At 63.1% G+C, this 53,887-nt stretch carries 44 protein-coding genes, 4 tRNA genes and 3 pseudogenes; 33 read left to right on the forward strand and 18 right to left on the reverse strand.

The features are described from left to right. Window positions 1–316 precede the first annotated feature (316 nt). Window positions 317–2,125 carry an ABC transporter ATP-binding protein/permease gene (locus MJ643_RS22290; RefSeq protein WP_013971851.1) on the forward strand — a complete coding sequence of 603 codons (1,809 nt, stop codon included), beginning with the start codon at window positions 317–319 and terminating at the stop codon, window positions 2,123–2,125. On the opposite strand, the gene MJ643_RS22295 is transcribed toward MJ643_RS22290, so the two are convergent. Continuing rightward, complete coding sequence (locus MJ643_RS22295) at window positions 2,122–3,351, reverse strand: MFS transporter (protein WP_024086611.1); 1,230 nt, start codon at window positions 3,349–3,351, stop codon at window positions 2,122–2,124. The two genes, MJ643_RS22290 and MJ643_RS22295, sit on opposite strands and share 4 nt — an antisense overlap. 301 nt (window positions 3,352–3,652) lie before the next feature. Here MJ643_RS22295 and MJ643_RS22300 point away from each other — a divergent pair, with 301 nt between their 5' ends. Next, window positions 3,653–5,887, forward strand: coding sequence for a TonB-dependent siderophore receptor (locus tag MJ643_RS22300; RefSeq protein ID WP_024086612.1), 2,235 nt, complete (start codon window positions 3,653–3,655; stop codon window positions 5,885–5,887). Between the two features lie 131 nt (window positions 5,888–6,018). Continuing rightward, window positions 6,019–6,558 carry a histidine phosphatase family protein gene (locus MJ643_RS22305; RefSeq protein ID WP_013971854.1) on the forward strand — a complete coding sequence of 180 codons (540 nt, stop codon included), beginning with the start codon at window positions 6,019–6,021 and terminating at the stop codon, window positions 6,556–6,558. 3 nt (window positions 6,559–6,561) lie between these two features. Here the strand turns inward: MJ643_RS22305 and MJ643_RS22310 are convergent, their stop codons facing one another. Beyond that, entirely contained in the window at window positions 6,562–7,347 is a 786-nt protein-coding gene (locus tag MJ643_RS22310) for a sulfite exporter TauE/SafE family protein (RefSeq protein ID WP_013971855.1), read from the reverse strand. Between the two features lie 217 nt (window positions 7,348–7,564). Next, entirely contained in the window at window positions 7,565–8,158 is a 594-nt protein-coding gene (locus tag MJ643_RS22315; RefSeq protein ID WP_015269673.1) for an XRE family transcriptional regulator, read from the reverse strand. A 114-nt stretch (window positions 8,159–8,272) separates the two neighbouring features. Between MJ643_RS22315 and MJ643_RS22320 the strand changes: the two are divergent. The 3 genes and pseudogenes from MJ643_RS22320 to MJ643_RS22330 all read left to right on the forward strand — a co-directional run bounded on the left by MJ643_RS22320 (window position 8,273) and on the right by MJ643_RS22330 (window position 11,107). After that, window positions 8,273–9,409: pseudogene (locus MJ643_RS22320) on the forward strand (FAD-dependent oxidoreductase). 12 nt (window positions 9,410–9,421) lie between these two features. After that, complete coding sequence (locus tag MJ643_RS22325) at window positions 9,422–9,799, forward strand: RidA family protein (RefSeq protein WP_013971857.1); 378 nt, start codon at window positions 9,422–9,424, stop codon at window positions 9,797–9,799. A gap of 243 nt (window positions 9,800–10,042) precedes the next feature. Continuing rightward, the gene (locus MJ643_RS22330) at window positions 10,043–11,107 is read left to right on the forward strand and encodes a membrane protein (RefSeq protein ID WP_013971859.1); all 1,065 of its coding nucleotides are present in this window, start codon (window positions 10,043–10,045) and stop codon (window positions 11,105–11,107) included. A gap of 112 nt (window positions 11,108–11,219) precedes the next feature. Here MJ643_RS22330 and mcpA read toward each other — a convergent pair whose 3' ends face one another. Continuing rightward, a complete protein-coding gene (mcpA, locus tag MJ643_RS22335; protein ID WP_013971860.1) occupies window positions 11,220–13,106 on the reverse strand; it encodes a methyl-accepting chemotaxis protein McpA in 1,887 nt (628 codons plus the stop codon). 142 nt (window positions 13,107–13,248) lie between these two features. After that, on the reverse strand, window positions 13,249–14,127 hold the full coding sequence (locus MJ643_RS22340; protein WP_013971861.1) for a LysR family transcriptional regulator: 879 nt from the start codon (window positions 14,125–14,127) through the stop codon (window positions 13,249–13,251). 101 nt (window positions 14,128–14,228) lie between these two features. Between MJ643_RS22340 and MJ643_RS22345 the strand changes: the two genes are divergently transcribed. Then, window positions 14,229–14,657 carry a PACE efflux transporter gene (locus tag MJ643_RS22345; protein WP_013971862.1) on the forward strand — a complete coding sequence of 143 codons (429 nt, stop codon included), beginning with the start codon at window positions 14,229–14,231 and terminating at the stop codon, window positions 14,655–14,657. 122 nt (window positions 14,658–14,779) lie between these two features. Here the strand turns inward: MJ643_RS22345 and MJ643_RS22350 are convergent, their stop codons facing one another. The 5 genes from MJ643_RS22350 to MJ643_RS22370 all read right to left on the reverse strand — a co-directional run bounded on the left by MJ643_RS22350 (window position 14,780) and on the right by MJ643_RS22370 (window position 19,225). Then, the gene (locus tag MJ643_RS22350) at window positions 14,780–15,841 is read right to left on the reverse strand and encodes a hypothetical protein (RefSeq protein ID WP_013971863.1); all 1,062 of its coding nucleotides are present in this window, start codon (window positions 15,839–15,841) and stop codon (window positions 14,780–14,782) included. Between the two features lie 190 nt (window positions 15,842–16,031). Continuing rightward, the gene (locus MJ643_RS22355; RefSeq protein WP_013971864.1) at window positions 16,032–16,700 is read right to left on the reverse strand and encodes a GntR family transcriptional regulator; all 669 of its coding nucleotides are present in this window, start codon (window positions 16,698–16,700) and stop codon (window positions 16,032–16,034) included. A gap of 16 nt (window positions 16,701–16,716) precedes the next feature. Then, window positions 16,717–17,421 (reverse strand): FCD domain-containing protein, encoded by a 705-nt coding sequence (locus MJ643_RS22360; protein WP_015269682.1) that lies wholly within the window; start codon window positions 17,419–17,421, stop codon window positions 16,717–16,719. Window positions 17,422–17,465: 44 nt separating this feature from the next. Further along, on the reverse strand, window positions 17,466–18,776 hold the full coding sequence (locus MJ643_RS22365; RefSeq protein ID WP_013971866.1) for a C4-dicarboxylate transporter DctA: 1,311 nt from the start codon (window positions 18,774–18,776) through the stop codon (window positions 17,466–17,468). Between the two features lie 275 nt (window positions 18,777–19,051). Then, window positions 19,052–19,225 (reverse strand): hypothetical protein, encoded by a 174-nt coding sequence (locus MJ643_RS22370; RefSeq protein ID WP_155252246.1) that lies wholly within the window; start codon window positions 19,223–19,225, stop codon window positions 19,052–19,054. Window positions 19,226–19,280: 55 nt separating this feature from the next. Between MJ643_RS22370 and MJ643_RS22375 the strand changes: the two genes are divergently transcribed. Both MJ643_RS22375 and MJ643_RS22380 read left to right on the forward strand, forming a co-directional pair. Further along, on the forward strand, window positions 19,281–20,846 hold the full coding sequence (locus tag MJ643_RS22375; protein WP_013971867.1) for a PAS domain-containing methyl-accepting chemotaxis protein: 1,566 nt from the start codon (window positions 19,281–19,283) through the stop codon (window positions 20,844–20,846). A 13-nt stretch (window positions 20,847–20,859) separates the two neighbouring features. Further along, window positions 20,860–22,545 (forward strand): GGDEF and EAL domain-containing protein, encoded by a 1,686-nt coding sequence (locus MJ643_RS22380; protein WP_013971868.1) that lies wholly within the window; start codon window positions 20,860–20,862, stop codon window positions 22,543–22,545. A 7-nt stretch (window positions 22,546–22,552) separates the two neighbouring features. Here the strand turns inward: MJ643_RS22380 and MJ643_RS22385 are convergent, their stop codons facing one another. The 3 genes and pseudogenes from MJ643_RS22385 to MJ643_RS22395 form a co-directional block, all read right to left on the reverse strand. Beyond that, window positions 22,553–23,032, reverse strand: a complete 480-nt coding sequence (locus MJ643_RS22385; RefSeq protein ID WP_013971869.1) for an Lrp/AsnC family transcriptional regulator — start codon at window positions 23,030–23,032, stop codon at window positions 22,553–22,555. Between the two features lie 77 nt (window positions 23,033–23,109). Then, window positions 23,110–24,173 (reverse strand): annotated as a pseudogene (locus MJ643_RS22390) (ornithine cyclodeaminase). Between the two features lie 448 nt (window positions 24,174–24,621). Next, window positions 24,622–26,382 (reverse strand): sigma-54-dependent Fis family transcriptional regulator, encoded by a 1,761-nt coding sequence (locus MJ643_RS22395; protein ID WP_013971872.1) that lies wholly within the window; start codon window positions 26,380–26,382, stop codon window positions 24,622–24,624. Between the two features lie 224 nt (window positions 26,383–26,606). Between MJ643_RS22395 and MJ643_RS22400 the strand changes: the two genes are divergently transcribed. Genes MJ643_RS22400 through MJ643_RS22425 form a run of 6 tightly spaced genes read left to right on the forward strand, consistent with a single transcriptional unit; the run spans window position 26,607 to window position 32,538 of the window. Then, window positions 26,607–27,701 (forward strand): ABC transporter ATP-binding protein, encoded by a 1,095-nt coding sequence (locus MJ643_RS22400; RefSeq protein WP_024086619.1) that lies wholly within the window; start codon window positions 26,607–26,609, stop codon window positions 27,699–27,701. After that, entirely contained in the window at window positions 27,701–28,810 is a 1,110-nt protein-coding gene (locus MJ643_RS22405; protein WP_013971874.1) for an ABC transporter ATP-binding protein, read from the forward strand. The genes MJ643_RS22400 and MJ643_RS22405 overlap by 1 nt, the downstream gene beginning before the upstream one ends. Next, window positions 28,807–29,670, forward strand: a complete 864-nt coding sequence (locus MJ643_RS22410) for a sugar ABC transporter permease (RefSeq protein WP_013971875.1) — start codon at window positions 28,807–28,809, stop codon at window positions 29,668–29,670. The genes MJ643_RS22405 and MJ643_RS22410 overlap by 4 nt, the downstream gene beginning before the upstream one ends. Window positions 29,671–29,673: 3 nt before the next feature. Beyond that, window positions 29,674–30,474, forward strand: coding sequence for a carbohydrate ABC transporter permease (locus tag MJ643_RS22415; RefSeq protein WP_013971876.1), 801 nt, complete (start codon window positions 29,674–29,676; stop codon window positions 30,472–30,474). A gap of 12 nt (window positions 30,475–30,486) precedes the next feature. After that, a complete protein-coding gene (locus MJ643_RS22420) occupies window positions 30,487–30,759 on the forward strand; it encodes a DUF2160 domain-containing protein (RefSeq protein WP_013971877.1) in 273 nt (90 codons plus the stop codon). Between the two features lie 39 nt (window positions 30,760–30,798). After that, the gene (locus MJ643_RS22425) at window positions 30,799–32,538 is read left to right on the forward strand and encodes an ABC transporter substrate-binding protein (protein ID WP_013971878.1); all 1,740 of its coding nucleotides are present in this window, start codon (window positions 30,799–30,801) and stop codon (window positions 32,536–32,538) included. Between the two features lie 186 nt (window positions 32,539–32,724). Here MJ643_RS22425 and folD read toward each other — a convergent pair whose 3' ends face one another. Further along, the gene (gene folD / locus MJ643_RS22430) at window positions 32,725–33,579 is read right to left on the reverse strand and encodes a bifunctional methylenetetrahydrofolate dehydrogenase/methenyltetrahydrofolate cyclohydrolase FolD (protein WP_013971879.1); all 855 of its coding nucleotides are present in this window, start codon (window positions 33,577–33,579) and stop codon (window positions 32,725–32,727) included. A gap of 272 nt (window positions 33,580–33,851) precedes the next feature. Here folD and MJ643_RS22435 point away from each other — a divergent pair. From MJ643_RS22435 to MJ643_RS22485, 11 genes are all read left to right on the forward strand, one after another. Further along, a tRNA-Arg gene (locus MJ643_RS22435) sits at window positions 33,852–33,928 on the forward strand. A gap of 42 nt (window positions 33,929–33,970) precedes the next feature. Then, window positions 33,971–34,046, forward strand: a tRNA-His gene (locus tag MJ643_RS22440). Between the two features lie 52 nt (window positions 34,047–34,098). After that, window positions 34,099–34,183, forward strand: a tRNA-Leu gene (locus MJ643_RS22445). Window positions 34,184–34,227: 44 nt separating this feature from the next. Next, a tRNA-His gene (locus MJ643_RS22450) sits at window positions 34,228–34,303 on the forward strand. Between the two features lie 238 nt (window positions 34,304–34,541). Then, on the forward strand, window positions 34,542–34,841 hold the full coding sequence (locus tag MJ643_RS22455; protein ID WP_038409210.1) for a DUF6388 family protein: 300 nt from the start codon (window positions 34,542–34,544) through the stop codon (window positions 34,839–34,841). Window positions 34,842–35,088: 247 nt separating this feature from the next. Further along, entirely contained in the window at window positions 35,089–36,402 is a 1,314-nt protein-coding gene (gene tig, locus MJ643_RS22460) for a trigger factor (RefSeq protein ID WP_024086620.1), read from the forward strand. Between the two features lie 91 nt (window positions 36,403–36,493). After that, window positions 36,494–37,135: an ATP-dependent Clp endopeptidase proteolytic subunit ClpP gene (clpP, locus tag MJ643_RS22465; RefSeq protein WP_003259400.1), complete on the forward strand. Its 642-nt coding sequence runs from the start codon at window positions 36,494–36,496 to the stop codon at window positions 37,133–37,135. Window positions 37,136–37,243: 108 nt separating this feature from the next. Further along, entirely contained in the window at window positions 37,244–38,527 is a 1,284-nt protein-coding gene (clpX, locus tag MJ643_RS22470; RefSeq protein WP_013971882.1) for an ATP-dependent Clp protease ATP-binding subunit ClpX, read from the forward strand. Between the two features lie 163 nt (window positions 38,528–38,690). Continuing rightward, window positions 38,691–41,087, forward strand: a complete 2,397-nt coding sequence (gene lon, locus MJ643_RS22475) for an endopeptidase La (protein ID WP_013971883.1) — start codon at window positions 38,691–38,693, stop codon at window positions 41,085–41,087. 152 nt (window positions 41,088–41,239) lie between these two features. Beyond that, window positions 41,240–41,512 carry an HU family DNA-binding protein gene (locus tag MJ643_RS22480; RefSeq protein WP_003259401.1) on the forward strand — a complete coding sequence of 91 codons (273 nt, stop codon included), beginning with the start codon at window positions 41,240–41,242 and terminating at the stop codon, window positions 41,510–41,512. Between the two features lie 183 nt (window positions 41,513–41,695). Beyond that, window positions 41,696–43,567 carry a SurA N-terminal domain-containing protein gene (locus MJ643_RS22485; protein ID WP_013971884.1) on the forward strand — a complete coding sequence of 624 codons (1,872 nt, stop codon included), beginning with the start codon at window positions 41,696–41,698 and terminating at the stop codon, window positions 43,565–43,567. A 177-nt stretch (window positions 43,568–43,744) separates the two neighbouring features. Here MJ643_RS22485 and MJ643_RS22490 read toward each other — a convergent pair whose 3' ends face one another. Then, entirely contained in the window at window positions 43,745–44,785 is a 1,041-nt protein-coding gene (locus MJ643_RS22490) for a patatin-like phospholipase family protein (RefSeq protein ID WP_024086621.1), read from the reverse strand. Between the two features lie 178 nt (window positions 44,786–44,963). Between MJ643_RS22490 and MJ643_RS22495 the strand changes: the two genes are divergently transcribed. The 3 genes from MJ643_RS22495 (at window position 44,964) to MJ643_RS22505 (ending at window position 46,914) form a co-directional block, all read left to right on the forward strand. Next, window positions 44,964–45,242 (forward strand): hypothetical protein, encoded by a 279-nt coding sequence (locus MJ643_RS22495; RefSeq protein ID WP_003259403.1) that lies wholly within the window; start codon window positions 44,964–44,966, stop codon window positions 45,240–45,242. Window positions 45,243–45,259: 17 nt separating this feature from the next. Continuing rightward, the gene (locus MJ643_RS22500; protein ID WP_023661056.1) at window positions 45,260–46,039 is read left to right on the forward strand and encodes a CHAD domain-containing protein; all 780 of its coding nucleotides are present in this window, start codon (window positions 45,260–45,262) and stop codon (window positions 46,037–46,039) included. 77 nt (window positions 46,040–46,116) lie between these two features. Further along, window positions 46,117–46,914 carry a thioesterase family protein gene (locus tag MJ643_RS22505; protein ID WP_038409212.1) on the forward strand — a complete coding sequence of 266 codons (798 nt, stop codon included), beginning with the start codon at window positions 46,117–46,119 and terminating at the stop codon, window positions 46,912–46,914. Between the two features lie 136 nt (window positions 46,915–47,050). Here MJ643_RS22505 and MJ643_RS22510 read toward each other — a convergent pair whose 3' ends face one another. The 3 genes from MJ643_RS22510 to MJ643_RS22520 form a co-directional block, all read right to left on the reverse strand. Further along, window positions 47,051–47,419: an Mpo1-like protein gene (locus tag MJ643_RS22510; protein WP_038409214.1), complete on the reverse strand. Its 369-nt coding sequence runs from the start codon at window positions 47,417–47,419 to the stop codon at window positions 47,051–47,053. Window positions 47,420–47,494: 75 nt separating this feature from the next. Beyond that, a complete protein-coding gene (locus MJ643_RS22515) occupies window positions 47,495–48,973 on the reverse strand; it encodes a methyl-accepting chemotaxis protein (RefSeq protein ID WP_038409216.1) in 1,479 nt (492 codons plus the stop codon). Between the two features lie 256 nt (window positions 48,974–49,229). Further along, the gene (locus MJ643_RS22520) at window positions 49,230–50,027 is read right to left on the reverse strand and encodes a TatD family hydrolase (RefSeq protein ID WP_038409218.1); all 798 of its coding nucleotides are present in this window, start codon (window positions 50,025–50,027) and stop codon (window positions 49,230–49,232) included. Window positions 50,028–50,182: 155 nt separating this feature from the next. On the opposite strand from MJ643_RS22520, the gene MJ643_RS22525 reads away from it, so the two are divergent. From MJ643_RS22525 to greB, 4 genes and pseudogenes are all read left to right on the forward strand, one after another. Continuing rightward, the gene (locus tag MJ643_RS22525; RefSeq protein ID WP_038409219.1) at window positions 50,183–51,589 is read left to right on the forward strand and encodes a transglycosylase SLT domain-containing protein; all 1,407 of its coding nucleotides are present in this window, start codon (window positions 50,183–50,185) and stop codon (window positions 51,587–51,589) included. 137 nt (window positions 51,590–51,726) lie between these two features. Then, a complete protein-coding gene (locus tag MJ643_RS22530) occupies window positions 51,727–52,140 on the forward strand; it encodes a DoxX family protein (RefSeq protein WP_031324761.1) in 414 nt (137 codons plus the stop codon). A gap of 223 nt (window positions 52,141–52,363) precedes the next feature. Next, window positions 52,364–52,672 (forward strand): hypothetical protein, encoded by a 309-nt coding sequence (locus MJ643_RS22535; protein ID WP_023661930.1) that lies wholly within the window; start codon window positions 52,364–52,366, stop codon window positions 52,670–52,672. An 11-nt stretch (window positions 52,673–52,683) separates the two neighbouring features. Beyond that, window positions 52,684–52,824: pseudogene (gene greB / locus MJ643_RS22540) on the forward strand (transcription elongation factor GreB); the annotation flags it as partial. Window positions 52,825–53,887 lie beyond the last annotated feature (1,063 nt).

Below are 53,887 nucleotides of genomic sequence, written 5' to 3' on the forward strand. Positions count from 1 at the left end.
CCCATGTGAGAGTAGGTCATCGTCAAGATTCATTTCGCAAAACCCCTATCTGCACATGCAGGTAGGGGTTTTGTCTTTGTGGCGAAAAAATTCCCGGGCATACGCAGTCCCTGTGGGAGCGGGTTCACCCGCGAACACCGGCATAGCCGGTGCCATCCACCACGTCGCCCGCTTCGCGGCGGTTCGACACCTCGACTCGCCCGCCCCACAGGGGCCCGCGTAGCTCCGAAGGCAATCATGAAATGTGCGTCATTTATGCCTGACGAATCACAGGTCAATGCTACGCTCGCGGAAATACTCAGCACGGATACCCATCATGGAAATGAACTGGCACCAGGCCCTGCAAGAGAGCCTGAGCTGGCTGGCAATCGCTTCGTTCATCACCCTTGTCTGCTTCACAGCAGCCGCCACACTGGCCGTACGTTGTACGCGCTGGGGTAGCCAGTTCTGGCAGCTTGCCGGGCCTTATTTCAGTTTCAGGCGCAGTTGGCGGCCGTTACTGGTGTTCGCCCTGCTGCTGGTTCTGACGCTATTCTCGGTGCGTCTGAACGTGCTGTTCTCATTCTGGTACAACGGCTTCTACAGCGCCTTGCAGGGCCTTGACCAAGCGGCCTTCTGGTACCTGCTCGGTGTCTTTGCAGTATTGGCCACCATCCATGTACTGCGTTCGCTGTTCACCTTCTATGTAAGCCAGGCGTTCAGCATCCAATGGCGAGTCTGGCTGACCGAGCGCCTGACCCACGACTGGATGCACGGCGATGCCTACTACCGTGGCCAGTTCCTCGCCGAGCCCGTGGACAACCCTGACCAACGTATCGAACTGGACGTCAACGCCTTTGTCAGCAACTCGGTGACCCTCGCCCTGGGCGCAGTCAGTGCGCTGGTTTCGCTGGTGGCGTTCACCGGCATCCTCTGGGGGCTGTCGGCGCCGCTGGCCGTTGCCGGTGTGGAGATTCCCCGGGCTATGGTGTTTGCCGTGTACCTTTACGTCATCGTCGCCACCTGGATCGCCTTCCGCCTCGGGCGACCGCTGATCCGCCTGAACTTCCTCAACGAAAAGCTCACCGCCAACTTCCGTTACGCGCTGATGCGTCTGCGCGAAAATGCCGAGAACATCGCTTTCTACCAGGGCGCGCAGGTCGAGCGGGGCACGTTGCTGGGTCGCTTTGGTGCCTTGATCGTGAATGCCTGGGCGCTGGTGTTCCGGAACCTGAAATTCAGCGGTTTCAACCTGGGCGTGAGCCAGGTCGCAGTGGTGTTCCCCTTCATTCTGCAGGCACCGCGCTTCTTCAGCGGGGCGATCAAGCTGGGCGACGTCATGCAGACCTCCCAGGCCTTTGGCCAGGTGCAGGATTCGTTGTCGTTCTTCCGCGAGTCGTATGATGCGTTTGCCCAGTACCGGGCCACCCTCGACCGTCTGACCGGTTTCCTCGATGCCAACGAGCAGGCGAGCGCTTTGCCACGCGTCATCACCGAGGACCAGGAGCATGCCTTGGCGATCAGCCGCCTGCAGGTGCTGCGCCCGGACGGGCATGCCCTTATCACCGACCTGGACCTTGATCTGCATGCCGGCCAGGCGCTGTTGATCAAGGGGCCGTCGGGCAGCGGTAAAACCACGCTGCTGCGTGCGCTGGCGGGACTCTGGCCGTACGCCGAGGGTGAGGTCAGGCGCCCGCTGGGCCACCAGGCTCTGTTCCTGTCGCAGCGGCCGTACCTGCCGCTGGGCGATCTGCGCACGGTCATCGCCTACCCGGTGGCCAGCAGACCTGAGGATGAAACGCGGATGCAGCAGGCCTTGCGCCAGGTCAACTTGGCCCACTTGGCCGAGCGACTGGAAGTCAGCTGTGACTGGTCACACATTCTCTCGGTTGGTGAGCAGCAGCGCCTCGCATTTGCCCGGGTGCTGTTCAACCGGCCGCAGGTGGTGTTCCTTGACGAGTCCACTTCGGCCATGGACGAAGGGCTCGAGCATGCCCTGTATTCTCTGCTGCGTACGGAAATGCCGGGGGCATTGCTGGTCAGTGTCGGGCACCGCAGTACACTGGCAGGTTTCCATACCCACCGGCTGGAGGTGGATGGACATGGCGGCTGGTCGCTACTGGAGCAGCAGCCAGCGCTGGCCTAGTTCGGATTGCCGGTGATCGGGGCCGGCCTGAGCAATACGACCCCGATCAAGGTGCCGCCGGCACATGCTGCGCCAAGCAGGAATGTCGCCTTGAAGCCGACCCCGTCCCACAGCAGCCCGGCCACCACGCTCGCCACCAGCAGCGCCATGCCGGTCAGCAGGTTGAACAGGCCGAAGGCTGTACCGCGCAGCTCCGCGGGGGCGCTGTCGGCGATCATGGCGGCAAAGATGCCTTGGCTGAAGCCCAGGTGCAGGCCCCAGGCAGCCACCCCCATGGCCAGCCCGGTCCAGCCCGGCAGCAGGGCCAGCAGCAGGTCGGCGACGACCAGCAGCCCCAGCCCGGTCATCAGCACGCCGCGGCGGCCTACGCGGTCCGACAGCACCCCCGCGGGGTAGGCCGACAGCGAGTAGGCCAGGGCCATGAGCACCAGCACTGCCGGCGCCCACAGCGGCGCCAGGCCCATGTCCTGGGCGCGCAGCAGCAGAAACGCCTCGCTGAAGCGGGCGAGGGTGAACAGCGTGGCCAGGCCGATTAGCCGCCAGTAGGACGGGCCCAGGCGTGCCAATTCGTGCAGGGCCAGCGGTGAGCGCACCGGCCGGGTGGTGGCCGGCGTTTCAGGTTCGCGCACGAAGGCGATGAGGATGTACACCGCCACGAACGCCGGAAGCACCGCCACCCAGAACACCGTCTGGAAATGGCTCGCGGTCAGCCACATCAGCACGATCGCCAGCAACGGCCCAAGGAAGGCGCCCACGGTATCCAGCGCCTGGCGCAGGCCGAAGGCTGCACCACGTAGTTCGGCGGGCGTGACATCGGCCACCAGTGCATCGCGCGGCGCCCCACGAATGCCTTTGCCGACCCGGTCGACGAAGCGTGCTGCGGTCAACCACCCCAGCCCGGAGGCCATGGGGAACACCGGCTTGGTCAACGCACCCAGGCCATAGCCCAGCACCGTAAGCAGCTTGCGCTTGCCCAGCCGGTCGCTGAGGGCGCCGGAAAACACCTTGGTGATCGAAGCGGTCGCTTCGGCAACACCTTCGATAAAGCCCACCGCCACTACCGAGGTGCCAAGCACGGTGACCATGTACAGCGGCAGCAGGGCGTGAATCATTTCCGAGGAAATGTCCATGAACATCGATACGAAGCCCAACGCCCAGACGCTGCGAGGGATCTTCGACAGGGACCTGGTGGCGTTCATGGCGTGGCTTTCTTCGTGGCTGCGCATCAAGAGGCTCGGCAGAGGGTGCTACGTTCGAAACTGTAGGAGCCGTCACGCAGGATGCAAATCGGACAGGTGTATGCAAGCATCAGCGCGAATAGCCGGGCTGCGCCGGCAACGCTGTCGTGTCAGCAAAGTTCCGTTACAAACATGTAAACTTCGTAAATAAGATTTAAACTCATTTGCGAATCTATATATTTACCATCCCTGTTGGCCACCAAACTGTGTTTGCGAGGCCGGTGGGCGAGGGCTCCCGGTCTCCGCCAGGGATGTGCCGTTTCGCTCATGAATCGCAGGAGATGTACCCATGCAGTGCAAGACTTCACCCAACAGCCTGGCCCTGGCGTTTGTCGCGCTGGCGTCACCGGCCATGGTGGCCACCGTGGCCCAGGCCGAAGAACAGCGTACGGGTGAGGTGCTGGAGATGCCGGTCGCCGACAACGCGCTGGTGATCCAGGACACCCTGGTCACCGCCGAGCGCGAGGCACGCCAGGCCTTGGGTACGTCGATCATCACCGCCGAAGACATCAAGCGCCACCCGCCGGCCAATGACCTGTCCGAAATCATCCGCCGCGAGCCCGGGGTCAACCTGACCGGCAACAGCGCCAGCGGCGCGCGTGGCAACAACCGGCAGATCGACCTGCGCGGCATGGGCCCGGAAAACACCCTGATCCTCATAGACGGCAAGCCATCCAGCGCACGCAATGCCGTGCGCTATGGCTGGAACGGCGACCGCGATACCCGCGGTGAAACCAACTGGGTACCGGCAGAAGCGGTCGAGCGCATCGAGATCCTGCGTGGGCCGGCGGCCGCACGTTACGGCTCCGGCGCCATGGGCGGGGTGGTCAATATCATCACCAAACGGCCCACCGATGAGCTCAAGGGCAGCGTCAGCCTGTACACCCAGCTGCCGGAAGACAGCGCCGAGGGCGCCAGCCGCCGGGCCAACTTCAACCTGGGCGGCGGCCTGACCGACAACCTCGGCTTCCGCCTGTACGGCGGCCTGGCCAAGACCGATGCCGACGACCTGGACATCAATGCCGGGCATGCCACCAGTGCGCTGGTGGCGGGCCGCGAAGGCGTACGCAACAAGGACATCAATGGCCTGCTGAGCTGGAAGCTGAACGACGAGCACCGCTTCGAGGCCAGTGCCGGCTACAGCCGCCAGGGCAATATCTTTGCCGGCGACACCATGAACAGCAACGGCGGTGGTGACGTCGAGTTCGTGTCCAGCTTGTACGGCCACGAAACCAATGTGATGCAGCGCAGTACCTACGACCTGACCCACCTGGGCGATTTCACCTGGGGTACCAGCAAGACCGTGCTGGCCTACGAGTACGTGCGCAACTGGCGTCTGAACGAGGGCCTGGCAGGCCGTACCGAAGGTGCTCCCAATGCTGAAGGCGCCGCCATGTCGCGCCTGCGCAACACGCGCCTGAGCAGCGAAGTGAACCTGCCATTCGCCATGGGCAGCACCGAGCATGTGCTGACCCTGGGCGGCGAGTACCTGTACGAAACGCTCAATGATCAGGGCTCGCTGCGCCCACAAAGCTCGGACCCCACGGGTAATGACGGGCTCGTCGGTTTCGACCGCAGCAGCTCGAAGACGACCGCCCGCAGCTATGCGCTGTTCGTCGAGGACAACATCATTGTCGGCGACACCACCATTACCCCGGGCCTGCGTTTCGACCACCACGAAACCTTCGGCGACAACTTCAGCCCCAGCCTGAACCTGTCGCACAAGCTGACCGAAGCACTGTCGGTCAAAGGCGGTATCGCGCGCGCCTACAAGACCCCGAACCTGTACCAGTCCAACCCCAACTACTTGTTGTACAGCCGCGGCAATGGTTGCAGCGTGCAGCAGACCAACAACGGTGGCTGTTACCTGCAGGGCAACGCCGACCTCAAGCCCGAGATCAGCGTCAACAAGGAAATCGGCCTGATGTACGACCGGGGTACCTGGCGCACCAGTGCCACGTACTTTCGCAACGACTACAAGAACAAGATCGTCGGTGATACCGATGTGTTGTACACCATCGGCACCGGCAGCCGCGTGACCCAGTGGGACAACGCTGGCAAGGCGCGGGTGGAGGGTATCGAAGGCAACCTGTTCATCGAGTTGACCCCGGCCCTGGACTGGAACACCAACCTGACCTGGATGCTCGACAACGACAACCGCGAGACCGGCGAGCCACTGTCGGTGATCCCGGAATACACCGTCAACACCACCCTCGACTGGCGCGCCACCGAGAAGCTGTCGTTCCAGGTGGCGGGTACCTACTTCGGCAAGCAGAAGTCGCCGACCTTCAACGACCGCACCCAGCAAAGCTACGACAAGGCCGCGCAACAGGATGTGGAAGCCTACGGCCTGGTGGACGTGAGCGCCGGGTACAAGTTCAACGCCAACTACGACGTGCGGGTGGGGGTGAACAACGTGTTCGACAAGCAGATCCTGCGTGGTGGCAACGCCAGTACTTCGGGCGCCAATACCTATAACCAGCCAGGCAGGGCGGTGTTCGCTGCGCTGAATATCACCTTCTGACATCGGGGTGCTGTATGGCCCATTCACCGATAAACCGGGGAACACTGGCGCAGGCGGTGCCATATTTGTTGCGGCAAAAAGTGCCGCAGCATGCTAAACCTTGCGCCTCAACCCGCCATGAGAAGAAACCGGTGAAAGCCGTCCGCCTGACGCTGATCTGCCATGCCCTGACCCAAGCCCAGAAGTCCGGGCGACTGCACCATGCCGAAGACGGCATTCTTCCACTGGGACAACAGCCTTTCGCCGACCTATCCGGTGTGCCGGTGCTGACTGCACCAGAGCGGCGAGCCTGCGAGACAGCGGCGTGGTTTTCTGGGCCGGTGCAGGTCGAGCCGGCATTGGCCGATTGCGACCTGGGGCGTTGGCAAGGGCTGACACTGAAGCAACTGCAGGCCGAGCAATCGCAGGCGTTGACCGAATGGCTTCAGGACCCGGCCAGTGATGTTCACGGCGGCGAGTCGTTCGCCGTGCTTTGCCAGCGCATCGCCGCCTGGCTGGCGGCCTTCGACAGGCCTGGTGAATGGCTGGCAGTTACCCACCCGATGGTGATGCGCGCCGTGCTTGTACAAGTACTTTGCTGCCCGATGAGCGCCAGCCAGCGAGTCGACGTGTTGCCCCTGTCGCGCCTGGAGCTGAGCTTTACCGGGCAATGGCGTCTGCGCCTGGGCTGAAGGTCAGAACGCCAGCTTGTAGCCAATCAGCAACAGCATCGCCGCCAGGCACGGGCGCAGCACGCGGTCGGAAATCCGCCCGGTGAGGTGGCTGCCCAGGTAGATGCCTGGCAGCGAGCCCAGCAGCAGGTAACCCAGCAGCGACCAGTCCATGTTGCCCATCCCCGCATGGCCCAGCCCTGCCACCAGGGTCAGCGGCACGGCGTGGGCGATTTCGGTACCGACCAGGCGGCGGGTGACCAGGAACGGGTACAGCAGGAACAGCGCCACGGTACCCAGTGCGCCAGCGCCGATGGAAGTAAGGGTGACCATCACCCCCAGCACCACGCCGGTAAGCACGGTAAGGGTATTCAGGCTGCGGTCGCTGAGGTGATAGTGGTCACCGGCATGGCGGCTGGCGAAGGCCTGCAGACGCGATTTGAACAGGATGGCCAGCGCGGTCAGGATCAGGACCACCGCCAGGCCTTGCTTGATGACGGCGTTGAGCGCCGATGTGTCGGTGTGCAGGGTGCTGAGGAACCACAGGGTCAGTGCCGCGGCGGGCACGCTACCCAGGCTGAGCAGGCCGGTGATCTTCCAGTCGACGTTCTTGTTGCGCGCATGCACCCAGACGCCACTGGCCTTGGTGATGGCGGCATAGAGCAGGTCGGTACCGACGGCCGTTGCCGGGCTGATGCCGAACCACAACAGGATCGGGGTCATCAGCGAGCCGCCACCGACGCCGGTCATGCCGACGATGAAACCCACGACCAGGCCTGCAATGGTGAAACCGAAAGAACCTACATCCATACGCTACTCGACCGCCCAACTTTGCCCGTTATCGGATGCAGCCAGCATATAGATTTTTTTATAGCCAAATAGACTTGTTCGTTATTAGGTTATAACCAGGTGCTGCCTGCCAGGGCCCTATCAAGCCGGCTCCCACACCGACGCATCAACCTCAAGGCCTGTGCAGTACCTGTGGGAGCTGGCTTGCCGGCGATAGGCCTTGGCAGGCAGCACCGGGTCAGCGATCAGTCATCACCACCATCACATGCGCATCTGCGCCATCGTCACTTTCCGACAGGTAGATATGTCCCACCTGGCTGTCGAAATACGCCGTCTCCTGCGGCCCGATGCTCACCGCTTCCCCGGTTTCGAACTCGATACGAACGCGCCCGCTCAGTACCAGCGCGAACTCTTGGCCCGGGTGGCGGATAAAATCGTCGAACTGGCCACGTTCACGGGCAATGATGCGGGCATAGGCGGGCGTCATGCGCCGTTCAGGGAAGTCGCCGGCAATCGGGTGATAGTCATAGGTGCCGGTCGAGTAGCCCGCCGCCGCTGGCAGTGAATCGACCACCACCGTCACCGGCACTGGTGCGGTTACCGTGCCGCTGGCGCGCAACAGCTGGGCAATGTCGACGTTCAGCGCCCGGGCGGCGGCGGCGAGTTTTTCGTAGCTGACCGAGACCTGCGCCAGCTCCATCTTCGACAAGGTGGACAGCGGGACGCCACTGGCTTCGGACAATTGCTTGAGTGTCATCTGGCGCGCCTTGCGCACCTGGCGCAGGCGCTGGCCGACTACGGCACGGTCCAGCAAGGGTAGGGCAGCGGGCATTCGGGGGTCTCGGCATGCGGCGTTGGTCGGGCATCTTACCTTGGACCCTTGCGTATTCGTAAATTCTCATATATTAGAATTCTCATATATGAAAATTCCCTGGCAGGAGCGTGCATGATCCCGATCTACGACACCCTCATCATCGGCGCGGGCATCGCTGGTGCATCCCTCGGTTATCGCCTGGCCGGCCGGCAGAAGGTGCTGCTGCTCGAGCGCGAGGCGCAGCCTGGCTACCATTCCACCGGGCGTTCGGCAGCCATGTTCATGGAGGCCTACGGCACTCCGCAGATACAGGCGCTGACCCGTGCCAGCCGGGCCTTCTACGAAGCACCACCGCAAGGGTTCTGCGAGCACCCGCTGCTGGAACCGCGCGGCTGCCTGTACGTCGCCAGCCTGGAACAGCGCACGCTGCTCGAGCAGACCCACGCACAGAACCTGGCCAACGGCACCGAAGTCAGCCTGCTCGACCGCGACGCAGCCCTGGCCCTGGTACCGAGCCTGCGTGCCGAGAACCTGGCCGGCGCGGTGCTTGAAGCGGGCGCAATGGATCTGGACGTACATGCCCTGCACCAGGGCTTCTTGCGCGGCTATCGCGCCGCTGGCGGTGAACTGCGCTGTAACGCCGAGCTGATCCAGGCCTGGTACCTGGATGACCTGTAGCAGGTGCAGCTGGGCGATGGCAGCCGGGTACAGACGCGCCAGCTGGTAAATGCTGCTGGCGCTTGGGCCGACCGAGTGGCCGAGCAGTGCGGGGTGGCGCGCATCGGCCTGCAACCCTGCCGGCGCAGTGCCTTCACTTTCCCAGGCCCGGCAGACCAGGATTTCGCCCGCTGGCCGGCGGTGATCGGCGTAGACGAAAGCTTCTACTTCAAGCCCGACGCCGGCCAGCTGTTGGGGTCGCCGGCCAATGCCGACCCGGTCGAACCCCAGGACGCCGCGCCCGAGGAGCTCGACGTGGCTTTGGGCATCTACAACATCGAAGCCATGACCACCCTGTCGATCCGCCGGCCGAGCCACACCTGGGCCGGGCTGCGCTCGTTCGTCGCCGACGGCGACCTGGTGATCGGTTTCGATGTGCACGCGCCAGCGTTCTTCTGGCTGGCGGCACAAGGTGGCTATGGCATCCAGTCGGCTGCGGGCGCCTCGCGCCTGGCTGCCGACCTGCTGCTGGGCCTGCCCCTGTGTCCCGGCCTTGTCAGCCAGGGGGTGGTGCCCGAGCGCCTGTCCCCGGCCCGTTTCCAGCAACCCTGAAAGGAGCATCCCATGAGCAATGATATCCAGCGTTTTCCCAGCAGCCTGCCGTTCCCGTTCTCCCGTGCGGTGAAAGCCGGCGGCTTCCTGTTCCTTTCCGGCCAGGTGCCGATGAGTGCTGGCGGTGAAGTGGTGCGCGGCGACATCCAGACCCAGACCCGCGCCGCCTGCGAGCGCATCTCCGAAAGCCTGGCTGCCTGCGGCGCGCGTTTCGACCAGGTAGTCAAGGCCACGGTGTGGCTCTCGGACATGAGCCACTTCGCCGGCTTCAACGAGGTGTACAAGGAGTTCTTCGGCGCAGCGCTACCGGTGCGCTCGACCGTGGCCTCGGCATTAGCGCTGGGGGTGGATGTGGAGATCGAAGTGCAGGTGTTCGTCGGCGACGCCTGAGCGGGCAGAAATCTGCGCATGAACAACTGTCTTGCGCAAAACCTGGAAGATTGCCTGGCCCTGTGGGAGCGGGTTCACCCGCGAACACCGGCGTAGCCGGTGCCATGCAGCGCGGTGCCTTCTTCGCGGGTGAACCCGCTCCCACAGGACCAGCGCTGCATTCAAGGACGGTGGATTACCTGTAGGAGCGGCGGACTGACTTGCCCGCCAAAAAGCAAAACAACAATAAATCCAGAGGTTCACATGCAAGAGCAGCTGAAGATTGCCGGCGCGTTTGTCGGCGTGATCGTGGGGGCGGGGTTCGCTTCGGGGCGGGAACTGTTGTTGTTCTTTGTCGATTTCGGTGTGTGGGGGCTGGCCGGTGCGCTGGTCAGCGCAGCCTTGTTCACCTTCCTCGGCATGGCCCTGGCGGGGCTGGGCAATCGCCAGCAGGCCACTTCGCACAAGGATGTGATCCAGGCCATCTGCGGCCGTCACCTGGGCCTGTTCGTTGACTGGCTGATCACCTTTTTCATGTTTGCCGTCACCGTGGTCATGCTGGCCGGTGGTGGTGCCTTGCTGGAGCAGCAGTTCGGTATCCCCGCGCTGGCCGGCAGCGTGCTGGTGACGCTGGTTGTGGTGGGCATCGTGTGCCTGGATGTGCGCAGGGTGATCCTCGCTATTGGTGCCATAACGCCGTTGCTGATCCTGGTGGCCTCGGCGATTGCGTTGTACGCCGTGTTCAGCCGGGAACAGAGCTTCGCCCAGCTCGACCAGCTGGCCAGCCAGCAACAGGCGGGCGCCCGTCACTGGCTGCTGGGGGCGTTCCTGTACGTGTCGTACAACATCGTTGCCGGCGCGCCGATCCTGGCCATCCTGGGTGGGTCGGCCAAGGGCGAGAGAACCGCTGTATGGGGTGGGCTGCTTGGTGGCGCCGCATTGGGTGGGCTGATGCTGGTAATGAGTGCCGGGCTGTTGTCGCGCCTGGACAGCGTGGCTGACCTGCCGATGCCGATGCTGTCGATCGCCAACGAAGTATCGCCACTGCTGGGGCTGGTGATGTGCCTGATTATCTTCGGCATGATCGTCAACACTGCGGTGGGTACGTTGTTCTCGTTTCTCTCGCGGCTGATGCCGGCGGGTACGGTGAGGTTTCGCTTGGGCTCGGTGGTGACCGGCGTGGCGGCGTTCGGATGCAGCCTGGTGGGGTTCATCAGCCTGGTGGGTGAGGTGTACCCACTGTTCGGCTACCTGGGTTTCGTGCTGATGGCGGCGGTGCTGCTGGCCTGGGTCCGGCGGAGCAAAGTGGTTAAAGCGGCGGTGGCGTAGGGGGCTGCTGCGCAGCCCGATCGCGACACAAGGCCGCTCCCACAAGGATCGCATGGCACCTGTGGGAGCGGCCTTGCGTCGCGATTGGGGCGCAGAGCGCCCCCCAGGGCCATCAGATCCTGAAGCTGCCTACCAGCTGCTTCAGGCGCCCGGCCTGCTGGGCCAGTTGGTCACAATGGCGCAGGGTCTCGTTGAGGTTCTCCACCCCTTGCTGGTTCAGGGCGTTGATCTGGGTGATGTCCAGGTTGAGGCTCTCGACCACGGCGGTCTGTTCTTCGGTAGCGGTAGCCACCGACTGGTTCATGCCATCGATCTCGCCAATACGCTGGGTCACGCTGGCCAGGCGCTCGCCGGCCTGGTTGGCCACCTGCACGGTCTGCTCGCTGGAAACCTGGCTGGTGTTCATGGTGTGCACCGCTTCGCGCGAGCCTACCTGCAGGCTGGTGATCATGCGGTGGATTTCTTCCGCCGATTCCTGGGTGCGGTGCGCCAGGTTGCGTACCTCGTCGGCCACCACGGCAAAGCCACGGCCGGCCTCACCGGCACGCGCCGCTTCGATGGCGGCGTTCAGCGCCAGCAGGTTGGTCTGCTGCGAGATGCCCTTGATCACGTCGAGGATCTTGCCGATTTCGTCGGTGCTGGCGTTGAGCGTTTCGATTTGCGCGCAGGACTCGCTGATGCGCTGCGACAGGGCGGTCATGGCACTGATCGCTTCTTCGACCACTTCACGGCCACCGTGGGCCTGCTCGCTGGCACCGCTGGCATGCTGCGAGGCATCGGCGGCGTTGCGGGCGATCTCCTGGGTGGCAGCACCCAGCTCGTTGATCGCTGCGGCCACGCTGTTGGTGCGCATGCTTTGCTCTTCGGAACCGATGATCGACGCATTGGAGGCATTGACCACCTTCTCCGACAGGTCGTGCACCAGGCGGGTTGCCGAGGACACTTCGCTGATCGAGGCATGAATGCGCTCGACGAAGCGGTTGAACGAAGTGGCCAGTTCGCCGAACTCGTCCTTGTTCTGCACGGTCAGGCGGCGGGTAAGGTCACCTTCGCCCTCGGCGATGTCGCGCATGGCGCGGCCCATGGTGGTCAGCGGGCTCATCAGTATCGGGATCAGCAGGCCGAGCAGGCCGGCGATGGCAGCCACCGCAATCAGCATCGCGATGATCGCCGAGGTGCGGAACTGGCTGAGCGCAGCGTAGGCCTTGTCCTTGTCGATCGACAGGCCGATGTACCACTGTGCCGAAGGCAGGCCGGCCACCGGGGCGAAGGAAATGATGCGATCCTGGCCATTGAGGGTGACATCCTGCATGCCGGCGGCGACTCGCAGGTTGCTGCCAGGGTAGATGTCCTTGAGGTTCTTCATCACTTGGTCTTTGTCGGGGCTGACGATCACCTGGCCATTGCTGTCGGCCAGGAAGGCGTGGCCGATGCCGCCGAAATCGACCGAGTTGATGATCTCGACCAGGGTGTCGAGGGTGACGTCACCGCCGACCACGCCGATCAGCTCGCCATTGTTCTTGCTTTTCACTGGCGTGGCGATGGTTACCATCAGGCCGCCGACAGCCCCCTGGTACGGGGCAGTCAGCACGGTCTGCCCGGCGCTGGCCGCGGCGCCGTACCACGGGCGCTGACGTGGGTCGTAACCGGCGGGCATCTGCGCATTGGGGCGCTGGGTGAACGCACCGGTGGCCTGGCCCAGGTAAGTGAACAGAAAATTACGCGTATAGGATGGCTGCTCGATCAGTCCTTCCAGGGTATCGCCAGCGCCTTGCTGGGCGATGTCCTGGGCCAGGTTTTCCAGCACCAGGATGCGCCCGCTCATCCAGTTCTGCACACTACTGGCGGTCAGTGCGCCCGACTGCTGCACCGAAGCTTCGATGTTCTGGCGGATGGTATTGCGTTGCAGGTAGTCGTTGTAGAGCGTGAACAGGGCAAATGCCAGGACCACGACACCGCAGGCGCTGAGCAGGATCTTGTGGCGAAATTTCAGGTTCATGTTTCGAGACCTTGGGCCAATGAGGGGAGGGCGCAGCGCGCTCATGACGCATTGCGGAACCTATCGACCGGGATATCGGCTCAAGAGGTAAAAGATTGAAGCGCTTGCAGAAATTTCTTACGGTCGATTCGACGGACGGTCTTCACTGCTTACACAACTGCTCGATCAACAGGCGTGCGGCCTGCAGCAGCGGTTGTTGCTTGCGCCAGAGGATGTGTACTGGCAACTGCAATTCATTGCGGGTGTTGCGAAAATCCAGGCGCACCAGACGCCCGCTGGCCAGCAGTGGCGCGACCCTTGACAGCGGCAAGTCGCCCCAGCCCAGGCCGGCCTCGACCATCTGCAGGGCGAGGTCGAAGCTGTCGGTTGACCAGTGCGTGGCGCCTATCAACGGGCGTGGGTCTGTCACCGGAAGGTCATGGCTACGCACCAGGATCTGGCGCACCCGGGTCAGGTCTTCGAGGTAGTGGATACGCCCCTCGCGCAAGGCCGGGTGTGCGGGGGACAGCGTGGCCACCAGCGACTCCATGCCGATGTGCTGGAAGCCGCGACGGGCATCGACCTGCAGCCCGGCAAAAGCCACGCAGAGGTCGGCGCGGCCACTGTCCAGCAGGTGTACTGCCTCTTCCTGCGGGGCGCTGAGCAGGGCGATGTCCAGCAGCGGGTGCCGCTCACCCAGGCGAGCGATGGCCGCCAGCAGCGGGCGGTGGTCGATGTCCGGCACCACGGCCAAGGTCAGGCTGCTCTCCAGCCCCTGGGACAGTTCCAGGGCATGCACCTGCAGCAGCCCCAGTTGTTCGGCGATCAACCGGGCATGAGGTTCCAGCGCCTTGGCCTCGGCGGTGGGGCGGACTTCCCGTGGGCCGCGCTCGAACAGGGTGTAGCCCAGTTCGGCCTCGAGGTTGCCGATGGCCATGCTCACGGCCGAAGGCACCCGCTGCAGGGCCCGCGCAGCGGCGGAAAACGAACCGCGGTCGAGCACGGCGAGAAACAGCTGGATATTGTCGCTGGAAAAGTTCATGGCAGCCTCCTGTCAGAAGATCTGACAGCTGCTGACTTTTACTGTCAAGCACGATGAAGCATGATCGCGCCCCATCGCTTTGTCATTGGAGGTAATCCCGGGTGCAGGGACTCAAACGCAAACTCGTCTACGTGACTTTCTATGAACTGATCGGGCTGTGCATGTCGACCCTCGGGCTGGCCTACCTGTCGGACACCCACGCATCGCATACCGGGCCTCTGGCGGTGATGATCACTACCATCGCCATGCTCTGGAACCTGATCTACAACACCCTGTTCGAGTGGTGGGAAAGCCGCCAGGCCAAGCGCGGGCGCAGTGTGGCACGGCGGGTGGCGCATGCCATCGGCTTCCAGCTGACCCTGGTGGTGTACCTGATCCCGCTGATTGCCTGGTGGCTGGACATGACATTGCTGGAGGCGTTGCTGGTGGACATGGCGTTTATCGTGCTGGTGCCGTGCTACACCTTTGCCTACAACTGGGCGTTCGACCGGATCTTTGGCTTGCCCAGCTCAGCCTTGGCAGCAGCCTGATTCAACCTGTTCCGGCCTTTTCGCAGCACAAGGCTGCTCCTACAGCGACCGCACAACCTTCAGGCGGGAGCGGTCCCTGTAGGAGCAGCCTTGTGCTGCGAAAAGGCCGACACAGTCAACCACTACGGCGGCAGGCGAATGATCAAAGGCTCCTGCTGCTGCTTCACCTGCTGCTCAACCGGTTGTTCCTCCGTCCTCGGTGCACTGGCCAGCAAGCTGTCCTCGACCTGGCCCGAAAGGTAGTACACCCCCGACATGGCCCCGCTCTGGCGGTTCTCCATCAGCTCCTGCCATTCCTGGTTCAGCGCCACGTTGAGGATCACCCGCAACTGCTCGACCATCTGCGGGTGTTCGCGGTCATGGGTCATGACCCCATAGCCGGCCGCCGCAATAGAAATCATCGCCCCCGCCACTTTGCCCACTGCCGACGCCACGGCACTGGCGATGCCGCGCGGAGCCAGGGTGGCGCCGAGCTTTTCGCTGGCCTGGTTGGCCACCGAGTTCAGCCCGACATCGGTCTTGCCCGGGCCTTTGCTGGCCTGCTGGTGCAGATGCTGGCGCATGGCTTGCCAGGCAGGTTGCTGGGCCAGCGACTTGGCCCGCAGCAGCTGGTAAAGGCTGGCATTGCGCGCATCCGGTGGCCCCAGGGCGATGGCGGGAATGCGGTTGAGGCGTTGGCTGAACTGCTCGGGGGGAGCGTTGTAGCGGCTGATGATGGCCGGCAGCTGCTGGCCGAGCAGTTGCAGGTACAGCTCGCTGGCGCGGTCGCGAATGCCTTCGGGGTTGATCTGCTCGGCCACCGGTTCGATCACCCGCTTGTGGTACTGCTCCTGCAGGTACAGCGCCAGGCGCTTTTCCGCCGGCTCCCGGCCTTCACCGCTGTCGATCTTGTACCAGGCCACCTTGAGGGTCAGCCACTGCTGGGTCCAGTAGCCGGTAAACCAAGGGATGAAGTCGCTTTCGGTACGCTGCTGTACCTGTTCCTTCCACACCCGCATGGAACGGCGTGCATAGTCGTTGGCCGAGCTGCCGGCGCCGACCGAGGCTTCGATCAGTTCCTGGTCGATGCGTTGCCAGGTGGCGGTGGTGAGCACCACCGGTGGCGGCGGGACAGGTGGGGGCTTGCCTGCGCAACCGGCCAAGGCCAGCAGCAGGCACAGTAGCAGGAGGGCTCGAGTGCTCACGCAACCGCCTCCCTGATAGAGGCTGGGGTGGTTTTCGGAGTATAGGGTGGGGAGTGAAGGGCTGCCGTGCAGCCTATCGGCGGTTCAGGATCAACGCAGATTTCTGCGTGAACGCGGTCCCTGTGGGAGCGGCCCTTTCGCGACACAAGGCCGGTCCCACAGGGACCGCGTTCACCAGAAAGAGCGTGGGTCATTCCAGATCGAGCTTTTCTTCCAGGCGGTCGAGGTGCTTGTGCATCAGGCCCAGCGCCGCCTCGGCATCGCCATGCTCCACGGCATCGATGATCGCCGCATGTTCCTCCCACGCGCAGTGGTCGCAGCATGGCGACTCGTAGCGGGCGATGATCAGCGAGGTCATCGGCACCAGGCCGTTGAGGAACCGTGCCAGTGGCGCATTGGCGGCCACCTGCGCCAGTTTCAGGTGAAACTCGCCGCCCAGGCGGATCGCCGCACAACGCTCGCCGTTTTCATGGTGCTGGCGCTCGCGCTCCACCAGTTGCCGCAGCTGGCGAACCTGTACCGGCCGGGCGCGTTGCGCGGCCAGGGTGATCAGCGTGGTTTCGGCCAGGCGCCGGGCGCTGAGCACCTGGCGTGCCTGCTCCGGGTCGGGCACGGCCAGATGCGCAGTGTGGCTGGGGCGCTGCACCACCACCTGCTGGTCGGACAGGCGCCCGAGCACACGGCGGATCACTGTACGGCTGACACCAAAGGCATGGCCCAGCGCCTGTTCGGGCAACAGGCTGCCAGGTGGCAGGCGCTGTTCGAGGATGGCATCGAACAGCCGCGGGTAGATCTGCTCGGCCGACAGGCGGGTTTCGCCGGCCGCGAGCAGGGCCGGCAAGTGAGGGGCGGCGTTCATGGTCGCTCTCCTGGGGTCATGGATGCGGGTGTTCGTCCGGGATGTTCAACGGGATGCCCATGCGCAACCCTTCGGCCAGGATGTGCTGGCGCATCTGGGCACTGGCCTGGGCGCTGCTGCGCTCACGTATGGCGCGCACCACCGCTTCGTTTTCCTTCAGCCGCGCGGCCAGGTGCTCTGGCGAATTGCGCAGCATGTCGGCGCTCTGCTTGAGGGCATTGCCGGTCTGTTGCACCACGCTCTGGAAGATCGGGTTGGTGGTCAGGGCGAACAGCGCTTCATGGAAGGCGATGTAGGCCCTGACTCCGGCTTCGCTGTCATCGGCCTCCAGCGCTTCACGCATGTCCATCAGGGTAAGGCGCAGCTGGCCGATGTCCTGACTGTTGGCCGACTGTGCCACCAGGCCGACGATGAAAGGCTCAAGGGTGTAGCGCAGCTCCAGCACGTCGGCCAGGCTGGCTGCGGCGCTGGTGTCCAGGCCCGGTTCCTGGGTGGCGGCGTCGACATCCAGTACCAGCACACCCTTGCCTGGCAGCGAACGCACCAGGCCCAGGGTTTCCAGCACGGTCACCGCTTCGCGCAGGCTGGGGCGGCTGATGCCCAGTTGTTCGGCCAGTTCGCGCTGGCCTGGCAGCATGTCGCCGGTACGCCATTGGCCTCGGGCCAGGGCCTGGCGCAGTTTTTCCACCACTGAGTTGACGACGGTAGATGAGCTGATCACGGTTCGCTCCTGGAAGGGCCGGCGTCAGTGCCGGCCACGTTCGCTCAAAATTCCTGTTGATGGGGGTTGGGCTGCTTGCGTGGGGTGGGGGCGAAACCGGGCTTGCCGTCGAGCACGTTGTGCGCACGTTCCAGGTCGATGTCCTTCTCCCAGCGTGCGATGGCCACGGTGGCCACGCAGTTGCCGATCAGGTTGGTCAGCGCTCGGCCGATGCCCATGAACCAGTCCACCGCCAGTACCAGTACCAGGCCGACCACCGGGATCGCCGGCACGGCGGTCAGGGTAGCGGCGAGGATGACCAGCGCCGAGCCTGGGATGCCGTGAGCGCCCTTGGAAGTCACCAGCGATACCAGCAGGATGGTCAGCAGGTCGGTCATTGCCAGTGGCGTGCCGGTGGCGTTGGCGATGAACACGATGGCCAGGGTCAGGTAGATGGAGAAGCCATCGAGGTTGAACGAATAACCGGTGGGGATCACCAGGCCGACGGTGGAGCTGCCGATGCCCAGGTGCTCGAGCTTGCGCATGATCTGTGGCAGTACGGCGTCGGACGAGGCGGTGCCCAGCACGATGGTCAGTTCTTCACGCAGGTACTTGATCAGCGGCAGCAGCTTCAGCCCCGACAGGCGCATGACCGTGCCCAGCACGATCAGTACAAAGCCGGCACAGGTCAGGTAGAACAGCGCCACCAGCCCGCCCAGGTGCTGCAGCGATTCCAGGCCGTACTTGCTGGTGGTGAAGGCGATGGCACCGAACACGCCGATCGGTGCCAGGCGCACGATCATGCCCATGATGCGGAAGATCACGTGGCTCAGTTCGTTGATCAGCCGCGAGATGCCGGCTGCCGAGTCACCCACCAGGTTCAGCGCGCTGCCGAACAGTACCGAGAACAGCAGCACCTGGAGGATGTTGTTGTCGGCAAAGGCGCCGATCACCGAGGTGGGGATCAGGTCCATGAAGAACGCCGTGGCGCCGTGGATGTGCTGGCCGCGCTCGGCCAGGCTGCTGGCGTCGGCGCTGGACAGTTGGTCCAGGTGGATGTTGGCGCCGCTGCCGATGCCGCTGGTGAAGGCGAACACCAGGCCGATCACCAGCGCCAGGGTGGTCAGTATCTCGAAGTAGATCACCGACTTCAGGCCGATGCGCCCGACCTTTTTCAGGTCGCCGGCGCCCGAGATACCGCTGACCACCACGCAGAACACGATCAGGCCGATGAGCATCTTGATCAGCTTGATGAAGCCGTCGCCAAGGGGTTTGAGTTGCAGGGAAAGGTCGGGGAAGCTGAGACCGCAGGCGATGCCGAGGGCAAGGCCGAGCACGACTTGAAGGAAGATCGAACGCGAGCACCATTTGAGCATGGGAGGGATCTCTGATCGGTGTCCTTGCTTCGGTAGCCGCACGGGGCGAAAGAGCGCAGGACTTAATTATTGTGGTCTTACCGGTTTGTTCAGCGCGAAGCCATGAAAGCGCGAAAAATCCGACATTGCAAGGATTTTTGGCCTTACCGGTCTGACCAGTTGTGGGGCAATCCAGCGTCTCTGGCTCTAATTCGGTGCATCTGGTTGGGTCGAGCCGCAGTGCGGCCGTTCACAGGTGAATCGCAGCGGGGAACCGCGTGCGCACATGAATCAGATCAGGCTTTGGCCAGTGCCTCGTGCAACATTGCAATCAGCTTGCCAAGCGCCATGCCGACCTCGATATTTTCGATAACGCTATGATTCGTAAGGTTTATTTGCATTCCTTGGCTGACCTCGTAGAATCCGCGCCCGACCGGGAAGTCACCAAAGGGTCGATTGCAGGGGTTCATCCTGATAATCGCCTCGCAAGCAGGCTCCCGGCGTTTGAATGAATGGAGTCTCATAGTGCGTCTCAACCTTCCGGTCACCCCGGTAGAGCAACGTTTTCCCCCCGATCAGCGATTGATTTCTGCTACCGACACCAGCAGCCTGATCACCTACTGCAACCCCGAATTCGCCGCCATCAGCGGTTACAGCGAGGCAGAGCTGATCGGCAGCCCACACAACCTGGTACGCCACCCGGACATGCCGCCGGCGGTGTACCAGTTGATGTGGAATTACCTGAAGGCCGGCAAGAGCTGGATGGGCATCGTCAAGAACCGCTGCCGCAACGGTGATTACTATTGGGTCAACGCCTACGTCACGCCTATTCTCGAAGCCGGGCGGGTGGTGGGCTATGAATCGGTACGGGTGTGCCCGACGCGTGAGCAGGTGGCCCGTGCCGAGGCCCTGTATGCGCGCATGCGCAACGGTCAGGCTGTGTTGCCCTGGTCACGGCGCGCGACCATGCTGGCGCGTGACCTGGCCGTACCGCTCGTGGGCGGGGGGCTGGCTTTGGGGGCCAACAATCTGTGGCCCGGCCTGGTCGCGCAGGGGCTGACCCTGGGGCTGTTCCTGGCCTATGGCCTGTTGGCACGCAATGCCGTTGGGCGGCAGATGGAGCGCATAGTGCAGGGCGCAGACGGCACCTTCGCCGACCCGATCGCCGCCTTGACCTACAGCGACCTGCCCGGTGCTGGCGGACAACTGCAATTGATGCTGATCAGCGAGGAGGCGCGGCTGAAAACCGCGCTGACCCGGTTAAGTGACTTGGCGGCCCAGATGGCCGTGGCTGCACATGATGCCGGGGCGTTGTCGCGCAGCACCGAGGCGGCATTGCTGGAGCAGCGTGCGGAAACCGACCTGAGCGCCACTGCCATGAACCAGATGGCCGCTTCCATCGGTGAGGTTGCCAACCATGTGCAACTGACTGCTGCCGAAGCCCACACTGCGCACCTGCTGGCCGAGCAGGGCAGCCTGGTGGCCGACGCCAGCGGAGCTGCAATCCGCACCTTGGCCGGTACCGTGGCCCAGATCAACCAGGCGGTCAGCCACCTGGCTGGTCAGACCGGTGCAATCGCCGAAGCCACCGGGATGATCCGCGGCATCGCCGAGCAGACCAACCTGCTGGCGCTAAATGCCGCCATCGAGGCGGCCCGTGCCGGCGAGCAAGGCCGTGGCTTCGCCGTGGTCGCCGATGAAGTGCGGGCACTGGCCGACAAGACCCGGCAGTCGACACTGCACATCCAGGCTATCATCGATGCTCTGCGCAGTGGCGCAGAGGAGGCCGTGGCGATTGCCAGCCAGGGCATCGACGGTGCCGAGCAGGGCGTTGCCCAGGTGCAGGAAGCGCGGCAGGCGTTGCGTGGCATTCGTGATGCGGTGCAGCGCATCAGTGACATGAGCCAGCAGATGGCTACGGCTTCGCAGCAGCAGGCGGCCGTCGCCGAAGACGTCTCGAGGCAGATCAATGGTGTGGCCGGCATAGCCCAGCACAGCGCACACAGCGCCAACGCCGCAGCCTCTCGCGGCGCCGAACTGGAAGAGGTGTGCGCCGGATTGCGTGCTCTTGTGGAGCGCTTCAACCGTTAAGGCAGGATGCTTTATGGATGACAACTATCGTGCAGCCGTTGACGCGGCTGCGATCTTTTCCGAAACCGACCTGCGTGGAACCATCACTTACGTCAACCAGCAGTTCTGCAGCATCTCGGGCTACAGCCGCGAGGAGCTGCTGGGCGCCAACCACCGCATCCTCAACTCCGGCCTGCACGAGCCGGAGTTCTTCGTCGGCATGTGGCGGGCGCTGGCCGCCGGCCGGGTGTGGAAGGGCGAGATCTGCAACCGCGCCAGGGACGGCTCGCTGTACTGGGTCGACAGCACCATGGTGCCACTGGTCGACCCGCTCACCGGAGAGGTGCGCAAGTACGTGTCGATCCGTTTCGACGTCACCGAGAAGCGCCAGCTGCTGCATACCTTGCAATGGCGTGTGGGCCATGACGTGCTAACCGGCCTGCCCAACCGCGCTTACCTGTCCGACCTGCTGAACCAGGCCCTGGCCTACTCGCGCCGTGAAGACATTCCGCTGGCTGTGTGCATGCTCGACCTGGATGGCTTCAAGGCAGTCAACGACGGCTACGGGCATGCCATGGGCGACCTGCTGTTGGTCGAGGTGGCGCGGCGCCTGAAGCACATCCTGCGCGATGGCGACGCAGTGGCCCGGTTGTCGGGGGACGAATTCGTGCTGATCCTGCGCAACGTCGAAGACCGCCAGTTGCATGCTGCGCTGCGCCGGGTGCTGCGGGCACTGGCGGCGCCTTATGTGGTACGCGAGCAGCGCCTGTCGCTCAGCGCCAGTATCGGCGTGACCCTGTACCCGCAGGACGACGAAGACGCCGACACCTTGGTGCGCCATGCCGACCAGGCCATGTATGTGGCCAAGCAGCGTGGGCGCAACCGCTATCACCTGTTCGACGTGACACAGGAACAGGAACTCAAGGCTACCCACCAGACCGTGGCGCGGGTGCGCCGGGCCCTGCACAACGGCGAGCTGTGCCTGTATTACCAGCCCAAGGTCAACCTGCGCAGCGGCCAGGTGCTGGGCTTCGAGGGCTTGCTGCGCTGGCAGCGGCCAGGCCGCGGGCTGGTGCCGCCTGGTGATTTCCTGCCGGCGGTGGAGCAGACCGACCTGATCGTGGAAATCGGCGAATGGGTGCTCGACCAGGCGCTGAACCAGTTGCAGGCATGGCAACGTCAGGGGCAGCCCTGGTCACTGAGCGTGAACATCGCCGCGCGGCATTTGCAGCGTGGTGACTTTGTCGAGCGCCTGCAGCAGTTGCTGGCGGCGCACCCGGAGGTGGACCCGGCGCGGCTGGACCTGGAAATCGTCGAGTCGGTGGCCATCGATAACCTGCAGCATGTCAGCTGCTGTCTCGATGCCTGCCGCGCACTGGGTGTGCGCTTCTCCCTGGACGACTTTGGCACTGGCTATTCGTCGCTGAGCTACCTGAAGCGCTTGCCGACACAGACGATCAAGATCGATCAGTCATTTGTGCGCGACATCCTGCATGACCAGGACGACCTGGCGCTGACCGAAGCGGTGATCGGCCTGGCCCGGGCGTTTGGCCGCGAGGTGATTGCCGAAGGGCTGGAGAGCGTCGAGCACGGCCGCGTGCTGATGGGCCTGGGCTGCGAACTGGCACAGGGTTACTGCATCGCCCGGCCGATGCCGGCCAGTGCGGTGCAAGCCTGGGCGCAGGCCTACCGGCAGCCGGAACAATGGCGTGACCCTTGATGCCGCGTCAGCGGGCCATTGGCTTGACCTCGGCCAGCACCGGGTGCGCCACCAGCTTGTCGATGTGCAGGGCGTCGTCGTTCATCCAGCTTTCGCTGAGCAGCCGGTAGTGTTCCATGTCGTGGCAACGCAGGCGCAGGCTGTAGTCGAAGTGGCCGCTGATCAGCTGGCACTCGTGCACTTCCGGGCAGTTGCGCAGGGTGGCTTCGAAGGCCTTCTGCGCGGCCCGCCCGCTTTGGTTGGACAGGGCGACCAGCACCAGCAGCGACACCCCGGGCGCGACCTTCTGCAGGTCGATGATCGCCCCGTAGCCGCGGATCACGCCACGGCGCTCCAGCTTGCGTACACGCTCCAGGCAGGGGCGCGGGGTGAGGTGGACGAGGCTGGAGAGTTTTTCGAAAGTGATGCGGCCGTCATGGCGCAGGATGTCGATGATCGCTTCGTCGATGCGGTCGAGGGGGGGGGCGTTGGCGTCCTTGGTGTCCATGCGCTTGGGCTTCTTTCAGAAGAGGGCATGGGACAGGTTAGGCGGTAAAGGGGGACGCTGCGCGGCCCCAGCATCTATCAGGCGCAGACAGAACCAGCCTTGGGCACCGCCCGCAACTCCACCACCTGCGGCTGCAACAGCCCATACAAATCCTTCGGATTTTCCAACACCGGCACCAGCCCGATGTCCGTGCCGATACCCAGTGCCTGCGCTGTATCCAGCACATAGCGCAATGCCGAGTAATCCTCCAGGGCAAACCCTACCGAGTCGAACAGCGTCACCTGTTCGGTGCGCTCACGCCCCTTGGCTTCCCCGGCGACCACACGCCAGAACTCGGTCACTGGCGAGTCTGCAGGCATCTGCTGGATCTCGCCTTCCACCCGGCTTTGCGGTTCGTACTCGACGATCACCCGGGCCCGCTCCACAATCGCCCGATGCAGCTCGGTCTTGCCCGGGCAGTCCTCCCCACGGCATTCAGGTGCATGCCCGGCTCGATCATCTCCGGGGTGAGGATGGTGGCGCAGGCCTTGTCGGCGGTTACCGTGGTGACGATATCGGCCCCGCGCACCGCTTTGGCCACGGAGCTGGCGATGCTCAGCTTGAGGCCGGGGCGGTTGGCCAGGTTGGCGACCAGCTTGGCCGAGGCAGCCGGGTCGATGTCATACAGGCGGATTTCATCGATGCCCAGCAGGGCATTGAAGGCGATGGCCTGGAACTCGCTCTGCGAGCCATTGCCGATCAATGCCATGCTGCGGCTGTCTTCGCGCGCCAGGTAGCGGGCGGCCAGGGCCGAGGTGGCGGCGGTGCGAATGGCGGTGGTCAGGGTCATTTCGCTGAGCAGCAACGGTGCACCGGTATCGACGCTGGCCAGGGCGCCAAAGGCCATCACCGTGAGCAGGCCATGGCGAGTATTCTTCGGATGGCCGTTGACGTACTTGAAGGCGTAGCGGCAGGCGTCCGAGATTGGCATCAGCTCGATCACGCCGTCCGCTGAATGGTTGGCCACCCGGGCGCATTTTTCGAAGGCGGGCCAGCGCAGGTAGTCCTGGCGGATGTACTCGGCCATTTCCAGCAGGCACGTGGGCAGGCCTTTGCGGTTGACCAGGCGGGCCAGGTCTTGCACATCGATATAACGGGTCATGAGGGGTCTCCCTGCGGTCGACGCTTCCAGAGTGGGCTCTGGTTTCATTGTGCGGCGGGTGGGGAGGCAAAGCTGGCTGTAATGGGCTGTGGCGGCAGCGGCTTTGGCTGATTTCGCTGCGCTGGCAGCCGAATCGGCTGTGGCTGGGCCGGCCCTATCGCCGGCAAGCCGGCTCCCACAGGGATATCACAGGCCTTGAGAGCGGCGCTGCAGGAGATAGCCCAGCCCTTTGGGCCGCACTGTCGCACAGATAACTGAATTCGCAAGCGATCCTCGTACCCTGTGGGAGCGGCTTTAGCCGCGAAGAATCCAACGCGGTGCATGGCACCGGCTGCGCCGGTGTTCGCGGCTAAAGCCGCTCCCACAGGGTCCCTGCTAATTCAATGAGTTATGTGCAGTTCTATGAGAGCTGGCTTGCCGGCGATGGGGCCAGTACAGGCCAGGGCAATCATCGCTCACGCAGCCGCTTGTACAGCGTGGTGCGGCTGATCCCGAGCCCGCGCGCCACCGCCGAGAGGTTGCCATTGGCTTGTTCCACCAGCTCGCGCAGGTCCGCCTCTTCGGTCGCAATCGGCACAGGCTCAGGCACAGGTACCTGCGCCTCGGCGAGAAAACCCGCAGGCAGGTGTTCCAGGCCAACCGGCTCATTACCCGCCAAGGCCAGCGCCACCTGCAGCACACTCACCAGTTCACGCATATTCCCCGGCCAGGGGTGCCGGTCTAGCAGCTCGATAATGGCCGCAGGCAGCCGCGCAGGCTGCCCGGGGTCACGGTAGCGCGCATGCACCTGCTCGATCAGCTGCCGGCGGTCATTGCGCTCGCGCAGCGGCGGCAAAACCACTGCCAGCCCGGCGATGCGGTAATACAGGTCCTGGCGAAAGCGCCCGGCGCGCACTTCTTCGGCCAGGTCGCGGTTGCTCGCCGACACCACGCGAATATCCACCGCCACCGGTTTGCCGCTGCCCAATGGCTGGATACTGCGCGTCTGCAGCACGCGCAGCAGGCGGGCCTGGGTGGGCAACGGCATGTCGCCAATTTCGTCGAGGAACAGGATGCCGTGGTGGGCCTTGCGAATTAGCCCCGGGTTGCCCTTCTGATGGGCGCCGGTGAACGCGCCCTTGTCGTAGCCGAACAGCTCCGACTCAACCAGCTCTGCGGGGATCGCCGCGCAGTTGACGGCTATGAGCGGCTGGCTGGCGCGGCTGCTGGCCCGGTGCAGGGTATCGACGAATACCTCCTTGCCTACGCCGGTTTCGCCCTGCACCAGCACGGGGATGTCCTTTTCCAGCAGCAGGCCGGCCTGCGCCAGGGCCTTCTCCAGGCGTGGTTCGGCGCTGATGGCGGCGGGGCGGCCGGGGGCCTCGCGCGGCGGCTGCCACTGGCAATGAAAGCGGTTGCGCCCGGTGGCTTGCAGGGCGAAGGGCTGTTGCCGGGGATGGCTGAGCAGTTGTTGCAGGGGCAACTGGAACAGTTGCTCGATGTTCTGCTGCAGCGGGTTGCCCCCGAGCAGGGTGTCGGCCCGGTGATTGGCGGCCAGCACCTGCCCCTGCTCATCGAACACCAGCAGGCCGGCCCAGGGGCTGTCGAGGTTGTCGGAGGCGCTGTTGAAGATCAATTGCGCATGCTGGTCGGCATGCTCGGCGAGGATCAGGCGGTTCTCCAGGCTCTGGCCCATCATGCGTACCAGGCCCAAGGTCTGGCTGGCGGGCAGGTAGCCGTCGCTGGCCACATCGAGCACCCCGACCAGCTGCCGTTCGGCGTCGAACAGCGGCGCGGCGGCGCTGGACATATAGCGGTTCTGGCGCAGGAAGTGCTCGTCCTGGCCCACGTGGATCGCCTCGGCGCAGACCAGCGCGGTGCCCAGCGCATTGGTGCCGACACCGCGCTCGTGCCAGTGGGCCCCGGCGCTGAAACCATGCAGCTGGCGCGGCTCGATGAACCGCCGCGAGCCCCAGCTGTCGAGCAGGCAGCCGCTGGCATCGGCCAGCATCACCAGGTAGCTGGCATTGCCCAGCAGGTGGGCATATTGCGGCAGCACCGCTTCGCGGGTCAGGCGCAGCAGGGCCTGGCGCCGCTCCAGCAGGGCGCTCAGCTCGGCGCGGGTCAGGCAGTCGAAGTCCGGGGCGTGCTGGGGTTGCAGGCCGTGGTCGCGGCAGCGGGCCCAGGAGGCCTGGATCAGTTGGGCATGGGGCGAAGCGGATGCGGCCATGGGCCTGTCCTGTGTGATTGTTGTCATGGGGCCGACCGCTGTTCAGTGTCGTGCACGGTTGTTCAATGTCAAACCGGCAAGTGTTCAGTTGTTCAGTGCTTGTGTTCAGTTGTGAACCTGCGATTGACCGGTGTTGCCGGCCAGGCCCCGGGCCAGACGGTTGCGGCGCATCTGGCACGAAACTGGCTGTGCCCGGCAGACAAAAACCACAAGAAGGCCACGCCATGTCCCTGGTGCTGGAACAGGTCAGCCGCAGCGTCGACAACCAGGCCTGGATCGTCGATGCCTCACTGCGTTTCGAACCCGGCTCGTTCAACGTGCTGCTGGGCCGCACCCTGGCCGGCAAGACCAGCCTGATGCGGCTGATGGCCGGGCTCGATCGCCCGGACCGGGGGCGGGTGCTGATGGATGGCCAGGACGTGACTGGCGTGCCGGTGCGCCAACGCAATGTGTCGATGGTGTATCAGCAGTTCATCAATTACCCGACCCTCAGCGTGTACGAGAACATTGCGTCACCGCTGCGCCAGGCACGCATGGACGAGCCCCAGATTCGCCGACGGGTGCAGGAAACCGCCGAGATGCTGCGCATCGAAGCCTACCTGCAGCGCCTGCCGCTGGAGCTGTCCGGTGGCCAGCAGCAACGCACGGCAATGGCCCGGGCGCTGGTCAAGGATGCCTCGCTGATCCTGTTCGACGAGCCGCTGGTCAACCTCGACTACAAGCTGCGCGAGGGCCTGCGTCAGGAGCTGCGCGAGCTGTTCGCGGCGCGCCACTGCATTGCCGTGTATGCCACCACCGAGCCCAACGAGGCGCTGGCTCTGGGCGGCACCACCACCCTGGTGCATGAGGGCCGTATCGTCCAGAGCGGGCCTACCGCCGAGGTCTACCAGCGCCCGGGCAGCGTGCTAGCTGCCGAGCTGTTTTCCGAGCCGCCGATCAACCTGGTGCCTGGCCGTATCAGCGGCAACGACGTGTGCCTGGCCCAGGCCGTGCACTTCGCCCGCAACGCCGACTTGCAGCCGCTTGCCGAGGGTGACTACCGCTTTGGCGTGCGGCCCAGCCACATCAGCCTGGTGCCGGCGCACGACGACGACCTGGAATTGTCGGTGCTGGTGGAACTGGCCGAGATCAGTGGTTCAGAGACCTTCCTGCATGTACGCAACGAACACTGGCGCATGATCCTGCACCTGCCAGGGGTACACGAATACCAGGTGGACACGCCGATCCGCGTGTTCATCCCCACCCACAAGCTGTTCGTGTTCGACAGTACCGGGGCGCTAGTGCAGGCCCCGGGGCTGCGCCAGGCAAGGAGAGGTTGATGGCCGAGATCCGCCTGCGCCAACTGGCGCACAGCTACAGCCGCCAGCCCGCCAGCGAGGCGGACTATGCCCTGCACGCGCTGGAGCATGTGTGGGAGCAGGGCGGTGCCTACGCCTTGCTCGGGCCGTCGGGCTGCGGCAAGTCGACCTTGCTCAACATCATCTCCGGGCTGCTGACTCCTTCCCACGGCGAGGTGCTGTTCGACGGCAAGCCGGTCAACCAGCTGTCACCGCAGGCGCGCAACATTGCCCAGGTGTTCCAGTTCCCGGTGGTTTACGACACCATGACGGTGTTCGACAACCTGGCGTTTCCCTTGCGCAACCAAGGGTTGGACGAAGCCCGGGTGCAGGCCCGGGTGGAAGAGATTGCCGAGGTGCTCGACCTGTCGGCCGTGCTGCGCAAGAAGGCGCGCAACCTCAGTGCCGACGAAAAGCAGAAGGTCTCCATGGGCCGTGGCCTGGTGCGCGATGACGTGTCGGCGATCCTGTTCGACGAGCCGCTGACGGTGATCGACCCGCACCTGAAGTGGAAGCTGCGGCGCAAGCTCAAGCAGATCCACGAGCAGTTCAACATCACCATGATCTACGTCACCCACGACCAGTTGGAGGCCTCGACGTTCGCCGACAAGATCGCGGTGATGCACGGCGGGCGCATCGTCCAGTTCGGCACCCCGCGCGAACTGTTCGAGCGGCCGCGGCATACCTTCGTCGGTTACTTCATCGGCAGCCCGGGGATGAACCTGATCGAGGTGCGCGCCGAAGCGGACGGGGTGGCGTTCGGCGATATTCACCTGGTGCTGCCCGGGCAAATGCGAGAGCACCTGCGAGAGCGCCTGGCGGTCACAGGCGGTGGTCGCCTGCAGCTGGGCATCCGCCCGGAATTCGTGCAGCTGTGGGAGAGCCCGTTCGATGATGCCTACCCGGCACGGGTGCTGGACGTCGAGGACCTGGGCACCTACCGCATCGTCACCCTCGAGCTGGGAGGTGTCGCGCTCAAGGCGCGCCTGGGCGAGGACCGTCCGCTGCCGGTGGCCCAGGCCTGGGTCAGCCTGCCGGCGCAGTGGCTGATGCTGTACCTCGACGATGTGCTGCTGGAGGCCGGGCCATGAACAAGGTGCCGAACAACAAGGCCTGGTGGCTGGTGCTGCCGGTGTTCCTGCTGGTGGCATTCAGTGCGGTGGTGCCGATGATGACGGTGGTCAACTACTCGGTGCAGGACATCTTCGACCAGTCCAACCGCTACTTCGTCGGCGCCGACTGGTACCGTCAGGTGCTGCGCGACCCGGCGCTGCACGATGCGCTGCTGCGTCAGTTCATCTATTCCGCCTGCGTGCTACTGATCGAGATCCCGCTGGGCATCGCCATTGCCCTGACCATGCCGACCAAGGGGCGCATGGCCTCGGTGTGCCTGATCGTCATGGCCATCCCGTTGCTGATCCCTTGGAACGTGGTCGGCACCATCTGGCAGATTTTCGGCCGGGCCGACATCGGCCTGCTCGGCGCCACCCTGGCCAAGCTCGGGGTCAGCTACAACTACGCTGGCGACCCGTTCGACGCTTGGCTGACCGTGCTGGTGATGGACGTGTGGCACTGGACATCGCTGGTGGCGTTGCTCTGTTACTCGGGGCTGCGCGCCATCCCCGACGTGTACTACCAGGCCGCTCGCATCGACCGTGCCTCGGGCTGGGCGGTGTTTCGCCATATCCAGTTGCCCAAGCTGAAGAACGTGCTGCTGATCGCGGTGATGCTGCGCTTCATGGACAGCTTCATGATCTACACCGAGCCCTTCGTGCTGACCGGTGGCGGGCCCGGCAATGCCACCACCTTCCTCAGCCAGACCCTCACGCGCATGGCCGTGGGGCAGTTCGACCTGGGCCCGGCGGCGGCGTTCTCGCTGGTGTACTTCCTGATCATCCTGCTGGTTTCCTGGCTGTTCTACACAGCCATGACCCATGCCGACAAGGACTAGGCCATGAGCACGCGCAAATCGCTGGCCCTGCTGCTGTACTTCTTCTTCCTGCTGGTGCCGATCTACTGGCTGCTGAACATGTCGTTCAAGAGCAACACCGAGATACTCGGCGGCCTGACCCTGTGGCCACAGGCGTTCACCCTCGACAACTACCGGGTGATCTTCACCGATGCCAGCTGGTACAGCGGCTACATCAATTCGCTGTACTACGTGTGCCTGAACACGCTGATTTCGCTGCTGGTGGCGCTGCCAGCGGCATATGCCTTCTCGCGTTACCGCTTCCTCGGTGACCGGCACCTGTTCTTTTGGCTGCTGACCAACCGCATGGCGCCACCGGCGGTGTTCCTGCTGCCGTTCTTCCAGCTGTATTCGTCGATCGGCCTGTTCGATACCCATATCGCCGTGGCCCTGGCCCACTGCCTGTTCAACGTGCCGCTGGCAGTGTGGATCCTCGAGGGGTTCATGTCTGGTGTGCCGAAGGAGATCGACGAAACGGCCTATATCGACGGCTACAGCTTCCCACGCTTCTTCGTGAAGATCTTCATTCCGCTGATTGGCTCCGGCATCGGCGTGACGGCGTTTTTCTGTTTCATGTTCTCCTGGGTGGAGCTGCTGCTGGCGCGCACCCTCACCTCGGTGAATGCCAAGCCGATCGCCGCGGTGATGACCCGTACCGTGTCTGCCTCGGGCATAGATTGGGGGGTACTGGCGGCGGCGGGGGTACTGACCATCTTGCCGGGCATGCTGGTGATCTGGTTCGTGCGCAACCATGTGGCCAAGGGCTTCGCCCTGGGCCGGGTGTGAGGAGGGCAAGGCATGGAGTGGATGGCCTGGACCTTGCCGACGGCGCTGTTCTTCGCCGCCGTCGGCGTGCTGCTGCTGGGCATGACCCTGCTCGAACTGCGCCGCCCCTGCGTGGAGCGACGCGGCTTCCTGCCGCTGGTCACCAGCCGTGGCGACCGTTTGTTCATCGGCCTGCTGGCCAGCGCCTACCTGCATTTGCTGGTGGTTGGCGTCAGCGAGTGGCCATTGTGGGTGGCCTCGCTGCTTTCGCTGGCGTGGCTGGTGGTGGTGCTGCGCTGGGGCTGAGCGAGCGGCCCTGTGGGATAACTGAAACGGGAGATCACAATGTTCGACAACAAGTACAACAGGCGACATTTGACCCTGGCCGCGTTGCTGGTACTGGCCAGCGTGCAGGGCACAGCCTGGGCCGACCAGTACGAGGATGCGGCAAGAAAGTGGCTCGGCAGTGAGTTCAAGCCTTCGACCCTTACCCCTGAACAGCAGTTGGCCGAGTTGAAGTGGTTCATCAAGGCTGCCGAACCGTTCCGTGGCATGAAGATCAACGTGGTGTCGGAAACCATCACCACCCATGAATACGAGTCCAAGGTGCTGGCCAAGGCCTTCAGCGAGATCACCGGTATACAGCTGACCCACGACCTGCTGCAGGAAGGCGACGTGGTGGAAAAGCTGCAGACACAGATGCAGTCGGACAAGAACATCTATGACGGCTGGGTCAACGACTCCGACCTGATCGGTACGCACTTTCGCTACGGCAAGGTGGAATCGATCACCGACCTGATGGCCAACGAAGGCAAGGACTACACCTCGCCGACCCTGGACCTGAAGGACTTCATCGGCATTTCCTTCACCACCGCGCCGGATGGCAAGGTCTACCAACTGCCGGACCAGCAGTTCGCCAACCTCTACTGGTTCCGTGCCGACTGGTTCGAGCGGCCCGAACTGAAGGCCAGGTTCAAGGAAAAATACGGCTACGAACTTGGTGTGCCGGTGAACTGGTCAGCCTACGAGGACATTGCCAGGTTCTTTACCGAAGACGTCAAGGAAATCGACGGTAAACGCGTCTATGGCCACATGGACTACGGCAAGAAAGACCCGTCACTGGGCTGGCGCTTCACCGATGCCTGGTTCTCCATGGCGGGTGGCGGCGACAAAGGTTTGCCTAATGGTCTGCCGGTGGACGAATGGGGCATTCGCGTGGAGGACTGCCACCCGGTGGGGTCCAGCGTGACCCGTGGCGGCGACACCAACGGCCCGGCTGCCGTGTATGCCACGCAGAAATACGTGGACTGGATGCGTGCCTATGCGCCCAAGGAAGCCCAGGGCATGACCTTCTCCGAAGCCGGCCCGGTGCCGGCCCAGGGCAACATCGCCCAGCAGATCTTCTGGTACACCGCGTTTACCGCCGACATGACCAAGCCCGGTCTGCCGGTGGTGAATGCCGACGGCACGCCGAAGTGGCGCATGGCGCCTTCACCGAAGGGGCCGTACTGGGAGGAGGGGATGAAGCTGGGCTACCAGGACACCGGTTCGTGGACCTTCTTCAAGTCCACCCCCGAGAAGCAACGCCTGGCTGCGTGGCTGTATGCCCAGTTCGTCACCTCCAAGACCGTGTCGCTGAAAAAGACCATCGTCGGCCTCACGCCGATTCGCGAATCGGACATCAACTCCCAGGCCATGACCGAGCTGGCGCCCAAGCTGGGCGGGCTGGTGGAGTTCTACCGCAGCCCGGCACGGGTACAGTGGACACCGACCGGCACCAACGTGCCGGACTACCCGCGGTTGGCGCAGCTGTGGTGGAGCCACATCGCCGAAGTGGCCAGTGGCGAGAAGACCCCGCAGGAAGCGCTGGACGGCCTGGCCCGCGATCAGGACCGGATGATGGAGCGCTTGCAGCGGTCCAACGCCCAGGCCACCTGTGCACCGAAGCTGAACCCGGAGAAGGATGCCCAATACTGGTTCGACCAGCCTGGGGCGCCGAAACCGAAACTGGCCAACGAAAAGCCCAAGGGCGAGACAGTCAGCTACAACGAACTGCTGAAGTCGTGGGAGGCGGCCAGGAAGTGATCGGCTGAGTAACGCGCCGGCTTCTTCGCGGGTAAACCCGCTCCCACAGAGATATCGCCATCTTCTGGGACGGCGCGCAACCTGTGGGAGCGGGTTCACCCGCGAAGAGGCCGGTGAAGCCAATGCATTGATCACGGGCAAAAAAAACGGCACCTGCCAGAGGTGCCGTTTTCATATCACGCGGTATTACTTGTGCAGCTCTTCCGCCGCATACAGCGTGTTCTCCAGCAGGCATGCGCGGGTCATCGGCCCGACGCCGCCCGGCACCGGCGTGATCCAGCCGGCGCGCGGCAGGGCGGTCTCGTAGACCACGTCGCCGACCAGCTTGCCGTCTTCCTGGCGGTTGATGCCCACGTCGATAACGATGGCACCTTCCTTGATCCATTCACCCTTGACCAGGCCAGGCTTGCCGGCGGCCACTACCACCAGGTCGGCGCGGCCGACATGGCCGGCGAGGTCCTTGGTGAAGCGGTGGCAGACGGTCACGGTGCAGCCGGCCAGCAGCAGCTCCATGGCCATCGGGCGACCAACGATGTTGGACGCGCCGACGATGACCGCGTTCATGCCGTACAGGTCCTGGCCGGTGCTTTCCAGCAGGGTCATGATGCCCTTCGGTGTGCACGGGCGCAGCAGCGGGATGCGCTGGGCCAGACGACCGATGTTGTACGGGTGGAAGCCATCCACGTCCTTGTCCGGGCGGATGCGCTCGAGCAGCAGCGAGGCGTCCAGGTGCGCCGGCAGCGGCAACTGCAGCAGGATACCGTCGACGGCCGGATCGTCATTGAGGCGGTCGATCAGCTCGGTCAGGGCCTGCTGCGTGGTTTCGCTGGGCAGGTCGAACGCCTGCGAAATGAAGCCGACCTCTTCGCAGTCCTTGCGCTTGTGCGAGACATAGACTTGGGAGGCGGGGTCGGTGCCGACCAGGATCACCGCCAGGCCCGGCGTACGCAGGCCTTGCTGGCGACGCTCCACGACACGTTGAGCGATCTGCTGGCGCAGGCTGGCGGCGATCGCCTTGCCATCGATTAGGTGTGCAGTCATAGACGCGTGATTAACCATCGAGAAGGAAACAATTAAAGAGGGCGCATTCTCGCACGACATGGGCCAAGGGCAAAGGCGGGTGGTCGGGCAAATCCCCTAAGCCCTTAAATAATTTAAATTTTTTTGAGAAAGGTGTTGACGACTTTCAGGCTCGCCTATAAGATTCGCCGCACTTGTCGGGCACAGCCTAGCACTGGTTGGCGAAGTCGGGCAGAATGAGTGGTTTAGCAGTTAGCTGTTAAAGGTCTCGTTCGGTTAGGCTTCAAGCTTAAGCGCCCGTAGCTCAGCTGGATAGAGCATCCGCCTTCTAAGCGGATGGTCGCAGGTTCGAGTCCTGCCGGGTGCGCCATTTAGGCAGCTTTGGCAAGCAAGTAGGCTGTAATGCAATATGGTGGGCGTAGCTCAGTTGGTAGAGCGCTGGATTGTGATTCCAGTTGTCGTGGGTTCGATTCCCATCGTCCACCCCATATTCTTCAAAGGCGCCTCGATAGCATCTGGCGCCTTTGTTTTAAGCGTTACGCGGACGTGGTGAAATTGGTAGACACACTGGATTTAGGTTCCAGCGGCGCAAGCTGTAAGAGTTCGAGTCTCTTCGTCCGCACCATGCATCTGTAAGGTTGTACCGCAACATCGCAAGACCGCAATATGGTGGGCGTAGCTCAGTTGGTAGAGCGCTGGATTGTGATTCCAGTTGTCGTGGGTTCGATTCCCATCGTCCACCCCATATTTCTTCGAAGGCGCCTTGATCGTGAGATCGGGCGCCTTTTTGTTTTTGCTCTGTGTGTATGGTTTGAAGGTTCTAGCGCCTGTGAGATCGAGCGGCGCTGACAATTTCATGGCGAATCACCTCTCGGTCAAATCGCATCCCGGCCCTTGCAATCCTCTGGTGACACCCCAATAAAAGCTGTTAGATTTCAGCCGGTTGAAACGCCGGCCCATTTGGCCGGCAGAGGAACAGCCCGATGATCGCAAAAGAAGCCCGTCAGGCACTGGCGCTACAGCGCTTTGCCGAGGCCAACCCGCAGCTGCTAGAAGAGATGCGTGAGCTGGATGCGCGCGAGCAGGCCCAGCAGATCGAGTGGGCGTTCGAGGATGCGGCCGAGGAGCAGGGTATCCAGCCTTGGGAGTTGGCCCTGCAACTGATCGCCGAAACCCCCGAGCAACTGCAGGCCATGCGCCTGGAGACGCACCGTGAGGTGGCCGAGGCGCTGGGGATGGAGTGGGAGGAGTACTGCAAGTTCAACGAAATCGAACCTGAATAAAGGAAGCGAATTCGTTGGTGGCAGTTGTTTGACAAGGTATTTCGGCTGCAGGTCGCCTGGTGGCGTCGTGCGGCCCCATTGAAGCAGGCCCGGCGCTATGTCGTGCGGGCCGTGAAAGTTAATCGACCGGCGTGGTTTCCCGTCGTCCCGAGTGGGGTGACTTCTGCTGCGCGACTCACTAGAATGCTTGCCCTTGATTCTGGAGTCGGGCTAACGCCGGCTAACGTCTGTGCAACGAGGAATATCCATGCAAGTTTCTGTTGAAAACACTTCCGCTCTCGAGCGTCGCATGACCATCGCCGTTCCGGCCGAGCGCGTCGAGAACGAAGTCAACAAGCGTCTGCAACAGACTGCCAAGCGCGCCAAGGTTGCCGGCTTCCGCCCAGGCAAAGTGCCGATGAGCGTGATTCGTCAGCGTTTCGAAGCCGATGCCCGTCAAGAGGCGTTCGGTGACCTCGTCCAGGCTTCCTTCTACGAAGCCATCGTCGAGCAGAAGCTGAACCCGGCTGGCGCCCCTGCGGTAGAGCCGAAGTCCTTCGAAAAGGGCAAGGACCTGGAGTTCGTCGCCATCTTCGAAGTGTTCCCGGAGTTCACCGTTGGCGGCCTCGAGTCGATCAACGTCGAGCGCCTGAGCGCCGAAGTGGCTGATGCCGACCTGGACAATATGCTGGAAGTGCTGCGCAAGCAGAACACCCGCTTCGAGGCCGTCGAGCGCGCCGCGCAGAACGACGACCAGGTCAACATCGACTTCGTCGGCAAGGTCGACGGTGAAGTGTTCGCCGGTGGTTCGGCCAAGGGCACCCAGCTGGTACTGGGCTCCGGCCGCATGATCCCAGGCTTCGAAGACGGCCTGGTTGGCGCCAAGGCTGGCGAAGAGCGCGTTGTGAACGTGACCTTCCCAGAGGACTACCAGAACCTGGACCTGGCTGGCAAAGCCGCCGAGTTCACCATCACCGTCAACAGCGTTGCCGCTCCTGTGCTGCCAGAGCTGAACGAAGAGTTCTTCGCCCAGTTCGGCATCAAGGAATCGACCCTGGAAGGCTTCCGCACCGAAGTTCGCAAGAACATGGAGCGTGAACTGCGCCAGGCCATCAAGGCCAAGGTGAAGAACCAGGTCATGGACGGTCTGCTGGCTGCCAACCCGATCGAAGTGCCGAAAGCCCTGCTGGAAAACGAAGTCAACCGTCTGCGCGTGCAGGCTGTTCAGCAGTTCGGTGGCAACATCAAGCCTGAGCAACTGCCGGCCGAGCTGTTCGAAGAACAAGCCAAGCGCCGTGTGGTCCTGGGCCTGATCGTGGCCGAAGTGGTCAAGCAGTTCGAGCTGAAGCCGGACGAAGGCAAGGTTCGCGAAATGATCGAAGAAATGGCTTCGGCTTACCAAGAGCCTGAGCAGGTCATCGCCTGGTACTACAAGAACGACCAGCAACTGAACGAAGTCCGTTCGGTTGTGCTGGAAGAACAAGTTGTAGATACTGTTCTGCAGAAAGCGACTGTGACCGACAAGTCGGTCTCGTACGAAGATGCCGTTAAACCAGCACAGGCTCCAGCCGCCGCTGAGTAACAGGCTTCTCTCGTAGGAAACCCCCACAAGCCAGCCTTCGAGCTGGCTTGTGCGTATTCAAGCCATGACTATTTGGGAGTGAGCGCAGGACATGTCCCGCAATTCTTATATTCAGCAGAGCTCTGACATCCAGGCCGCAGGCGGTCTGGTCCCGATGGTTATCGAGCAGTCCGCCCGTGGCGAACGCGCTTACGACATCTACTCGCGCCTGTTGAAGGAGCGTGTGATCTTCCTGGTTGGCCCGGTAGAGGACTACATGGCCAACCTCGTCGTTGCGCAACTGCTGTTCCTTGAAGCGGAAAACCCGGACAAGGATATCCATCTGTACATCAACTCGCCGGGCGGTTCCGTCACCGCCGGCATGTCGATCTACGACACCATGCAGTTCATCAAGCCGGACGTCTCGACCATCTGCATCGGCCAGGCCTGCAGCATGGGCGCCTTCCTGCTGGCTGCTGGTGCCAAGGGCAAGCGTCACTGCCTGCCTAACTCGCGCGTGATGATCCACCAGCCGCTGGGCGGCTTCCAGGGTCAGGCCACCGATATCGAGATCCACGCCCAGGAAATCCTCAATATCAAGGCCCGCCTGAACGAGCTGCTGGCCTACCACACCGGCCAGGATCTCGAGACCATCAAGCGCGACACTGAACGTGACAACTTCATGAGCGCCTCGCGCGCGGCCGAGTACGGCCTGATCGACTCGGTCTACGACAAGCGGCAACTGGCCTCCTGAACCGGGGTGCCAGAGCAGGTAGGCGCGGAAAGCGCCTACCTGCGGACTTGAAAAAGCCCGCAATTGCCTTCATCTTGTGTTGCAAGCCTACCGGATTGGATCGATCGAATGACTGACACCCGTAACGGCGAGGACAGCGGCAAATTGCTTTATTGCTCCTTCTGCGGCAAAAGCCAGCACGAAGTGCGCAAACTGATTGCCGGGCCCTCGGTATTTATCTGCGACGAGTGCGTCGACCTGTGCAACGACATCATCCGTGAGGAGGTGCAGGAAGCCCAGGCCGAGAGCAGCGCGCACAAATTGCCTTCGCCGAAAGAAATCAGCGGTATCCTGGACCAGTACGTCATTGGTCAGGAACGCGCGAAGAAGGTGCTTGCCGTAGCGGTGTACAACCACTACAAGCGCCTGAACCAGCGTGACAAGAAGGGTGACGAAGTCGAACTCGGCAAGAGCAACATCCTGCTCATCGGGCCAACCGGCTCGGGCAAGACCCTGCTCGCCGAAACCCTTGCACGCCTGTTGAACGTACCGTTCACCATTGCTGACGCCACCACCCTGACCGAAGCAGGTTACGTGGGTGAGGACGTCGAGAACATCATCCAGAAGCTGTTGCAGAAGTGCGACTACGACGTGGAAAAGGCCCAGATGGGCATCGTCTACATCGACGAGATCGACAAGATTTCGCGCAAGTCGGACAACCCGTCCATCACCCGTGACGTATCGGGCGAGGGCGTGCAGCAGGCACTGCTGAAGCTGATCGAAGGCACCGTGGCCTCGGTTCCGCCGCAAGGCGGCCGCAAACACCCGCAACAGGAATTCCTGCAGGTCGATACCCGCAACATCCTGTTCATCTGCGGTGGTGCCTTCTCGGGCCTGGAAAAGGTCATCCAGAACCGTTCCACCAAGGGTGGCATCGGTTTTGGCGCCGAAGTACGCAGCAAGGAAGAGGGCAAGAAGGTTGGCGAGTCCCTGCGTGAGGTCGAGCCGGACGATCTGGTCAAGTTTGGCCTGATCCCGGAATTCGTCGGCCGCCTGCCGGTGCTGGCAACCCTCGACGAGCTGGACGAGGCCGCGCTGATGCAGATCCTCACCGAGCCGAAGAACGCCCTGACCAAGCAGTATGCCAAGCTGTTCGAGATGGAAAACGTCGACCTCGAGTTCCGCAGCGATGCGCTCAAGGCCGTTGCGCGCAAGGCCCTGGAGCGCAAGACCGGCGCCCGTGGCCTGCGTTCGATCCTCGAAGGCGTTTTGCTCGACACCATGTACGAGATTCCTTCGAAGAAGGATGTCAGCAAGGTGGTGATCGACGAGAGCGTCATCGATGGCACTTCGCAGCCGCTGATGATCTACGAAAACAGCGAGCCGCAAGCCAAGGCCGCGCCGGACGCCTGATCCAGGTAATGGCCGGTTGATGGTTGCAAGCAAGAAGGGGCCTACGGGCCCCTTTCTGCTTTTCCTGCGCTAGCGCTTGTAATTTCCCAAGCCTGCCCCCACATTAGGTCCAAGCATCATTTCCACCGGTTTCCGGCCATAAGGCCGCTGTAGAGGCGAAATCATGAAGACCACCCTCGACTTGCCTCTTTTGCCATTGCGCGATGTCGTTGTTTACCCGCACATGGTCATCCCGCTGTTCGTGGGGCGCGAAAAATCCATTGAAGCCCTTGAGGCGGCGATGACGGGCGAAAAGCAGATTCTTCTGCTGGCCCAGAAAAACCCGGCCGACGATGACCCGGGCGAGGATGCACTGTACCGCGTAGGTACCGTTGCCACCGTGCTGCAATTGCTGAAACTGCCCGATGGCACCGTCAAGGTGCTGGTCGAGGGCGAGCAGCGCGGTGCTGTGGAGCGTTTCAGTGAAGTGGAAGGGCACATCCGTGCCGAAGTTTCCCTGATCGACGAAGCCGACGCCGCCGAGCGCGAGTCGGAAGTGTTCGTGCGCACGCTGCTGTCGCAGTTCGAGCAATACGTGCAACTGGGCAAGAAAGTTCCAGCCGAAGTGCTGTCGTCGCTGAACAGCATCGAAGAGCCAGGGCGCCTGGTCGACACCATGGCCGCGCACATGGCCCTGAAGATCGAGCAGAAACAGGAAATTCTCGAAATCGTCGACCTGCCGACCCGTGTCGAGCACGTACTGGCGCTGCTGGATGCCGAAATCGACCTGCTGCAGGTCGAAAAGCGCATTCGCGGTCGGGTCAAGAAGCAGATGGAGCGCAGCCAGCGCGAGTACTACCTGAATGAGCAGATGAAGGCCATTCAGAAGGAGCTCGGTGATGGCGACGAAGGCCACAACGAAGTCGAAGAGCTGAAAAAGCGCATCGAAGCCGCTGGCCTGCCCAAGGATGCACTGGCCAAGGCCCAGGCCGAGCTGAACAAGCTCAAGCAGATGTCGCCGATGTCGGCCGAGGCCACTGTGGTCCGTTCCTATCTCGACTGGCTGGTGCAGGTGCCGTGGAAGGCCCAGAGCAAGGTGCGTCTGGACCTGGCCAAGGCCGAGGAAATCCTCGATGCCGACCACTACGGCCTGGAAGAGGTCAAGGAACGCATCCTCGAGTACCTTGCCGTGCAAAAGCGCGTCAAGAAGATCCGCGGGCCGGTACTGTGCCTGGTCGGCCCACCCGGCGTCGGCAAGACCTCGCTGGCCGAGTCGATCGCCGCTGCCACCAACCGCAAGTTCGTACGCATGGCCCTGGGTGGTGTGCGTGACGAGGCCGAGATCCGTGGTCACCGCCGGACCTACATCGGTTCCATGCCTGGCCGCCTGATCCAGAAGATGACCAAGGTGGGGGTGCGCAACCCGCTGTTCCTGCTGGACGAAATCGACAAGATGGGCAGCGACATGCGTGGCGACCCGGCCTCGGCACTGCTCGAAGTGCTCGATCCGGAGCAGAACCACAACTTCAACGACCACTACCTGGAGGTCGATTACGACCTCTCGGACGTGATGTTCCTGTGCACCTCGAACTCGATGAACATCCCGCCGGCGCTGCTCGACCGGATGGAAGTCATCCGCCTGCCGGGCTACACCGAGGACGAGAAGATCAACATCGCGGTCAAGTACCTGGTGCCCAAGCAGGTCAAGGCCAACGGCTTGAAGAAGGACGAGCTGGAAGTCGATGTCTCGGCGATCCGCGACATCATCCGCTTCTATACCCGCGAAGCCGGTGTGCGCGGCCTGGAACGGCAAATCGCCAAAGTCTGCCGCAAGGTGGTCAAGGAACATACCGGGCAGAAGCAGGTCAAGGTCAAGGTAGCCAGCGAGCAGCTGGAGCACCTGCTGGGCGTGCGCAAGTTCCGCTACGGCCTGGCCGAGCAGCAGGACCAGATCGGCCAGGTTACCGGCCTGGCCTGGACCCAGGTGGGCGGCGAACTGCTGACCATCGAAGCCGTGGTCATTCCCGGCAAGGGCCAGCTGATCAAGACCGGCTCGCTGGGCGACGTCATGGTCGAGTCGATCACCGCCGCGCAGACCGTGGTGCGCAGCCGTGCCCGCAGCCTGGGTATCGCCGCCGACTTCCACGAGAAGCACGACGTGCATATCCACATGCCTGAAGGCGCCACGCCGAAGGATGGCCCAAGTGCTGGTATCGGCATGTGCACCGCGCTGGTGTCGGCGCTGACGCAGATTCCGGTACGTGCCGATGTGGCCATGACCGGTGAAATCACCCTGCGTGGCCAGGTGCTGGCCATTGGCGGGTTGAAGGAAAAATTGCTGGCGGCACACCGTGGCGGGATCAAGACGGTGATCATTCCCGAGGAGAATGTTCGCGATCTGAAGGAGATTCCGGAAAATATCAAACAGGATCTGCAGATCAAACCAGTCAAATGGATTGACGAAGTCCTGCAAATTGCGCTGCAATACGCCCCGGAGCCCTTGCCAGATGTGGCTCCGGAGATTGTCGCGAAAGATGAAAAGCGCGACGGCGATGCCAAGGAAAGAATTAGCACGCACTAGTAGTTTTTGGCTGGGGGGCTTTCCTTGACAGTTTTTTCGGGGCCTTGCTATAAAGCGGCACGCTATTGTCATCAGGCCACCCAGCGCAGGTTTCATAAGCTTTTCATTACATACTTAGAAACAAACTCAATAGAGAAATAAGGGGACTTAGAGTGAACAAGTCGGAACTGATTGACGCTATCGCCGCATCTGCTGACATCCCGAAAGCTGTAGCCGGCCGTGCGCTGGACGCAGTCATCGAATCCGTCACCGGCGCCCTGAAGCAAGGTGACGATGTGGTACTGGTTGGCTTCGGTACCTTCTCGGTCAAGGAGCGTGCAGAGCGCACCGGCCGCAACCCGCAAACCGGTAACGCGATCAAGATCGCTGCCGCCAAGGTTCCAGGCTTCAAGGCTGGCAAAGGCCTGAAAGACGCCGTCAACTAAGTCGTCTCTTTCAGCCGGACCCGGCTTGGCCAGGTCCGAGCACGGTGATGGCGGGGCGCAAACGTTCCCGCCTGACACGTTTGCTAAGAAAAGGCGCATCCTCGGATGCGCCTTTCTTTTATCAGGTTTCTACCCACGCTCCGCGGTTGTCGACGCAGTGGTACAACCGTTTCTGGGGGACGCATGCTGCAAAATATCAGGGACAATTCACAAGGTTGGATTGCCAAGACCATCATCGGCCTTATCGTCGTGTTGATGGCGTTGACCGGTTTCGAAGCCATTTTCCAGGCCGCCACCCATAGCCAGGACGCCGCCAAGGTGAACGGCCAGACCATCAGCCAGAACGAGCTGAGCCAGGCGGCCGACATGCAGCGCCGTCAGCTGATGCAACAGTTGGGCAAGGATTTCGACCCGGCGCTGCTGGATGACAAATTGCTGCGCGAAGAGGCACTGAAGGGGCTGATCAGCCGCAAGCTGCTGCTGCAAGGCGCCGAAGATGCCAAATTCGCCTTCTCCGAGGCCGCACTGGATCAGGTGATCCTGCAGACGCCGGAGTTTCAGGTGGACGGCAAATTCAGTGCCGACCGTTTCGACCAGGTCATTCGCCAGATGGGCTATGGCCGCATGCAGTTCCGCGACATGCTCGCCGAGGAAATGCTCATCGGCCAACTGCGCACCGGCTTGGCCGGCAGCAGCTTCGTGACCGACCAGCAGGTCGATGCCTTTGCCCGCCTCGAGAAGCAGACCCGTGACTTCGCTTCCCTGACCTTCAAGGCCGACCCGGCCGCGGTCAAGGTCAGCGATGAAGAGGTCAAGGCGCACTACGACCAGCACGCCAAGGAGTTCATGTCGCCAGACCAGGTGGTGATCGACTACATCGAGCTGAAGAAGTCGGCGTTCTTCGATCAGGTCAAGGTGACCGACGAAGAGCTCAAGGCCCAGTACGAGAAGGAAATCGCCAACCTCGCCGAGCAGCGTCATGCCGCGCACATCCTCATCGAGGTCAACGACAAGGTCACCGACGCCCAGGCCAAGGCCCGCGCCGAAGAGATCGAGCAACGCCTGGCCAAGGGCGAAGACTTTGCCGCGCTGGCCAAGGAGTTCTCCCAGGACCCGGGTTCGGCCAATAGCGGCGGTGACCTTGGCTTCGCCGGCCCGGGTGTTTACGACCCGGCGTTCGAGGATGCGCTGTACAAGCTGCAGGACGGCCAGGTCTCGGCGCCGGTTCGCACCGAGTTCGGCTACCACCTGATCAAGCTGCTGGGCGTGCAGGCGCCGGAAGTGCCGAGCTTCGCCAGCCTGAAGGACAAGCTGACCCGTGACCTGAAGATCCCTCTGGTCGAGCAGCGTTACGTAGATGCCAGCAAGCAGCTGCAGGATGCTGCCTACGAGGCTTCGGACCTGGCCCAGCCGGCCCAGGACCTGAACCTGAAGGTGCAAACCTCCGCAGCCTTCGGCCGCGAGGGTGGCGAAGGCATCACTGCCAACCGTTCGGTAGTGCAGGCCGCATTCTCCGAAGAAGTGCTGGAGGAGGGTGCCAACAGCACCGCCATCGAGCTCGACCCGGAAACCACCGTGGTGCTGCGCGTCAAGGAGCACCGCAAGCCTGAGCAGCTGCCGCTGGAAGCCGTGGCCAAGAACATCAGCGAGCACCTGGCCAAGGAGAAGGCAACTGCCGAGCTCAAGGCCAAGGCGGACAAGCTGATTGCCGGCCTGCGTGACGGTTCCATCGCAGCGGGCAGTGTGCACGAAGGGCAGGGCTGGAAGGCCTATGAAGCAGTTACCCGCGGCGAGGACGGTATCGACCCGGCCGAGCTGCAGGCGCTGTTCCGCCTGGGCAAGCCACAGGCCAAGGACAAGCCGGTTTATGGCAGCGTCGTGCTGCGTGACGGTAGCCTGGTGGTACTGCAGCTCAAGGGTGTCAACGAAGGTGCTGCTGCCACCGATGAAGAGAAGCAGCAGATCCGCCGCTACCTCGCGTCGCGTGCTGGCCAGCAGGACTTCGCGGCATACCGCAAGCAGCTGGAAGCCAAGGCGGATATCACCCGTTACTAAGGTGATGGATGCATGAAAGAACAGGCCGCCCAGTGCGGCCTGTTTCGTTTCTGTTGTCTGTGCCGGCCTCTTCGCGGGTAAACCCGCTCCCACAGGTCCAACACAGGTTTCAAGTACTGTGGTGAACCTGTGGGAGCGGGTTTACCCGCGAAGAGGCCGGCACCAGCAGCGCAAGGTCTAGCGTTTCACCCCTTCATGGATATCCAGCGTATCCCGCGCAATCTCCCGCCCCAGGGCAATCAGCTCCGGCGCCTTGTAGAACTCGAAAAAACGGCACACTCGTTTGGGCACGTTGATCAGCACATCCGGTGGATAGCCTGCGATCTTGTACTGTGCCAACGAGGTCTGCATGACCTCGAAGCTCTGGTTGATCAAGTCCAGCAGCGAAGCGGGCCCCACGTTGTCGATGATGAACGAGCCGGTCGCAGACTTTGGCGCACCCTCGCGCTCCGGTGCCGCCGCCGGTTGCTGGCCTTCCGGGTTGGCGGCATCGGCCAGCCACGGGTTAGGCGGCGCCAGCCCTTCGGCGACGATTTCCTGCTCGATACGTATCAGCTCCTCCGCCGGCTTGCGCCGGAACGGCAAGCGCGAACCCAGCGAACTGAGTAGCGCATCGAAGCGCATCTTGAACGCCGCTGGGCGTTCGATCACCGGTAGCTGGTACTGCTTCTGGTTGGTGGCATTGAGGTTGACCGCGATGATCAGGTCGCAGTGGCTGGACACCACCGGCACGATCGGCAGCGGGTTGAGGATGCCGCCGTCGACCAGCATGCGGTTGCCTTGCATCACCGGGGTGAACAGGCTGGGGATGGCTGCCGAGGCGCGCATGGCCTGGTGCAGGCAGCCCTCCTGGAACCAGATTTCCTGCTGGTTGGTGAGGTCGGCTGCAACCGCCGTGTAAGGGATGCGCAATTGCTCGATGTTGATCTCGCCGACGATCTTGCGGATTTGCCCGAACACCTTGTCGCCGCGAATTGCGCCGAGGCGAAAGCTGACATCGACCAGGCGCAACACATCCAGGTAGTCGAGGCTCTCGATCCAGTTGCGGTAGTCTTCCAGCTTGCCCGCGGCGTAGATGCCGCCGATTACCGCACCCATCGAGCAGCCGGCGATACAGGCAATGTCGTAGCCGCGGCGCTCGATTTCCTCGATCACGCCGATGTGTGCATACCCCCGGGCTCCACCCGATCCCAGTACCAGTGCCACGCGTTTGCTCATGAACATTCCCCGGCCAGTGCAACCATGGTCCTACAATGCACCCATCGCCACCTGTGCTTCAATGTGCATCGTGCTGAGCTACTGTAATAAAACTGGCTGGGCCAAGCTGGCTGGGCAGGGCACTTTTCAGCTGCCGGGGCGTCGAACAGCCAATGTTTTTTCCATTGAGGTATTACCGATGAAAGCCTGGATCTGCCTTCCACTGATCGCCTTGGCCCTTGCTGGCTGCGCGGGCAAGACGGCCTACCGCGAGAGTTGCGCAACCCAACTGGATGCCGCCTGGAAGGAGCTGGACCTGGCCAAGGCCGAAGGCTTTGCCGGTGCCGTGAGCTACTCCAAGGCCTTGTCGCTGCTGACCGGTGCCAAGACCCAACAGCAGTTCGAAGGTTACGAAAGTTGTACCAGAAAAGCCGAAAAGGCCCGTTTCTACATTCGTGAGTCTCGCGCCGGGCGCTGACCAAGGAGCGTCTTTCAATGTCTGCCATGCTCGATCATGTGGTTGCCCAGATAGTGGCCTTGCAGGTGCGCCTGCTGGCCTGCCGCGAGCGCCTGGCTGCCGATACCGACAGCGAGGCCTTGCATGACCTGCGCACCACCCTGCGGCGCCTGCGCAGCCTGCTGCGGCCGCTGCGAGGGCTGCCGGGGGTGGAGCAGCTGGAGGAGGCCGCCACGTCGTTGGGTACCCTCACCACGCCGTTGCGCGACCGTGAGGTGCTGGCGGCCGAACTGATTGGGCATGGTTTTGCCGAGGCCGGGCAGCGGCGCCTGGAAGGGCGTGCCAGGACATTCGCCAGTGTTGCCGCCAGCCCCGAGCTGACGCGGGTGCTGGCGATTGTCGACGCGTTTCCGCTGTTCATGCGTGCAGCCGGTCGCGAGGGCCTGGTCAAGGCGCTGGAAAAGCGCATCGACAAACGCCTGGGCAAGCAGTGGCGCAAGTTGTACCAGGCACTGCAGGACCCGGCCCACGACCGCCACCGCCTGCGTTTGCTGATCAAGCGTGCGCGCTATGGCGATGAGGCCTATCCGCAGCTCGACCATGCGGGCAAGCAGTTGCGGCGCTTGCTGAAGCAGGCCCAGGGCGATTTGGGTGACTGGCATGATCGCCTGCAATGGCTGCTGCAGGCGCGCGAGCATGCCGACCTGGCGCCGTGCAGGGTCGCCTGGGAGCAGGAATTGCATGAGGCCGAGCGCCATTCGGATGCGACGCTGGATGCACTGCAGCAGGCGTTGGCGCGGCGAAAGCCCGAAAAATGACCGAAATGCGGGCTGATCGGCATGGGTTTGCTGGCTAGGATGGGCAGACCTTGTTCGCAGCAGGCAGGAGCCGGCCAATGAATTTCAACCAACTGCTCGACGCCGTGCGGGCCAACCCCGAAGCTGTATGTGTCCCGCCAAGCTGGGCCCAGGGGCGCGCCGCCTTTGGCGGGCTGATGGCGGCCATGGTGTATGAAGCCATGCGCCAGAAAATCTCCGATGACCGCCCCGTGCGTTCTTTGGCCATCAGCTTTGTGGCGCCAGCCGCGGCAGATGTGCCAATCCGCTTCGATGTAGAGGTGCTGCGTGAAGGCAAGGCTGTCAGCACCTTGCTGGGCCGTGCCGTTCAAGACGGCCAGGTAGTGACGCTCGTGCAGGGCAATTTCGGTGCAGGGCGGCCGTCGGTGGTCGATGTACCAGCCTTGCCGGCCGAGGAAATGAAAGCGCTCGACGATGCAGCTCCCGAGCTACCCCATATCAAAGGCGTTACTCCTGAGTTCATGCAGCATGTGGCCTTGCGCTGGGCGGTGGGTGGATTGCCGTTCAGTGGCAATCAGTCGCGGCAAATGGGCGGCTGGGTACGTTTGCGCGGGGTGGCCGAAGAACCGGTCAACGAGGCGCACCTGCTGGCGCTGGTCGATGCCTGGCCACCGAGCCTGATGCCGTTTCTCAAGAAGCCGGCTGCCGGCAGCACGTTGACCTGGACCATCGAATTCATGCAGCCCAGGGCGCAGCTGTCGACCCTGGACTGGTGCCATTATTGCGTGGAAACCGAGCATGCGCGGGATGGTTACGGGCACGCGGCCGCTGCGTTGAGGACGGCGCAGGGCGAGTTGCTGGCCTTGAGCCGGCAGACGGTTACCGTGTTTGCCTGACCGAGCCTGGGAGCGCGTTGCGCTCCGATCGCGACACAGGGCCGCTCCCACAGGATCGCGTAAATTTCAGGACATGTGCGGTTCTTGTGCGAGCGGCCTTGCGTCGCGATTGGGCTGCAGAGCAGCCCCAATGGCATCAGCGACGATGCTTGTGTCGTTCCCGCCAGGCCTTCCACCAGGCCCCGCTCAGCAAGAAGCGCGGAAAGGTGATGAACTGCTCGGTCAGCAGGCGTTGCACGGCATCCTTGCGGTTGGCGAAGGGTTCGGGTTGCTCTGCTTCCAGTCGATGGCCCTGGCGCTGCAGGCCCAGGCCGGCGATCAGCGCAATGATGCCAACGGCAATCTGGCCCAGATCCAGGCCGAACAGGCCGGACAGAATCAGCAACGCGCCAAGGATGAACAACGGCACGGCGATCAGGTGCAACACCAGGTTGGTCGGGTGGCGGTGGTTGTGGTGGTAGCCGCGCCATTGCCAGGCGGGCAGGTTGGGCAGGCGTTTGCTCATGGGCATTTCCTCTCGGTCATGCCCAAAGCTTAGTGCGCCCCCCAGGCGGGGGCCAATCGAGGCTGGCTATGGTGACTATAGCTTGAGCTGGCCAATGGCCTTGTTCAGTTCACCGGCCAGGGTTGCCAGTTCGCTGCTGGTGGTTGCCGAGCCCACGGTCTGTTGCACGGTCTGTTCGGTGACATCGCGGATACTCACCACGGCGCGGTTCATTTCCTCGGCCACCTGGCTTTGCTGCTCGGCTGCCACGGCAATCTGGGTGTTGCTTTCGCGCATCTGCGCCACGGCACCGGTAATTTCGGCCAGTGCCTCGCCGGCCTCCTGGGCCTGGCGGACGCAGTCGTCGGCCTTGTACGAGCTCTCCTGCATGAATTCCACTGCATCCCGGGTGCCCGACTGCAGAGCCGAAACCATGGTGGTGATCTCGTCGGTGGAGTTTTGTACGCGCTTGGCCAGGTTGCGCACTTCATCGGCCACCACGGCAAAGCCGCGGCCCAGGTCGCCGGCGCGCGCTGCTTCGATGGCGGCATTGAGCGCCAGCAGGTTGGTCTGCTCGGCGATGCTGTGGATCACACTGACCACGCCATTGATCTTCTGACTGTCTTCGGCCAGTTGACGAATCATCTCGGCAGTTTGCTGCACGCCGCTGGACAGCCCGGAGATCGAGTCCTGTACCCGGCTGACCACCTCCTGGCCGCTACCGGCCAGGGCGTCGGCTGTTTGTGACAGGTCACGGGTGGCGCCGGCATGCTGGGCGATGTGGTGCACCGTTGCCGACATTTCGTTGATGGCGGTAGCGGCCTGGTCGGTCTCGCTCTGCTGGCCGAGCATGCCGTGGCGCACGTCGCTCATGCTCGCGGCCAGGCGCGCGGCACCGGAGTCCAGTTGCGCAGCGGTGTGGGCGACAGTACTGACCACGCGGTGGTAGGTCGCCTGCATGGCATTGAAGGCCCCGGCCATCTGGCCGACCTCGTCACCACAGGCCAACGGTACGCGGGCCGACAGGTCGCCGGTCTTTTCCACGTGCAGCATCACATCCTTGAGGGTGTTGAGCTGGCTGAGCAGGAAGCGGATCAGCAACTGCGAGGCGCCGAGCATGGCCAGCATCAGGATCAGTACGCATACCGCGTAGTTGCTGAATCGGTCGAAGAACACCTGGCGCAGGCTTGGCGAATGGGCCAGCACGGCCATCTGCTGATCACCGTTGCGCAGTACCTGCGCGCCCTGTAGCGGGTTGTTGCCCAAGAGCCGGGCGGCAGGCAGTTCGACCCAGCCTTGGGCATTGCGCAGGGCCTCCAGGGGTTCGCCCGCGAAGGTGGGCGTTTGCCCGGGCGACCAGCTTATGACATTGGCCGGGCGGGGTAGCGGCTGGCCGGCCGGCCAGGCAGCAAGCAGTTGCGCCTGCGCGGCCGCCTGGGCCTGCGCGGCCTCGGCGCGGGCGCGCTGCTCCAGGTGCACGGCATAGAGCACCAGCAGCAAGGTCGTGACAAAGGCCACCGCGTTGACGGCCCAGAACTTGTACTTCAGGGAAACATTGCTAAGCCAGGCACCCATGGGCAGGTCTTCTCTGAGTTGAGCGGGAACAATATTGGCAAGGTGCCATCATTGTGCCTGCACAAGCCAGGGCCTTTCTTGATGTGTATCAAGAAAATTCCGCCGCAAGTTCTGCCGCGCTTTTGTAGGAGCGGCCTTGTGTCGCGATAGGGGTGCGAAGCGCCCCCAGGTTTTCAGCTTCAGCGGATAGATTGCCGGGGCCGCGTTGCGGCCCTTTCGCGACACAAGGCCGCTCCTACAGGAGAACGCGTCGGGTTCAGGGGAGTTGGAAAAATGCTCGCGCCGTTGCCGTGGTATGCGCCGCCGTATGTTCGGCTGACTCACCCCGGTGCAGTGCCACTTCACGCAATACCTCTGGCAGGAACGCCGGCTCGTTGCGCCCGTTCTTCGGCTTGGGCCGCAGGCTGCGCGGCAGCAGGTAAGGCGCATCGCTCTCCAGCATCAGCCGCCCCTCGGCAATGTTGCCCACCAGCGGGTGCAGGTGGGTGCCACGGCGTTCGTCGCAGATCCAGCCGGTAATGCCGATGTGCAGGTCCATGTCCAGGTAGGCGAACAGCGCGTCGCGCTCGCCGGTAAAACAGTGCACTACTGCGCCGGCCAGGTGGTCGCGGTAATCCTTGAGGATCGCCAGCAGGCGTTCGCTGGCGTCGCGTTCGTGCAGGAACACCGGCAGACGCAGCTCGGCAGCCAGTGCCAGTTGTGCCTCCAGGGCTTTTTCCTGCAGCGGGCGAGGGGAGAAGTCGCGGTTGAAGTCCAGGCCGCATTCGCCCACGGCGCGCACGCGTGTTTCATTCAGCAACTGGCGCAACTGGCGCTCGCTGCCGGCATCCCAGGTTTTGGCATCATGAGGGTGTACGCCTGCCGTGGCGAACAGGTGCGCGCCGTTCGCATCCAGTTGCTGGCACAGTTCCAGCGCCTGTTCGCTGACCGCCAGGCTGGTGCCCGTCAGCACCATCTGCGTGACCCCGGCCTCAAGGGCGCGCTCGACGATTGCCGCCTGCTGGTCGTGGAAACTGCTGTTGGTCAGGTTGACGCCGATATCGATCAGTTGCATGGTGCTACCTCGTGCCGCGGGGCGGCCAGCATAGCAAAAACCTTGTTTTTCTGAAAAAGCCAAGAACTTCATGCTGTTGCCGTGGTCTTTTGCCGTCATTTCTCTTGGCGGCACAACCCACGGATGCCGCCCACCGACAACGGACACGTTTTCGCATGCAGCGATGCTGGCTTATTCTCCTGCTGACGCTTGGGCTGACCCTGACCGGGCCTGCCCATGCGCGCGCGCCGGGGCCGCAGCAGAACATCGCGCCTGCCAAGGTCCGTGACCTGCAACAGATTCGCACCAGCCAGGTGCTGCGGGTGCTGGTCAACCAGAGCCGCAACAGCTCCGGTGAGGTCAAGGGCGAGCCGGTCGGTATCGAATACTACCGCCTGCGTGCCCTGGAGCATTACCTCAATGCCCGCGCCGACGATGGCCAGGAGATCCAGCTAAAGCTGATCCCGCGGGCCAAGGAGCAGTTGCTGGGCGCACTGGCCCGTGGCGAGGGCGACCTGGCCGCGCCGGGCGAGCTGCTCGACCCCGCCGTGGTGCGCGGGGTCAGCATCAGCGCACCAGTGCTCGACCAGGTGCCGCTGCTGCTGGTGGGGCGCAAGGGCGAGCGCAGTTTCAGCCATGTCGAGCAGTTGTCCGGGCGTACCGTGGCCCTGACCAGCGCCAGCGCGGCCGGCCCTTTGATCCAGCAGGTCAACCAGCAGCTGGCGCTGCGCAAGCGCGCGCCGATCAAGGTGGAGTGGGTCGACTCGACCTTGGCGGTGGAGGATGTGCTGGAAATGGTCCAGGCCGGCATCTATCACCTGACCGTGGTCGAGCAGCCGATCGCCCGGCGCTGGGCCCGGGTGATGCCGCGCCTGAGGCTGGACAGCCGCGTAAAACTGGGGGCGCCGCAAGCCATGCGTTGGTATGTGGGGCGCGATGCGCCGCAGTTGCTGGCCACAGTCGATCGCTTTCTGCAGGGCTACCGGGCGCCGGACAACCAGGACGCCGCGTTCGAGCGCATCTACCGCCGCCAGTACCGGGTGCACGACCCATTGGCCAGCAAGAATCGCCAGCGTCTGACCGCGCTGCGGGGGGTGCTGCAGAAACACGGCGAGGCGCAGCAGATCGACTGGCTCAACCTGGCCGCGCTGGCCTTCAAGGAGTCGACGCTCAACCCGGCAGCGCGCGGCACCGGAGGGGCCCATGGCCTGATGCAGATCACCCCTTCGGCGGCGCAGCGCGTGGGGGTGAGCAACACCGCCTCGGTGGATGGCAATGTCCAGGCCAGCGCCCGTTACCTGGCGCTGATCCGGCGCAAGTTCTTTGCCAGCGCCAAGATCAACGAGCGCGAGCGCATGGCCTTCGTCCTGGCGGCCTACAACCTGGGGCCCGAGCGGGTCCAGGCCATGCGTGCGGAGGCGCGGCGTCGCGGGCTGAATGGCGACCAGTGGTTCTTCCAGACCGAACGCATTGCCATGGAGCAGGTGGGCATGGGGCCAGTCAACTTCGTCAACAGCGTCAACAAGTACTTTGTAGCGTTCAATCGGGAACGTGCTGCGCTGGAGCGTGTGGCTAAACGCTAACAAATCGATATTGTCGATTGTTATGTTGGGTTTTTTGCGATTTTCATATCTATCGAATCGATTATGATGGCGCCCATCCCAACACAACTTTCCCGCTTCAAGGAGTCTTCGACGAGAACAACGCTACCCTCAACGCTCTGTTCTCCACCCGCGCCGGCGCTGGCCTGAGCGTCATCCGTATCCTGGTCGGCATCATCTTCATTGCGCATGGTGCGCAGAAACTGTTCGGCATGTTCGGCGGCTATGGCCTGGAAGGCACCGGCCAGTGGATGGAGAGCATCGGCCTGGCCCCGGGTTACCTGATGGCCCTGCTGTCCGGTAGTGCCGAGTTCTTCGGCGGCCTGGCCCTGGTGATCGGCCTGCTGGCCCGCCCGGCGGCCCTGGTGCTGGCGGTGACCCTGGTGGTGGCGATCCTCTCGGTGCACATCGGCAACGGCCTGTTCATGTCCAACAACGGCTATGAGTTCGGCCTGGCCCTGCTGGCTGGCACCGTTGCGGTGCTGATCGAAGGCGCTGGCCGCTTCTCGCTGGACCGCCTGATCGCCCGCTGATACACCGCAAATGCCAAGATACAAGCCTCAGGCCGATCACTTTCGGCTTGAGGCTTGTATCTTGCCGCTTGTAGCTCTAGCATACCGTCTGCGCCGATTTAAACAGCTACTTGCGGGGCGCAGGAAAGCCCCTCTCCGGGTCATCCGAAATACCGCTAAAGCGCTGGTTCGGTGACGCCTCCCACCGCTGCCCAGCGGGATTCGCGAGGCGGAGAGAAGCTCCATGAGTTGCCCACGTACCAGTGTCTGTTTGAGCCCCTTGCCTGCCAGCCAGGCGTCCCGCACACCGCGCATCCTGCTCGGCGGCCAGCATCAACCCACTCTTTTGCGTCACCTTGAAGGCCTGTCCAGGCGCAAGGGCCAGGCGCGTGCCTTTCTGATCCAGTTCGCCGACACCGGCTGCCACCTCGCGCAGTATGGCAATGACCGTTTCGACCTGGCCGTGATCCAGGCCCCGGCGCCGGACGAGGCCGCCGATATCATCGGCCACCTCACCCGTATCGCGCGCCAAGGCCTGATTACCCGCCGCTGAGGAGCGCGCTGTTGAGTACCAATATCATCACCACGGAAGGCCATGAGGCGCTGAAGAAAGAACTGGACCACCTGTGGCGGGTGTACCGCCCCGAGATTACCCAGAAGGTTACCTGGGCGGCCTCGCTGGGCGACCGCAGCGAGAATGCCGACATAGTATAATCTCCCCTAGGATGGTACTAAATCCCACTCAATCCCACGTCATCCGTGGCCTCCAGTTTCAGTACCGGTACTAATGCACCAGTACTGAAACTTCTAGCCGCATGTGGCTAGTCGGCGCGAGAAGCCGCCTCATCCATGCGACCTGACACGTAACGAAGACGTCAATCGGGAGTACCCGGTGATCAGCTCCATTCCGAGCGTCAGCTAGCAAGACCGACCTCCCAATAGACCACTAACTGAGACCGCCCAAAAAACGTCATTGGCTAAGCGGGTCGTGTTTAGCAGAAAAATTCATCGTATCGCTTTCTTTAGGCTGCCGTGGTATCCGGATACCTAGGCCAGTCTGGTGAGCTCGATCAGCTGAGCGTGAGCCATTTCTGCTGAGGGTTTCAGCTGCTCACTGGCCGTGAGATGTCGGTGAGGTGACCGCACGACAACCTGTTAGATGACAGGTGAGAAAACCGATGCTAGGAGAGGATGTGGGGGCTATCGAGGCGAAAGGTGCTAGATCTACCGGCCAGTTCCACCTTGTTTTTACCATCGACTTCGCGCCCAAGGCTCCCTTTCACCTGGAAAATCTTCCTTCGTTGCCCTGGTGCTGGCCCCTTCGAAAGCGAGCTCTCCCAGTAGAAAACAACTTTCCGGCCTAGGCAGGCAGTCATTTTCATACAGCCCCGCACGCCGCGGCAGCCCACGCCTCCCGAAAGAATGTCACTATCGCTGCTCAAGTAAATGCAGAAATACGACGCTTACCCAAGAATCACGAGGTCGGTGGCCCGTGATTATGACCACCATAGAGTACCCCCGCGTTTCCTCAGGGGCGCGACTCCTCGGAAGTCGCCACCCAGGCCACAGGCTGACACTGTAAAGCTCTAACTGGGGTATAGGGTTTTAGATGAAGCTGGAAAATGAGAGATTAATGAACGGCAAACAGGTCAAACGGGCGCGTCAGGAGTCTCGTCTTCGAGACCTTCCTCGCGAAGCGCGGGTGTGTGGAGGTGAATCGCCCCGGGTTTCGTGGAGGCCTCAACTCTTGAGAAGATGAGGCCATGAG

It is taken from the genome of Pseudomonas sp. PNPG3 (assembly GCF_023093815.1).
Classification (GTDB): domain Bacteria; phylum Pseudomonadota; class Gammaproteobacteria; order Pseudomonadales; family Pseudomonadaceae; genus Aquipseudomonas; species Aquipseudomonas asiatica.

What these genes read in the sequence shown, in the direction of transcription:
- MJ643_RS22290 (WP_013971851.1), top strand. Translation starts at nt 317, where the DNA reads ATGGAAATGAACTGGCACCAGGCCCTGCAAGAGAGCCTGAGCTGGCTG.
- MJ643_RS22295 (WP_024086611.1), bottom strand. Translation starts at nt 3,351, where the DNA reads ATGCGCAGCCACGAAGAAAGCCACGCCATGAACGCCACCAGGTCCCTG.
- MJ643_RS22300 (WP_024086612.1), top strand. Translation starts at nt 3,653, where the DNA reads ATGCAGTGCAAGACTTCACCCAACAGCCTGGCCCTGGCGTTTGTCGCG.
- MJ643_RS22310 (WP_013971855.1), bottom strand. Translation starts at nt 7,347, where the DNA reads ATGGATGTAGGTTCTTTCGGTTTCACCATTGCAGGCCTGGTCGTGGGT.
- MJ643_RS22315 (WP_015269673.1), bottom strand. Translation starts at nt 8,158, where the DNA reads ATGCCCGCTGCCCTACCCTTGCTGGACCGTGCCGTAGTCGGCCAGCGC.
- MJ643_RS22325 (WP_013971857.1), top strand. Translation starts at nt 9,422, where the DNA reads ATGAGCAATGATATCCAGCGTTTTCCCAGCAGCCTGCCGTTCCCGTTC.
- MJ643_RS22330 (WP_013971859.1), top strand. Translation starts at nt 10,043, where the DNA reads ATGCAAGAGCAGCTGAAGATTGCCGGCGCGTTTGTCGGCGTGATCGTG.
- mcpA (WP_013971860.1), bottom strand. Translation starts at nt 13,106, where the DNA reads ATGAACCTGAAATTTCGCCACAAGATCCTGCTCAGCGCCTGCGGTGTC.
- MJ643_RS22340 (WP_013971861.1), bottom strand. Translation starts at nt 14,127, where the DNA reads ATGAACTTTTCCAGCGACAATATCCAGCTGTTTCTCGCCGTGCTCGAC.
- MJ643_RS22355 (WP_013971864.1), bottom strand. Translation starts at nt 16,700, where the DNA reads ATGAACGCCGCCCCTCACTTGCCGGCCCTGCTCGCGGCCGGCGAAACC.
- MJ643_RS22365 (WP_013971866.1), bottom strand. Translation starts at nt 18,776, where the DNA reads ATGCTCAAATGGTGCTCGCGTTCGATCTTCCTTCAAGTCGTGCTCGGC.
- MJ643_RS22370 (WP_155252246.1), bottom strand. Translation starts at nt 19,225, where the DNA reads ATGAACCCCTGCAATCGACCCTTTGGTGACTTCCCGGTCGGGCGCGGA.
- MJ643_RS22380 (WP_013971868.1), top strand. Translation starts at nt 20,860, where the DNA reads ATGGATGACAACTATCGTGCAGCCGTTGACGCGGCTGCGATCTTTTCC.
- MJ643_RS22385 (WP_013971869.1), bottom strand. Translation starts at nt 23,032, where the DNA reads ATGGACACCAAGGACGCCAACGCCCCCCCCCTCGACCGCATCGACGAA.
- MJ643_RS22395 (WP_013971872.1), bottom strand. Translation starts at nt 26,382, where the DNA reads ATGGCCGCATCCGCTTCGCCCCATGCCCAACTGATCCAGGCCTCCTGG.
- MJ643_RS22400 (WP_024086619.1), top strand. Translation starts at nt 26,607, where the DNA reads ATGTCCCTGGTGCTGGAACAGGTCAGCCGCAGCGTCGACAACCAGGCC.
- MJ643_RS22405 (WP_013971874.1), top strand. Translation starts at nt 27,701, where the DNA reads ATGGCCGAGATCCGCCTGCGCCAACTGGCGCACAGCTACAGCCGCCAG.
- MJ643_RS22410 (WP_013971875.1), top strand. Translation starts at nt 28,807, where the DNA reads ATGAACAAGGTGCCGAACAACAAGGCCTGGTGGCTGGTGCTGCCGGTG.
- MJ643_RS22415 (WP_013971876.1), top strand. Translation starts at nt 29,674, where the DNA reads ATGAGCACGCGCAAATCGCTGGCCCTGCTGCTGTACTTCTTCTTCCTG.
- MJ643_RS22420 (WP_013971877.1), top strand. Translation starts at nt 30,487, where the DNA reads ATGGAGTGGATGGCCTGGACCTTGCCGACGGCGCTGTTCTTCGCCGCC.
- MJ643_RS22425 (WP_013971878.1), top strand. Translation starts at nt 30,799, where the DNA reads ATGTTCGACAACAAGTACAACAGGCGACATTTGACCCTGGCCGCGTTG.
- folD (WP_013971879.1), bottom strand. Translation starts at nt 33,579, where the DNA reads ATGACTGCACACCTAATCGATGGCAAGGCGATCGCCGCCAGCCTGCGC.
- MJ643_RS22455 (WP_038409210.1), top strand. Translation starts at nt 34,542, where the DNA reads ATGATCGCAAAAGAAGCCCGTCAGGCACTGGCGCTACAGCGCTTTGCC.
- tig (WP_024086620.1), top strand. Translation starts at nt 35,089, where the DNA reads ATGCAAGTTTCTGTTGAAAACACTTCCGCTCTCGAGCGTCGCATGACC.
- clpP (WP_003259400.1), top strand. Translation starts at nt 36,494, where the DNA reads ATGTCCCGCAATTCTTATATTCAGCAGAGCTCTGACATCCAGGCCGCA.
- clpX (WP_013971882.1), top strand. Translation starts at nt 37,244, where the DNA reads ATGACTGACACCCGTAACGGCGAGGACAGCGGCAAATTGCTTTATTGC.
- lon (WP_013971883.1), top strand. Translation starts at nt 38,691, where the DNA reads ATGAAGACCACCCTCGACTTGCCTCTTTTGCCATTGCGCGATGTCGTT.
- MJ643_RS22485 (WP_013971884.1), top strand. Translation starts at nt 41,696, where the DNA reads ATGCTGCAAAATATCAGGGACAATTCACAAGGTTGGATTGCCAAGACC.
- MJ643_RS22490 (WP_024086621.1), bottom strand. Translation starts at nt 44,785, where the DNA reads ATGAGCAAACGCGTGGCACTGGTACTGGGATCGGGTGGAGCCCGGGGG.
- MJ643_RS22495 (WP_003259403.1), top strand. Translation starts at nt 44,964, where the DNA reads ATGAAAGCCTGGATCTGCCTTCCACTGATCGCCTTGGCCCTTGCTGGC.
- MJ643_RS22500 (WP_023661056.1), top strand. Translation starts at nt 45,260, where the DNA reads ATGTCTGCCATGCTCGATCATGTGGTTGCCCAGATAGTGGCCTTGCAG.
- MJ643_RS22505 (WP_038409212.1), top strand. Translation starts at nt 46,117, where the DNA reads ATGAATTTCAACCAACTGCTCGACGCCGTGCGGGCCAACCCCGAAGCT.
- MJ643_RS22510 (WP_038409214.1), bottom strand. Translation starts at nt 47,419, where the DNA reads ATGAGCAAACGCCTGCCCAACCTGCCCGCCTGGCAATGGCGCGGCTAC.
- MJ643_RS22515 (WP_038409216.1), bottom strand. Translation starts at nt 48,973, where the DNA reads ATGGGTGCCTGGCTTAGCAATGTTTCCCTGAAGTACAAGTTCTGGGCC.
- MJ643_RS22520 (WP_038409218.1), bottom strand. Translation starts at nt 50,027, where the DNA reads ATGCAACTGATCGATATCGGCGTCAACCTGACCAACAGCAGTTTCCAC.
- MJ643_RS22525 (WP_038409219.1), top strand. Translation starts at nt 50,183, where the DNA reads ATGCAGCGATGCTGGCTTATTCTCCTGCTGACGCTTGGGCTGACCCTG.
- MJ643_RS22535 (WP_023661930.1), top strand. Translation starts at nt 52,364, where the DNA reads ATGAGTTGCCCACGTACCAGTGTCTGTTTGAGCCCCTTGCCTGCCAGC.